The following is a 48,868-nucleotide window of genomic DNA, read 5'->3' as shown; positions in this document are numbered from 1 at the left end:
ACAATCACGAGCGGCCGAACACGGCCATTGGTGGCGTACCGCCGAAACAGAAGTTGCCCATCGCGGCATGACCTCTACTTCTGAGCCCCGTTAAAAACGGGGGGACTACCCTGCAAACTTTGCCCCTTTCCCGTGCTTGGGACTTTAATAGCGACAGCGGCCTTCTGATCGTTTTTTTCCGCAGACTTTAGTGTTCCATAACGGTGAACGGCGCGACGGCGGCGCGCAGGCGCAATGACGATACGGGGAAGGAGAGGAGAGAAATCCGCCGCGGCCAGAGCGGGCGCGGCGTTGAATCAGAAGATCGACTGTTCGGTGAACGTCGTGAGCCATTCCAGCGCGAGGGTGCCGGCGAGCGAATTGCCGTTCGCGTCGAGCCCCGGCGACCAGACACACACCGCCATTTCGCCCGGCAGCACTGCGACGATACCGCCACCCACGCCGCTTTTGGCCGGCAGTCCGACGCGGTAGACAAAATCGCCTGCGGCATCATAGGTGCCGCAGGTCAGCATCAACGCGGAGAGCCGTTTGGCGGAACTGGCATCGACGACATGTTCGCCGGTCGAAGGCACCGTGCCCTGGTTGGCGAGAAAGAGGGCGGCGCGCGCCAGTTCGACGCAGCTCATCGAAATGGCGCACTGGCGCGTGTACGCCTCGACCACAAGCTCCGGCGGCATGTCCAGATTGCCGAAGCTCGCGATGAAGTGCGCCATCGCGCGGTTGCGATGCGCGTGCTGCAGTTCCGACTGCGCGACGGCCGCGTCGTAACCGATAGAGCATTCGCCCGAAAGACGCCGGATGAACTCCACGAGCGCCGTCTCCGCCTTCACGAAGCGGCGGCACAAAACATCGGTAACGACCAGCGCCCCGGCATTGATGAACGGATTGCGCGGTTTGCCCTGCTCGGCCTCCAGCTGTACGAGCGAGTTGAATGCCGTGCCCGACGGCTCGCGGCCGACGCGCTGCCAGAGGTCGTCGCCAAGGAGCTGGAACGCGAGCGTGCAGGCAAAGAGCTTCGAAATACTCTGGATCGAAAAGCGTGTGTCGGCTTCGCCGGTGCGAAACACTTCGCCCGTCGTGCGGACGATCGCCATGCCGAAGCGTCCGGCGGAAATATTCGCCAGTTCGGGAATGTAACTGGCGACCCGCCCTTTTCCGAGCCAGGGCTTGAGATCACGGTGAATCTGGTCGAGGATGACGGAATAGTTCATGAATGAGCGCGGTTGAATGTCGCGATTCTAGCGGCAACCCGCGGAGGGTGGCGCGCTGACGGCACAGTGGTGGCACGTTGGCGAAGAATCTGCGCGCCGCCGCTTTGCATGCTAGATTTGCTCCGTTTTATCGGTCAACAGGGCAAAACGGACAGCCATGAACGACGTGATCGAAGCGGAACCGGCTGGCGGCGCTGTCTTCGTGATGGCGGAGCGGTGTCTGGCCGGCGAAGGCATCTGGCACACGGATGCGCGCGCCCGGCTCGTCGGAGCGCGCGATCGCGTTCTCACCGTCCGTACGGAAGCCGGCATGTGGGTCGCGCCGCCAAAATGCGCGGTGTGGGTGCCGGCCGGCGTGCTGCACCGCGTGTCCTGCGGGAACGATGCCGCGGTGCGCACGCTGTATATCGATGGCGCCGCGGCGCCGGTGCCTGAGCAGTGCTGCGTGGTGAGCGTCGATCCGCTGACCGACGCGTTGCTGACCGCGGCATGCGAGTTCGGCGCCGACTATCCGCCCGAAGGGCCGCAGGCGCGCATCGTGGGCGTCATTCTCGACCAGCTGCCGCGGCTCGCGCCCGTGCCGCTCGCGCTGAACTGGCCGAAAGATCTGCGGGCCCAGCATATCGCCAACCTCCTGCTCGCCAATCCCGCCCGACCCGACGTCCTCGACGATCTCGCCGAAGACGCCAGTATCACTGCGCGCACGGCGGCGCGTCTCTTTTCGAGAGAGACCGGACAGACGTTTGGCCAGTGGCGTCAGCAGTTGCGCCTGCTCTGCGCGCTCGCCCGTCTCGGCCACGGCGCGAGCGTCACGCAGGTGGCGCTGGAGGTGGGGTACAACGACGTGTCGTCGTTTATTGCGGTGTTCCGGCAGGCGCTCGGCGAAACACCCGCCCGGTATTTCCGCTGACGGGCTCCGTCCAATACGGACCCGTGAACCGCGCGGGTATTGACCGCTTCAATGCGCGCCCGCCGCGCCGCCTCCACCGCCGCCTTTGGCTGGTCGCGTAATCCAGATCAGCGGAATGATCAGAATGAAAATGACCGCCGAGACAAAGAAGATGTCGTTCAGCCCCATCATCGCCGCCTGGGTATTCAGCTGAAAATCGAACAGCGCATGCGCCGACTGCGTATTCAGATGTAGCAGCGACTGCGTCGAGTCGATTTGCTGGTTGAAAAGCGGATTATTGATGCTGGCGCGCTCGGTCAGCCGTTCGTGATGAAGCACAGTGCGGTTATTCCACGCGTTGCCCGCAATCGATGTCCCCACCGCGCCGCAAAACACCCGCGCGAAATTCGACAGTCCCGCTGCGGCCGGTATTTTCTGTGGCGGCTGCCCGGACAGGATGATCGCCGTGAGCGGCACGAAGAACATCGCCATCGGAATCCCCTGTAGCAACGTCGGCAGCACGAGATGCCAGGTGTCGATCTCGATGACATACTTCGAGCGCATATAAAAGACGATTGCGAAGCCGACAAAAGCGAGCGTCGCGATAATGCGCGCGTCCGAGCGTGGCAACACACGCCCCATCACGGGCGCGAGAATCACCGCGAAAATGCCGAGCGGCGCCGTCACGAGGCCCGCATCGACGGAGCGGTAGTTCAGATACTCCTGCATCCATTGCGGCAGCAGCACAAGATTGCCGAAGAACACGGCGTACGCGACCGAAATCGCAATCGTCCCGCCGAGGAAATTGCGCTGCGTGAAAAGCCGCAGGTCCACGATCGGGTTTTCCTCGGTTAATTCCCACACGAGAAAGAACGCGAAACTGACCACCGCGGTAATGCCAAGCACGACGATCACCGGCGACGAAAACCAGTCGAGGTCCTTGCCCTTGTCGAGCATGATCTGGAGCGACGCGACCCAGGTGATCAGCAGCCCAAGACCGACGACGTCGATCGGCAGCTTGCGGGTGGGACTTTCGCGATTGCGGTAGATCATCCACGTCACGCCCGCCGCGAAAATGCCGACCGGGATATTGATGTAGAAAATCCACGCCCATGAATAGCTGTCGGTAATCCAGCCGCCGAGCGCCGGGCCGGCAATCGGGCCGACGGTCGCCGTCATCGCCCAGAGCGCGAGTGCCGTCGACGATTTCTCCTTCGGCCACGAACTCAACAGGATCGCCTGCGAGAGCGGAATCAGCGGCCCGGCAACCGCCCCCTGCAGCACGCGGGCACAGAGCAGGATGGGCAGCGTCGGCGCGATGCCGCATAGCCACGACGACAGTACGAACATCAGGATCGCGCCCACGAACAGTTTGATCTGCCCGAGACGCTGCGTGAGCCAGCCGGTCAGCGGAATCGAGACGGCATTGGCCGCGGCAAACACGGTAATCACCCATGTGCCTTCATCGACGGATACGCCGAGGTTGCCCGAGATCGTCGGAATCGCGACGTTCGCGATGGACGAATCGAGCACGTTCATGAACGTCGCCAGTGCGACGGCAATCGTCGCGAGTACCAGCTGGCCGCCGTGAAGGGGCGGGGGCGCGGCGGGTCGGGCAGGTTGGGCCGGCCCGGCGGGCGTGTCTGGCGAAGCGGATGAACCAGGCGGAACGGGAGGCTGACTCAAGCGATTCTCCAGTGAAGGCTTCCATGCAGCACATGGAGCAGCAACAGAAAAAGGGCTTGAAAAGGATACCTGCAATCAGCCGTGAGTGTGGGGCACGCGTGCGCCGGCGTGTTCACAACCGTGTGCATATTTCAGTTTGAAAGGGATTTCCGCGTATTCCGGCGGTTATATCGCGTGCCGCAGTCCGATATCGCTCGATATCGCACGCAAAAACATTATGGGCGGGGAAAAAATACTCGACCAGCAAGCGCTTAAAAGCATTATCCCCAACCGGTAATAATTTAATTCGAAGTGTAAATTTGTGTAAAATCGCGCGCCCCCTCAAGTTTTTTGAGCGGGGTACCGTTAATGGGTTAATAGCCCGAAAAAGCACCTGACGCACGATCGCGGCCCGCCTCTTGAGGCCGATGGAATGCCGACGGACATCTGGCCGCTCCGGCAGCGGACGGCCGCTTACACCAGTAGAGCCTGCCCATGGCCACAGCGATGCCGCATCAATCATTCTTCAAACGGTTCTTCAGCCCGGACGTGGCAGTGGACCTCGGCACGGCCAATACGCTCATTTATACCCACGACAATGGCGTGGTGCTCAACCAGCCTTCCGTGGTGTGCTTCCAGAAGAACGCGTCGGCAGGGCAGGAGCGCGTGGCGGCAGTGGGCAAGGAAGCCAAGCAGCTACTCGGGCGGGTGCCCGGCAATCTCGAAGCGGTACGTCCGATGCGTCACGGCGTGATCGCGAATTTCGCTGCGGCCGAACACATGATCCGCCAGTTCGTCGACATGTCGAGCACGGTGCCGCGTTTTGGACGCCGCGCGTCGTTCACGATCTGCGTGCCGGCGGGCGCCACCCAGGTCGAGCGTCGCGCGATCCGCGAAGCCGCGACGGCAGCGGGCGCGTGGAAAGTGAACCTGATCGGCGAATCGCTTGCCTCGGCGGTGGGCGCGGGGTTGCCGGTTTCGGAAGCGACCGGTTCGATGGTCGTCGATATCGGGGGCGGCACGACGGAAGTGGGCGTGATCGCGCTCGGCGGCATGGCATATAGCGGCTCGATCCGCGTTGGCGGCGACCAGTTCGACCTCGCGATCGTCAATTACGTGCGTAATGTCTACGGCGTCGTGATCGGCGACCAGACCGCGGAACACGTGAAAAAGACCATCGGCACCGCGATCCGCGACGTGCCGACCGAGCGTATCAACGCAACCGGCCGCAGCCTCGACGATGGCCTGCCGCGTACTGTCCAGCTCACCAATCAGGACATCGCGGATGCGATCGTCTCGCCGCTCGCGCAGGTGATCGGCGCGGTGAAAACGGCGCTCGAATGCGCGCCGCCGGAGCTCGTGACGGACATCGCGCACAGCGGCATCGTGCTGACGGGCGGCGGGTCGCTGCTCGCGAATCTGGACCGCTGGCTCGCGAGCCAGCTGGGGCTCGATGTGCGCGTCGCCGACGAGCCGCTGACCTGTGCCGTGCGCGGCGCGGGCGCGGCGTCTACACTGCTGCATTCGCACGCTTTCGATTGAGCGCGCGCGGCGCGCCTCCCGGCGGCGCGCGCGCCGCTTCGGTTTCCCATCTGTGAACTCTCCCGATCCTGCTTCGTCTTCGCCGTCGTTCATTGCGTTGAGCAACGGCTTGCACATGCCTTACGAAGCGCGCGGCGAGGGCGAATTGCTGCTGTTCGTGCACGGCTCGCTGTGCGATTACCGCTACTGGCAACCGCAGGTGAGCGGGCTGTCGGATCGCTACCAGTGCGTCGCGGTCAGCCTCACGCATTACTGGCCCGCCGCGCAAACACCTGCCGGCACGCCGTTCAGCTGGAGCCAGCACGCCGACGAAGTCGCGGAATTCATCGACCGTTTTGGTGCAGGGCCCGCGCACGTCGTGGGCCATTCACGCGGTGGCTGCGTGACTTTTCATTGCGCGCGGAGGCATCCGCAACATATTCGCACCCTGATGCTCGCCGATCCAGGCGGGCCGTTGCAGATCGCCGGACGACCGCCCGCGACACTGCCCGAACCCGTCAACGCGCTGCGCGCCCGTGCGGCGCAACTGATCGAAACGGGTGACGTGGAAGCCGGATTGCAGCTCTTCGTCGATTCGGTGAGCCGTCCTGGTTTCTGGGCGAAAAGCACCGCTGGCTTTCGCCGCATGGCGACTGACAACGCGCATACGCTCGCGCGGCAGTTCCAGGATCCGCTTCCGGCCTACACCCCCGACGATGCCGCCGAAGTGCGCTGTCCGGTGTTGCTGGTCGACGGCGAGAAAAGCCCGCTCATGTTCCATCGCACGGTGGACGCGCTCGCGTCATGGCTACCCGATGCGCGGCGCGAAACGGTGATGGGCGCGTCGCACGGCATGAACCTGGCGCATCCCGCGGCGTTCAACCGATATATCGACGGAATGATTCGCGAGACCGGCAGCACCCGCTGAATCGCGGCGTTTTCGCCCGGTTTTTTGCCGATTCTTCTGATTCGAACCGATGATTTATCGCTATCGATGGCGCGAGCCGTTCGCGTATCCAGAAGGCGCTTACTGCAACCCGACGGGCACCACGCACGCGTAGTCGCCTGCGGCTGCTGCGTGAGCGGCGATCAGCGCGCGCGTCGTCATCCGCTGCCGGCGGTGCAATCCTGACGTATCGCAGGCGTCCTCTATTCGTGCGATTCATCAAGACCTTCTACAATCGGTACGACGCTAACCCGAAGGAGAGAAGCTGATGCAGGATCCAGAAGCACTCGGTGGACTGTCGCATGCGGGCAGGCAGGACGTGAACGCGCCCGACGCGGATGCCGTATTCATTCCGCCGGAAAACCTCACGGTCGCGACCGCGAACCAGTACGTGCTGAAATCGGGCGACACGTTTATCGTCAACGACCCGCTTGGCGACATCACGGGCCGCGACGACGGTCTCTTCGTCAATGACATGCGTGTGCTGTCCGCGCTGCGGCTCACGTTCGGTGGCCGCGCGCCCTCGCTGCTCTCAGGCAGCGTCAGCAGCGACAACACGGCGTTTACCGCGCATCTGACGAACCGTCCGCTGCCGCCGCTTGGCGGCACCAGCACGCCTGAAGGCGTGATCCATGTCGAGCGCGTGCGTGTACTTTCCGGCACCGTGCTCAACGAAGCGATCGAACTGACGAACTACGGCACGAGCGATGCAGTCGTTCCGCTGTCCATTTCGTTTGCGAGCGACTTCCGCGACATGTTCGAAGTGCGCGGCCTCAAGCGTCCGAAGCAGGGCACCATCGAGACGCCGCGCCTCGAAAACGGCGAGGTGCTGCTCGGCTATGTCGGGCTCGACAACGTCGCGCGCCGCGTGCGCCTCGCGTTTTCGCCGGCACCTACCAAACTGCTCGCCGACCGCGCCGACTTCTCGGTGCAGTTGCCGGCGCATGCATGCGTGTCGATCTATCTTTCGGTTGCGGTCAAGGTCGAAGCGCACGGCGCGGCTGCCGCGAGCGCGCAGATTTCGCAACCGACGCACGGCACGAGCGAAGCGCACCTGTCGCAGATCGACACCGCGCGACCGCGCGTGGGACGTGCGGCGGTACGCGCCGCGCTCGTCGACGCCCACCTCGTCATGCGCGAGCGGCGCCGCGTGACCGCGCGCGTGCGCTCCAGCAACCCGCTCTTTAACGCATGGATCGACCGGTCGCTCGCCGACCTTGGTCTCCTGACCACCGACCTTGCGACCGGTCCGTATCCGTACGCGGGCATCCCGTGGTTCTCGACACCGTTTGGCCGCGATGCCGTCATCACGTCGTTGCAGACGCTGTGGTTGCAGCCGGGCCTTGCGCGCGGCGTCCTGCGCTTTCTCGCCGAACATCAGGCCCGCGAAGATTCCGCGTTTCGCGATGCCGCGGTCGGCAAGATCATGCACGAGATGCGCAAGGGCGAAATGGCCGCGACCGGCGAGGTGCCGTTCGCGCTCTACTACGGCGGCGTCGATACCACGCCGCTCTTTATCGTGCTGGCGGGCGCCTACGTTGCTCGCACCGGCGATCATGGCTTGATCGACGAGCTTTGGCCCGCGCTCGTGCGCGCGGCGGCGTGGGTCTCGGGCGTGTGCGACAAAAATCGCTACGGCCTGCTCGACTATCAGCGCGCATCCGATGGCGGCCTCGCGAATCAGGGCTGGAAAGACAGTCACGATTCCGTCTTTCACGCTGACGGACGCTTCCCCGACGGGCCGATCGCGCTCGTCGAAGTGCAGGCCTACGCAAGCGCCGCGTTCGACACGATGGCGCATTTCGCCCGGCTGCGCGGCCTGACTGACGAGGCCGCAGGCTACGCGAAACGCGCGTGGTCGATTCGCGAGTGCGTCGAAGAGAAGTACTGGATGGAAGACATGGGCTTCTACGGTATCGCGCTCGACGGCCACGGCGAGCTGTGCCGCGTGATGGCATCGAACGCCGGGCATCTGCTGGCGTTCGGGCTGGCCGGCAAGGAGCGAGGCGAAGCGGTGGCGCGCGGGCTCGAATCGGCGCTCTTTCATACCGGCTGGGGCGTGCGCACGCTCGCGGCCGACCAGGCCCGCTTCAACCCGATGGCGTATCACAACGGCTCTGTCTGGCCGCACGACAACGCGCTGTGCGCACGCGGCCTCGCGCGTTACGGCGCGAAGGGCGCGGCTGTGCGACTGCTGCAGGCCCTGTTCCAGGCCGCGGTGAACTTCGATATGCGCTTGCCGGAGCTCTTCTGCGGCTTTCCGCGCCGCCGCGGCGAACCGCCGACGGCCTATCCGGTCGCGTGTCTGCCGCAGGCGTGGGCGGCGGGCTCGCCGTTCATGATGCTGGAAGCGTGTCTCGGCATGACGATCGATGCTGAAAAACGCGAAGTGCTGATCGAACAGCCGATGCTGCCGGAAGGTATCGACTGGCTCGAGGTGGGCGATCTGCGCGTAGGCGACGCATCGGTAACGATCACGTTCACGCGTGTCGCCGGAAAGGTAGTGGCGTCGGCCGAGCAGGGTGACGTCCGGGTGGTGGCGTTGCTATAGCACGCCGCCCCGCATGCGGTGCACCGGGTGGTAACATTTGTTGTCATCCTCTTCCCCGGTACATCGCATGCCCGACAGTTTCGACCAGCTCGCCGCCCTGATCCGGGCGCGCTTTTCCGAACTGAGCCCGCAATTCCAGATGGGCGCGGCATTTCTGCTCGATCATCCCGATGAAGTCGCGGTGTCTTCGATGCGCAAGGTGGCGGAGCGCGCGCAGGTGCAACCTGCGTCGCTCGTGCGCCTTTCGCAGCAACTCGGCTTTCCCGGCTGGAACGAACTGCGCGATCTTTTCGTCGCCCGCGTGCGCACGCGGCCCGAGCCGCTCACGAGCCGCGCGCGTTCGCTCGTCAAGGCCAACGCGAAAGACGCGCTTGCGCACGACCTGCTCGTCGCGCAGCAGCACAATCTCGAACTCACGGCAGCCCACAACGCACGCGTCACCGTCGAGGCCGCCCGCGTGCTGCGGCGCGCGCCGCACGTGCACGTCGCGGGGTTTCGCTCGTGCTACCCCGTGGCGTTTGGCCTCGTGTACGGCTACCGGTTGTTTCGTTCGTCGGTGTCGTTGCTGACTGGCGAGGCGGGCACGCTTGAAATGCAGTTGCGCGGTATCGATCGCGACAACGCGACGATTGTGATCAGCTTCACGCCGTATTCAGTCGAAGCCGTGCGCGTCGCCGAAGCGGCGCTTGAAAGAGGCAGCAAGTTGATCGCCATCACCGACAGCGCCGTTTCTCCCATCGCGCTGAACGCCGACAAGGTGCTGATCTTTTCGCACGACAGCCCATCGTTCTTTCCCTCACTGGCGGCGGCCACAGCAATCGCCGAGTCGCTCGTCGCGCATCTGCTGACGCTCGAAGGCGCAGGCGCCGTCGAGCAGCTCGAACAGGCCGAGCGCGCGCTGCATGCGAAGGGCGCTTACGTCGTGTGACGCGCGTTCTGTTTCGCCTTGGGCGACGCCTTTACGTGATGCGACGGAATCCGTTTTGACAACATATGTTGCAATGCTGTATAAATGCACATCGCGTGTTGAAACCCGCCGTCCGTCAAAAGGAACCGCATGTCCACCGTTTTCCACCGGATGCCGAAGAAGGCATTGCCCGTCGCCGTCGCCGGTGACGGCATCGAAATCATCGATTCGACTGGCAAGCGCTATATCGATGCATCCGGCGGCGCGGCGGTTTCGTGTCTCGGTCACAGCAACCAGCGCGTGATCGACGCGATGAACCGGCAGGCGCGGCAACTGCCGTACGCACACACGTCGTTTTTCACAACCGGTGTCGCCGAAGAACTCGCCGACCGGCTGGTTGCCGACGCGCCCGCGGGCCTCGACCATGTCTATTTTGTCTCCGGCGGTTCGGAGGCGATCGAAGCGGCGCTCAAGCTCGCACGGCAATATTTCGTGGAGAAGGGCGAGTTGCAGCGACGTCATTTCATCGCGCGCCGACAGAGCTATCACGGCAACACGCTGGGTGCGCTCGCGATTGGCGGCAATGCATGGCGGCGCGAACCGTTTCTGCCTCTGCTGATCGAGGCGCACCACGTGAGCCCGTGTTACGCGTATCGCGAGCAGCGTGCCGGCGAAACGGAAGAAGCGTTCGCACAGCGTCTTGCCGACGAACTCGAACAGAAGATCCTGTCGCTGGGCGCCGATACGGTCGCGGCGTTTGTCGCGGAGACCGTGGTGGGCGCGACGGCCGGCGCGGTGCCTCCGGTGCGCGAGTACTTCGGCAAGATTCGCGCCGTGTGCGACCGCTACGGCGTGCTCCTGATCCTCGACGAAATCATGTCCGGCATGGGCCGCACGGGCTACCTGTACGCGTGCGACGAAGACGGTGTCGCGCCCGATCTGCTCACGATCGCGAAGGGCCTTGGCGCGGGTTACCAGCCGATCGGTGCAACGCTCGTCAGTGACAGGATCTACCAGACCATTACCGGCGGCTCGGGATTCTTCCAGCACGGTCACACGTATATCGGTCATGCGGTGGCATGCGCGGCTGCCCTCGAAGTGCAGCGCGTCATTGCCGAAGACGGATTGCTCGACAACGTCCGCATGCGTGGCGAGCAGTTGCGCGCACAGCTACGTGAACAGTACGCGCAGCATCCGCATATCGGCGACGTGCGCGGCCGGGGTCTCTTTGTCGGCGTCGAACTGGTGCGCGACCGTGACACGAAAGTGCCGTTCGATGCCACACTCAAGCTTCATGCCAGGATCAAGGCCGAAGCGTTTCAACGCGGTCTGATGGTGTATCCGATGGGTGGCACGGTCGATGGAAAGAACGGCGATCATGTGCTGCTCGCGCCGCCGTTTATCTGCACGGAGCGCGACATCGGCAACATCGTCGGGCGTCTGGCCGATGCTATCGATGCCGCGTTACCCGCCTGATCACTGCGCATTTCAATCACGATCTGACACGAACCGACCATGACCAACCGTCTGCCCGATTTCGACCCGTCGCGCGCGACGCCTGAACAGAAAGCCGTGCTCGATGAAATCCTGTCGGGGCCGCGAGGCAATCTGAACGGGCCATTCCTCGGCTGGATTCACAGTCCCGAACTCGCGCAGCACGCGCAACGGCTGGGTGCGTTCTGCCGTTATCAGACCGGGTTGCCGTTACGCCTGTCTGAACTTGCGATCCTCGTCACAGCGCAGCGGTGGCAGGCGCAGGCCGAGTGGTACATCCATTATCCGATCGCGCTCGAAGCCGGGGTGCCGGAGGCCGTTGCCGGGGCGATCCGCAACGGTCAGCGTCCGACGTTCGATAACGCCGACGACGCACTCATCTTCGATTTCGCCACCGAGCTATACGAGGCAAAGCGCGTCTCCGATTCGACTTATTCGAAGACCGTCGATCGATTTGGTCACAACGTGATGATCAATCTCGTGGGCTTGCTCGGCTATTACGCGCTCGTCGCGATGACGCTTAACGTGTTCGGCATGCGTGCGCAGGGTCAGGACAGCCTGCCGTTCGCGGAATAATCCGTACCGCCGGTTTTCATCGGACGTAAACCAGAAACGCCCTGACTGGTACGGCCAGTCAGGGCGTTTGTCATACGGCTCGAAGCCAGGCAGGCTACGACACCAGCGCGAAGCTTAATTCCCGCGATATGTCGCAAATATGCCGTTTTCAGGCGCCGGGCGGCTACCCGCCTGCGACTTCGAATCGCTCACGCCGCCTACCGCCTCGTTCTGCTGCGGCGTCACCGAAGCGGTCGTGAAGGTCTGTGCCGAATCCACCTTTGGGTAGTTCGTGTCGTTCTGGTTGAGCAGGCCGGCTTTCTGTGCGGCCACCAGCTCGGCGCGAACCTGCGCGCGGGTGATCGGCGCGTTGGACTGCTGCGCGAACGAGACAGCCGGAACAGCGAGAACCGATGCGAGCAGCGCGGTGGAAAGAAGGAATTTCATGACAATCTCCGGGTTTCGATTATGGGTTCTTCGTGGCTTAACCGCCCTGCCTGAACCGTTAAATCGAAGTCTATTGCGCAGTCTCTGCGTGAAAAAGCGCGAATTCGGATATTCATTGTTACCGATTTTGTGAGAATGTCGGCCTGACTGAACGCGGTCTGGTCACGTCATGACGGTTACTTCGGGAAGCGCCTATCATGAAGACCGGTCGACGCCCGCGCCTGTCCGGCGCACGGCGCGCGTCACATCCGCCGATCCGCAAAACCCCAGGGCGCAACCGTTGCGGAAGGATGGAAAGGGAGTCGCGGCTGTGCAGGCAGCGCACTACTGGAGAGAAGCGATGAAGCGTAAGGCATCAGCAGTCTGGCAAGGCGGCCTGCAGGACGGCAAGGGCTCGATCTCCACCGAAAGTACGGTTCTCAAGGAGACGCAATACTCCTTTTCGACGCGCTTCGAAAACGGCGTCGGCACCAATCCTGAAGAACTGATCGCGGCTGCGCATGCCGGCTGCTTCTCGATGGCACTGTCGGCGGAACTGGGCAAGGCGAACCTCAAGGCGGAACGCATCGACACGACGGCCACGGTCACGCTCGACAAGGTGGACGGCGGCTTCGCGATCACGTCGTCCCATCTCGACGTGAAGGTCAAGATTCCAGGCGCCGACAAGGCGGCGTTCGACAAGGCCGCAGGCGACGCGGAAAAGGGTTGCCCGATTTCGAAGGTCCTGAACGCCAGGGTCTCGATGACCGCGACGCTCGAAAACTGAGTGCGGGGTTGCGTTCCTTTCCTGCGCGAGTGAGCTGATGTCGGGGCGGTGCGGACAACTGGAGCGTTTCCGGTCCGTCCGCGCCCGCCAGCCCGCCAGCGTCTTTCCGCATTCGTGCGAACGCGTGCTGCATGCGGCGTCTGCGATGCACGGTTGCATGAATCCGCCCGTCGAACCTCAACGGAATCCGCGATGAAATCCCAGTCAGAAAAAGCAGAGCTTCTCAGGACGTATCACAAGAACAAGGAGACGTTCGTCATTCCCAACCCGTGGGACATCGGCAGCGCGCGACTGCTCGCGCTCGCGGGCTTCAAGGCGCTCGCGACAAGCAGCGCCGGCTACGCGTTCACGCGCGGTCTGCCCGACAACTCGATCGGGCGCGACCAGATGATGCTGCATCTTGCCGAGATCGTATCGGCGACCGATCTGCCGGTCAGCGCCGACCTCGAAAACGGCTTCGGTGATGCGCCGGAAGAGGCCGCTGAAACGATCCGCCAGGCGGCGGCAACGGGCGTGGTGGGCGGCTCGATCGAAGATGCAACGGGCCGCGCCGACGATCCGCTGTATGCCCTCGATTTTGCCGTCGAGCGTGTGCGGGCCGCCGTCGAAGCGGCACGCTCGCTGCCGTTTCCCTTCACGTTGACTGCCCGCGCCGAGAATTATCTGGTCGGCCGCGCGGATCTCGCCGATACGATCCGGCGCCTGCAGGCATACCAGGAAGCGGGCGCCGACGTGCTGTACGCGCCTGGCCTGAAAACCCGCGACGAAATCGCGGAAATCGTGCGTTCCGTCGACCGTCCGGTCAATGTGCTGATGGGATTGCAGGGCGCGTTGCTGAGCGTCGACGATCTCGCTGCGCTCGGTGTGCGGCGCATCAGCGTCGGCGGGTCGCTCGCGCGCGCGGCGCTTGGCGCCCTGGTGCGGGCGGCGGGTGAAATTCATGAGCGCGGCACGTTCACGTATTCCAGCGAAGCGGCCAGCAACGCCGATATCAACGCGCTCTTCGCGAAGGCGGCCCATACGTGGGGCACGAAGTAAGCCGCGATGCGCACGTGAGGCGCTCCGCTGCGACGGTTGTCGCGGCGGGCGCTGCACGGGCTTAAGCGTCTGATGCGTTTGCGTTCCCGGCCTTTCCAGGGCTGGCGATTTGCCGTATCCGTTTCTGGAACGTTTCGTTGTCGTTTTTCTGGAGCGCTTCCAGGTCGGCCAGCACCTTTTTAAAGCGGGCGTCCTCGGTCTCCCGTTTAATCTTGTCGATCTTGTCCTTCATCTCCGTGAACGCCGTGATCGCGTCGTTGCGCCTGACCGTCGGCTTTGCCTCTTCGATGAGGACGGCCAGCGCGTCGGCCATTCTGCCGATTTGCCTGCCGTAGCTCTGTTTTCCGACGATGGCGTGTTCCATCGCTGGGTCGCCCGAATTCGTCTCGTTGATCACGGTTCCGGCAATGGTCCAGCCGGGCTGGATCGGTTGCTCGAACGTGCGTGGAAAGCGGGACGCCGAACTGAGTGCGGCGTTGACGTATTCGAGCCAGACGGACCACGCCATCATGGGATCGAACGATGCGGAACGGGGCGAACCTGACATGTCGGCCTCGCGAGAAGGGGGAGGGGCCAAGGAAACGTGCCCGACAGTGTCACACGCCACGCGGACGAGATCTGTGCGCTGCCCCGCACGTCGTGTCGCGAAGATTCTGCTGCGCGAAACCGGGCGGTTAGTGATGCAAATGAATATGCGTCCCGCCTCTCCACCATAAAGATGACAACTCAACCACTTTGGCCGTCGCCTTGTACCGCCACTGCGGTAAGCTGTGTGTTTCGATCGATCTTGAAATAAGGGGCAGAGGCAAATGCGGCGTGTCGTTTTCAATCAGAAGGGTGGCGTCGGCAAATCGACCATCGTGTGCAACCTGGCGGCGATCAGCGCCAGCGAGGGGATGCGTACGCTCGTCATCGACCTCGATCCGCAGGGGAATTCGAGTCAGTATCTTCTCGGCGAACAGGCGAACGACCTCAAGCCGAGCGTCGCGGATTTCTTCGACACCGCCCTGAATTTCAGCTTCAGGCCGACGCCATCGTCCACGTTCATTCATCCCACGCCGTTCGAGAATCTCGATGTCATGCCTTCACATCCCGATCTCGATGCACTGCACGGCAAGCTCGAATCCCGCTACAAGATCTACAAGCTACGTGACGCGCTCAATGAACTGGATGCCTACGACGCCATTTATATCGACACGCCGCCGGCATTGAATTTCTATACCCGCTCCGCGCTGATTGCAGTCGAGCGTTGCCTGATCCCGTTCGACTGCGACGATTTTTCCCGTCGCGCCCTGTACACGCTGCTCGACAACGTCAAGGAGATTCAGCAGGATCACAACGCCGGCCTGGAGGTCGAGGGAATCGTGATCAACCAGTTTCAACCCCGCGCGAGCCTGCCGCTCCAGCTGGTCGAGGAACTGGTGAGCGAGGGTTTGCCGGTGCTGGCGTCGCGGTTGTCTTCCTCAGTGAAGATTCGCGAGTCTCATCAGGTTGCGCGACCCATGATTCATTTCGATCCGCGCCACAAGCTTGCCCACGAGTTCATGGCATTGCACCGTGAACTGCTTGGCTAGCATGCAGCATGACGTGTCGGTGAGTCTTAAGCAGCGCCGCACCTGACCTGAGAGAAACGATCAGGCGATGCTTGCCAGTTTCAATGCATCGAGGGTCATGTGCGCGCCGAGGGCCGCGAGAACAACGCCCATCATCCAGCGTTGCGCGAGCAGGAGTCCCGGGCGGCTTGAGAGGAACTTCGCCATGCTGCCAGAGCAGACCGCCACAAAAGCGTTGACCGATGCGAACGCGACAATCAGCGAAGAACCGAGCACGAGCGATTGTCTGAGCACGCTGCCGCCCTGGTAGTCGATGAATTGCGGGAGCAGCGAAAGAAAGATCATCGCGAGCTTGGGATTCAGCAGGCTGGTCGTGGCACCCATCGCGAAGAGCCGGCGAGGCTGTTCACGAGGCAGATTGCGAACCTCCAGCGGAGAACGGCCGCCGGGCTTCACGGCCTGCCACGCCAGATAGAACAGATACGCGGCGCCCACTGTGCCGAGAACGCTGCCGGCATAGGGCACGGTCATGAAAAACGCCGTGATGCCGAACGCCGCACCGAACATATAGAAGAGGTATCCGAGCATGACGCCGGCAAGCGATATCAGCCCGGCCGCGGGTCCCTGCGTAATCGAGCGTGACATCACGTAAATCATGTTCGGGCCCGGGGTCACGGCAAGCATTCCGCCGACCGCCAGAAATCCGTAAATCGAAACCGTACCGTGCATTTTCGCGCGCTCTCCCAGATGGTTTTCAGTCGTAGTATCGATTCGATGCATACACTAGTAAAACGCATTAAACTGAACATATTACTCAGATTTTCTGATCAAAGTGAAAAAGCTCGATCTGGACGTGCTTGAGATGGTGGTTGCGGTCGCCGATACAGGATCGTTTGTTCGGGGCGCGGAGTTCGTGCATCGCTCGCCGTCCGCGGTGAGCATGCAGATCAAGGCGCTTGAAGACGCGCTGGAAAAACCGCTCTTCGTGCGAAGCACCCGTAACGTGGCGATTACCACGGAGGGCAAGACGCTTCTCGACTATGGCCGCCGGATGCTTGCGATGCGGGAGGAGGCGTGGGCTTCGGTCGTTCGCCCGGAGATGAAGGGTCGCGTAACCATCGGCGTTCCTGACGACTACGCGTCGTCGCTGCTGCCACGTGTTCTGGGAAAGTTCGCGGTTGCTCATCCGCGTGTCGAAATCCGGGTTATCGGGCTGCCCAGCAGTGCGCTCGCGCCATTGCTCAAGGACAACACGCTCGACCTGGCCTGCATGACGAAAACAAAGGGCATTGCGGGCGAATTCATCCGGTTCGAGCCCATGGTATGGGCCGGTTCACCCACAAGAAGCGTGTGGCAGGAGCGCCCGCTCCCAATCGCCGTGTTCGCAGACGGCAGTACCGCGCGTGCCCATGCCATCAGCGCACTGCAGCGGGAAAATATCAAATACCGGATGTCCTACGAAAGTCCGAGTTTGCTGGGCCTTATCAGCATGGTCGAAGCGGGGCTCGCGATAGCGCCCCTCGCAAAATGCAGCGTGCCGGGGCACCTCGTTCAGCTAGCGCAGAATGAGGGGTTGCCGGCACTGAGCGAACTCGAAGTTATTCTTGCCCGCAGTGCCCGGTCCGGGCGACCGCCGTGTGATTTTCTCGCTGAACAGATCCTGGCGGAATTGAGGGGTTGAGAGGGGCGGTCAATGTCCCGAGATCGCCACAGAGCGGACAGCCTTCTGGCGCGCGGCACCGACGACGGCAGGCAGGGGGAAGCTGCCGACGTTCCGGGAAAGGCGTGGGTGACGACGCAGCAAGTTGATTTTCTAACATTTGCGTTTCAATAAACCAGATATAAACTTTCTTCGCGGGTGGTTGCGCGCTTCCGGTTCTCGCACGCCGGTCGCGACAATGCGTTTGAATAACAGCGAAAGTGGTACGTTCTCAGTATTCGCGACGCCGCGCGATTCGTCCTCGCCGACGAGCCCGATGGCGGGCGAATCGCAAACCGGCGTGTACGTCGGGGTGACGCACACGTTCTGACATGTTTTTGCTGTGCTTCGGCGTGTGAATTCGGCGTTGTTACTGCTGGCAGTCGACACCCACTCAAGAGGGTTGAAAACATCATGACCAGGCAATCGAATTCACCCGGCGCGATTGGCGTCGTCACATTGCTCTTCACGGTGCTGACCGCGCTCTATCTGCTGATCGGTGGCGCATGGCTGCTCGCGCTCGGCGGCTCGGCATACTACGTCGTCACAGGCGTGGTGCTGCTGGGCGTGGCGTGGCTGCTCTGGCGGCGCAGTCCGGCCGCGCTCGTGCTGTATGCGATCGTGCTTCTCGGTACGGCGATCTGGGCGCTGCTCGAATCGGGTCCTGACTTCTGGGCGCTCGCGCCGCGCGCCGGTGTGCTCGTGATCTTCGGCCTGTGGCTGGCGCTGCTGATGAGCAGGCGGCTCGTGGGCGAGCGCAGGCTGGGTGTCGCGTCGCTCGTCGCGGCGCTCGTCGTGTGGGCGGGTGTGCTCGCGTATGCGGGCCTCAACGATCCGCAGCAGGTCAACGGCACACTGAGCACCGCCGTGTCCGCGAGCGGTGCTCAAGGCAACATCGACGCCGCCGACTGGCCCGCGTATGGGCGCACCCAGGAGGGCACGCGCTATTCGCCGCTGCAGCAGATCACGCCTGAGAACGTGAAGGATCTCCAGGTGGCGTGGACCTTTCGCACGGGGGACCTGAAGGGCCCCAACGATCCGCTCGAGATTACCAATGAAGTCACGCCGATCAAGATCGGCGACCTGCTTTACCTGTGCTCGCCGCACCAGATCCTGTTCGCGCTCGACGCGAAGACGGGCACGCTCAAGTGGAAGTTCGACCCGGAACTGAAGGCCGATCCGTCATTCCAGCACGTGACGTGCCGCGGCGTGTCGTATGTCGATCTTTCGGCCAGTGATGCGGCGGCTGCTACTGCGCCGGCGCCGGCGAGCGATGCCACCCCAGCCGCTGACGCCTCGAGCGCCGCAGCCGCAACCGCAACCGCAACCGCAACCGCAACGGCCTGTATGCGCCGCATCTACCTGCCGGTCAACGACGGCCACCTGTACGCGCTCGACGCGCTGACGGGCCAACGTTGCGCGGGCTTCGGCAACAACGGCGACCTCGACCTTCAGCACGCCCAGCCCGTCACGACGCCGGGCATGTACGAGCCCACCTCGCCATCGATCGTCACCAGCAAGGTGATTGTCGTGGCGGGTTCGGTCGAGGACAACTTTTCGAACCGCGAGCCGTCGGGTGTCATCCGCGGCTTCGACGTGCGCACGGGCGAATTGCTGTGGGCGTTCGATCCAGGCGCGAAGGACCCGAATCACATCCCGGGACCGGGCGAGCATTACACCTGGAATTCGCCCAACTCGTGGGCGCCCGCGGCCTACGACGCGAAGCTCGACATCGTCTATCTGCCGATGGGTGTGACGACGCCGGACATCTGGGGCGGCGAGCGCACGCCGGAGCAGGAGCAATACGCGAGCGGCCTGCTCGCACTGCACGTCTCGAACGGCAAGCTCGCGTGGTTCTACCAGACGGCGCACCACGATCTGTGGGACATGGACCAGCCGTCGCAACCCACGCTCGCCGACATCGCCGGCAAGGACGGCAAGACCGTGCCGGTCGTGTACGCGCCGGCCAAGACCGGCAACCTGTTCGTGCTCGATCGCCGCACCGGTGTGCCCGTTGTGCCTGCGCCCGAAACGCCCGTGCCGCAAGGCGCCGCGCCCGGCGACCACGTTGCGCCGACGCAGCCGTTCTCGGCGCTCACCTATCGTCCGTCGAAGAATCTGACCGACGCCGACATGTGGGGCGCGACGATGTACGACCAGCTCGTGTGCCGCGTGATGTTCCACAGTCTGCGTTACGAAGGCACATTCACGCCGCCGTCGTTGCAGGGCACACTCGTGTTCCCGGGCAACCTGGGCATGTTCGAGTGGGGCGGTATTGCCGTCGACACCGATCGCCAGATCGCCGTTGCGAATCCGATCGCGCTGCCGTTCGTCTCGCGTCTGATTCCGCGCGGCCCGGGCAACCCGATGGAGCCGGAGCCGGGCGCGAAGGGCAGCGGCACGGAATCCGGCATCCAGCCGCAGTACGGCGTGCCGTATGGCGTGACGATCAATCCGTTCCTGTCGCCGATCGGCTTGCCGTGCAAGCAACCGGCATGGGGCTACATCTCTGCGATCGATCTCGGGACAAATGAGATTGTGTGGAAGAAGCGCATCGGCACCGTGCGCGACAGTTCGCCGGTTCCGCTGCCGTTCAGGATGGGCATGCCAATGCTGGGTGGGCCGATCGTCACTGCGGGCGGTGTCGTGTTCATCGGCGCAACGGCGGACAACTACATTCGCGCGTTCGACGTGAACAACGGCAAGCAGGTCTGGCAGGCCCGCCTTCCCGCAGGCGGTCAGGCGACGCCTATGAGCTATTCGGTCAACGGCCGTCAGTACGTCGTGATCGCGGCGGGCGGTCATGGCTCTTTCGGCACAAAGCTCGGCGACTATGTAATTGCCTATGCGTTGCCGCAGCAATAGGCGACACGCGCCGCCAGATTGCTCAGGCAGTCAAAGGATGGGGTTCAGGGGGAGGCGTCGAAGCCCGGCCAACCGCAGCCCGGCTGCGCGGCCAGAAAGTTGCCACCGCTACAGGCAACAAAAAGCCCGCCACGATGGGCGGGCTGAATCCACATCAGGAGGAGACATGGAGGAGACAGACACACTATAAACCCGCAGTCGAAAATCACTTGTATCGCTCCGGCGACACTGTGTTTCGAAAAGCATGCAAGTACGCATGTCGACGGTATCTGGCCGTGGATTGACAGGAATTGCCGTTGTGAACCACACAACACTACGCAGTCGGGAGCATCGCCTTGACGAGCGTGCCGCGGCCGGTTTCGCCACGCACGAGGAGTACAATTTGCACTGGCGCAATCCCCAAGGGGAAAGCCATGTCCACGGCTACGGAGTGGCTGGAATCGCTCGGTTTGGCCGGGTATGCCCAGATCTTCGCCGAGAACGGTATTGATTACGCTGTCCTCTGCGATCTGACGGATCAGGATCTCAAGGGCCTTGGCGTTCTGCTTGGGCATCGCCGCAAGATGCTGCGCGCGATTGCCCAGCTTGAGGCCAGCGCGGTTGCAATACCTCCAGTCGCAGCCGCGGTCGTACCACACGACGACGCTGACCGGCGGCAGCTTACCATCCTGTTCTGTGATCTCGTCGGCTCGACCGCGCTCTCGGCGCAGCTCGATCCAGAAGACATGCGGAAGATTCTCGGTGCCTATCACCGGTGTTGCGCAGACGTCATTACCAGGGCAGGTGGCTTCGTTGCCAAGTACATGGGCGATGGCGTGCTAGCCTATTTTGGTTATCCCCGGGCGCACGAGGACGACCCCGAGCGAGCCGTACGTGCAGGGCTGACGCTGGTCGAAAGCATCGACAGGCTTGATGTCGGAATCAACGCAAGTTTGCGGGTGCGGATCGGGATTGCGACCGGGATCGTGGTAGTCGGTGATCTTACGGGCGAAGGCGAAGCCCGGGAGCGCGGGGTCGTCGGCGAGACGCCCAACCTTGCTGCCCGGCTTCAGACATTGGCCGACGCTGGAGCAGTCGTCATTTCTGCGAGCACGCAGCGGCTTACGGGTGGGCTCTTTGACTATCGCGACATGGGCCTCGCCACTGTGAAAGGCATCGGTGAGGCAGTGCAGGTTTGGCAGGTGCTCGGCCCCGGTCGGGTCGAAAGTCGCTTTGAGGCGCTGCACGCGGCCAGTTTGATGCCGATCGTCGGGCGCGACGAAGAAGTCGAGTTGTTGCTGCGCCGATGGCAGCGGGCGAAGGGCGGTGAGGGCCAGGTTGTGCTGCTTTCGGGCGAACCCGGAATCGGGAAATCGCGTCTGACCGCTGCCCTCGATGAGCGGCTCCAGTCCGAGCCGCACACCCGACTGCGGTATTTCTGCGTCCATCGCCACGAGGACAGCGCCTCCTACCCATTCATTTCGCAGCTCGAGCGTGCGGCCGGCTTGCGGCGCAACGATACTGCCGCCCACCGCCTCGACAAGCTCGAAGCGGTGCTCGCGTTGGCCGCGGACAATCTGAGTCAGGATGTACCGCTGCTAGCAGCACTGCTGTCGATCGCGACGGAGCGCCGGTACCCAACGCTTGATCTCGCGCCGCAGAAGCTCAAGGAAAAAACGCTTGGCGCAATGATCGCCCAGATCAAGGGTCTGGCCACGCGCCAGCCGCTGCTGATCGTATTCGAAGATGCGCATTGGGCCGACCCCAGCTCGCTGGAGGCGCTGGACCGCCTCGTCGATTGTCTGGTCGAGCTGCCTGTGCTGCTGATCATTACTTTCCGGCCGGAGTTCACACCTCCATGGATCGGCCGCTCGCAGGTGACGCTGCTTACGCTCAACTGTCTGCCCCCTCGTCAACGAGCGGAGATGATCGAGCGCGTAACGGGCGGCAAGGCGCTCCCGAGTGAGGTTAGAGACCAGATCATCGACCACACGGACGGCATTCCGCTCTTTGTCGAAGAGCTCACCAAGACGGTGCTGGAGAGCGGCTTGCTACGCGAGCAGGATGGACACTATGTCCTCGATGGTTCGTTGCCGCCGCTGGCGATTCCGACGACGCTGCACGCTTCGCTGATGGCCCGGCTCGATCGCCTGGCCTCGACGCGGGATGTTGCGCAAATCGGCGCTGCGATCGGTCGACAATTTTCTTATGAGCTGATCAGCGAGGTCGCATCGATGCAGAGAGACCGCCTCGACGCCGCACTGGATGACCTCGTGAGTGCCGAGCTGGTATTTCGACGTGGAACGCCACCGGATGCGGAGTACACCTTCAAGCACGCTCTGGTGCAGGATGCGGCCTACAGCTCTCTCCTGCGGAGCAGGCGACAGCAGTTACATGCCCGCACCGCGACCGTGCTCGAGAGCCGTTTTCCAGACGTAGTGGAGCAACAGCCCGAGCTCCTTGCCGCGCATTGCGCTCAGGCCGGATGGACGGAGAAAGCGGCCCGGCTGTGGCGGCGTGCCGGGCACAGTACCGCAAGACGCGCGGCGCATCGCGAGGCGTCGGCTCTGTTCGAGAAAGCCTTGACCGCGCACGCGGCCCTGCCGTCCTCAGCCGGTACGCTCGCTGAAACCATCGACATCAGATGGGACCTTCACCACTCGCTCTATCCACTGGGACAGCTGGACCGAACCCGCACGAATCTTGAAGAAGCGGAACATATTGCTGAAAGGCTCGGCGATGAGGTACGCCTCGCGCGCGTCCTGTCGAGTCTGGTGTACACACTCGGTTCGTTGGGCGATCTCGCAGGCGCCGTCGAGACAGGTGAACGCGCCCTGAGGTTGGCGGAGCAGCGCAACGACCCCGATGGGAAGCTTCGGGTCAATATGATGCTGGCAAGGTCGCTGTATGGCCGTGGGGATTTTGAACGCGCGGTGGCACATGCCCGACATGCGCTGGAACTCCTGCTTGCGGGTGGTGATCACGACCCACGCCGTGAGGACTATCCAACCATCGGGCGCGTCAACGGCCGTATCTGGCTGGTGTTATGTCTCGCGGAATTAGGCCGGTTCGATGAGGCCTCAATCCTTGGACAAGAAGCGACCGACATCGCGCGAGGGATGAATGGACTCGAGGAACTGGTGTTTGCTGGCCTCGGTGTAGGACGAATGCACGTTATTCGAGGCAATCCCGACATCGCCGTCGAGGTACTTGAGCCGGCACTTGCCCTCTGCAAGCGCGCCGAGTTTCCCGTCTACGTTTCTCGTGTAGCCTCCACGCTTGGTGCTGCTTATGCATCGCTGGGTCGGGTCGACGAGGCACTCGTTCTTCTCGAAGAGGCGGTTCGCGAAGCGATCGCAAATAACTTCGTATTCGGCCAGTCGCTGGTACTCACATATTTCGGTCGCGCGTGCCACCTCGCTGGTCGCCACGACGAGGCGCTCACATATACGCAGAGCGCGATCCAGGCATCTCAAGCCTCCGGCGAGCGTGGCAATGAGGCCTGGGCTTGCTGCCTGTTGGGGGATCTTGTCGCAGATGGCGATTGCACACCTTCCGGAATTGAACAGGCCACAAACCACTATGGCACTGCATTGAGAATCGCCCAGGAGGTTGGAATGCGTCCGTTGAAAGCACAGTGCCTGTATGGACTTTCCCGGCTACAAAGGATGGCCGGAAACGACATATTGGCCGCACGACATGCATCAGCCGCTACATTGCTTTGTCACGAGATGGGCATGCAATCAAAGGTTCGCTGATTCCGCCAGGCGCGGCGCTGACCAGGGCGCTACCATGCCGCTCGTCGCAGGGCGAACGCGCAATTAAGTGTTCTATTTTGTCCGCCGCGCCAAACTGGCAATCTGCAGGTCTATCCTCCATTCCCCGTCGAACTCATCACCGGTGAATTCCTGTCGTCCTCGAGCAACGGCTGCAGCGCCGGTGCAAGTGACTTCAGTAACTGCACCGACAACGCACTCGTGAAAGCGTAGTGCGCTGCGTACGGCTCATGCACATAGGCCGTCAGTGTGCCAAAAAAGCGATCGCCGATGACGAAGACGAACGTCGCTGTCCGGTTGACCTTGCGCGACTCGATCAGACGTGCGCCGGGGGCGAACACATTGAAGCGCTGGTCGCCCGTTCCCGTCTTGCCATACACGTCGAGCGTCTGTCCGTCGGGGAACGTCATGCCGGTCGCAAGGCGTTTCGCCGTGCCGCCGAGCACCACGTCGCGCAGCAACCCATGCACCACATCGGCAATCTCCGGCGACAACGCGGCGGGCGGTGTCGTCGATGAACGCCTGAAACGCGTCTCGTACGGTGTGTCCTTCGCGAACTCGAGTTCGGTAAAGGTCTGCGTGGGCAGCATCTTGCCGCCACTTGCAATCGTGCCGATGAGCTGCGCGAGCGCGTAAGGCCGGTCGCCCGACGCACCGATCGCAGCGGCATACGACGGCGTGAGCGTCGCGAAGGGGTAGCCCAGCGCGCGCCACGACCTGCCGATCCCGGCGAAGGCCTGCAATTCGACCATGCGCTTGATGCGCCGATCCTGCGTCCCACGGTAGCGCGTCTTGAAGAGCCACGAATACGCAGTGAAACGCACAGCGCGGCTCGCCTCCTGAAACTGGCTCTCGGTCACGCGTGGATGGTCCCGCAGATAATTGACTGTCCACAGTTCAAGCGGATGGACACTCGCGATATAGCCGCGATCGTTCAGACTGAATCTGTCGATGCCATACTTCGCGAAGAGCGTTGCGAGATCGTCGGACGACAGTGTTGCTGCGGGCGTACGCTTCAGCGCGGCGCGCATCTGCTCGTCGAACCACGCTTGCGGCTCCTCTGGCGCAACACTTCGCAATACGGTCGCGACTTTGGGTGGCGACTTGCGCACGTCATGCAGCAGGATGGCGAGCGCTTCATCTGCTGTCTTGCCCTGATACTTCATGTAGAAACGATGCATATACACGCGGCTTTCCTGATCGGCAAAACGCGTGAGATACGCATGGCGTGTGGCAGGATCGTCGAGCCATTGCGACGACGGCCCGGCCGTTTGAACCATCTCGTAGTGCACGATGTCGCGCATCAACCGCACGAAGACCAGATTCACGGAATGCTGGAACGCGCGGTGCACCGTGAGGATACTGCTGTTGTCGCTCGCTTCGAAGTTATTAAACGTCTGTGCGCCTCCGCCCGTGTAGAAGGTCTCGCCAGGGCTCGCCGAATATTTGCGCTCGACTGCCGCCTTGAGCATCGTGCCGAGCGAGCGGTCGGACGTGTGCGACAGGTAGTCGAGTGCCCAGCGTGTCAACATATCCATTCTGTCGGGTTTCACATTGCGTAGTTGCGCCACGCTCATCGACGCATAGCGCTCATGGAGCGCCGAGACGATCTGCAGGTACGTGACCAGCGTGCGCAACTTGGCGGTCGAGCCGAGGTTCAGGCGCGCGCCCTGACTGATGTCGAATGGCTGATTCACGCTGTCGGTCTGAACGCGCACGAGGTTCGCCCCGTCGCGGCGTTCGAACAGCGTGAAGCTGTAGGCGATCTTCGAGGGATCGTCCTGGGTGCTCAGCATCTCGAAGCCGTACAGGCCGGCCGCGCGTGCGCCCTCGCGCGTGTCGGCGCTCGCGAGCCTTTCGCTGACCGCCTGCTGGACCCTGTTGTCGAGTGTGGCGGTTGCAGTCAGATCGAGCCGGTCGAGGTCGTAGAAGCTCGGGACGCCGAGCGTGGCGAGCAGATGCGCGCGTAGTCCGGTGACGGCCTTGCGCGTTACGAACGACACCGGCGGGCGAACCGCGGCCGCGCGATTCAGTTCGAGCGGCACCGCCAGCGCGGCGTCGCGTAGCGACATCGAAATGATTCCGTTGGCTGCCAGGAGGCGCAGATAGCTGTCGGCCAGGCGCGTGAGTTCCATGCTCCCGGAACGCAGGAAACGCGACGGCGCGCGCTGCGCGATCATCAGCGACAACGCCTGCTTGAACGCGAGCGCCTGCGTGTCGAGCGATTCGGCGGAAGCCGGCGCTTTCAGGATGCGGTTGACCTCGTCAAAGTCGCGTCCGTACCATTCCCCCAGACCATCGCCGATGCCGGTGATTTCGCCGACGCCGGGTTTCGCCGCGAGCGGCACCGAGTTGAGATAGCGCAGGACGATCTGGCGACGCGCTACCAGCGTTTCCGGTCCGTCGAGATAGGCGCGCACGGACGCCGAGGCGATCTGTTGCAGCTTCTCTACCGGCGTCGCGGTACGACCACCCGGCGAGTGGCGGAATTTCTCGATCTGCGTCGCGAGCGTGCTGCCGCCCGGCGTCGGCTGATGCCTGTCGATCACCCGCATGCCCTGATCGAACAGCGCACGACTGAACCGGCCCCAGTCGATCGCGGGATTGCGGTTCGGCTGGTCCGGATCGAGCAGGTAGCGGTCTTCGATGAAGAGCAGTGCGTCGACGACGAGTGGCGGAATCGCTTCGAAGTTGCCATAGACCCGATCCGGATACCGCGCGCTGAAAAGCAGGGTGCCGCTCGCATCGCGCAGCAGCAGGCCGCCCTGATCCTTTTCGTCGTACGGCAGGAACAGGCCGTCGTCTGCCAGCGAAACCATCCTGGCGGAATCACGTGCCTGAGCGGTGACCGTAAAACCGCGCGCAGTCAGGCGTTGTTCGAAGGATGGAAGCGACGCATAGCCGAGGCGCACGTCGTACGGGCCGTTCGCAGGAAACCGGATGCTGTTGCTTGCGCCGTCGGCGACGGTAAAGGCGATATCGCGCCCCAGTTCCGTCAGAAAGTGCGCCTGCAGCCGGGAGGTGTTGATTTCGATTTGGGCAAGGCGCCCCGCGATTGCGAGCGCAAGCAGAAAGAGTGCCACGCTCAACCATTTGAGCCATTGTCCGGCCGGCGCCCTGCCGGTCGCATGGACGGGAGATCGGATCAGCGGGCGATTCATGGCGGCGTCTCCTTGACAGCTGCCAAACCGCAAAAGAAGCACCTGCAACAGTCTAACGCCGCGCCGCGGCACGGTACCGTCCGGGCTTACCCGGTGTTGCGAACGTGACTAATTTGCGGATCGCGTTCGCCCTGTACGCGGGGCTGGAGATCTGCGGCTATTTTTCCCGTGTCCAGAGAATAGCGTGCGACGTGGCGTTACCCGCGATCTGGCCGCGTCCGGTGATTCCGACAGCTTCGCTGAAGTTGTCCCCGGGCAGCGTGCCCAGGTCCGTCATCACGCCGTGGGCAAACAGAAAAGCATGCGGGGAGTACGGGCTGGTTCCGGCATCCGATTCGCCGACCACCTGACCGCGATTGTCGATCCCGAAAGCGTTACTGTAGTTGCGACCGGGGAGCGTCCCCAGGTCAGTCATCACCCCGCGTTCAAACAGAAAGGCGTGCACATACCCGCTTGAGGTCGATGACACGCCGACCACCTGGCCACGATCGTTGATCGCCTGAGCGTGGCTGAAGTTCTGCCCGGGGAGCGTGCCCAGGTCGGTCATCACCCCGTGATCAAACAGAAAGGCGTGCGCGTACCCGCTTGCGGTGGACGAGTAGCCCACCACCTGGCCACGATTGTTGATCCCCAAAGCTTCGCTCTCATCGCCACCGGGGAGCGTGCCCAGGTCAGTCACCACCCCGTTTTCAAAGAGGGAAGCGTGCACGTACCCGCGTAAGTTGGACGAGTAACCGGCCACCTGGCCGCGCTCGTTGATCCCGGCAGCAGCGCTGAAACTGCCACCGGGGAGCGTACCCAGGTCGGTCATCACCCCGTGTTCGAACAGAAAGGCATGCTGGTTCCCGCGTGCGGTGGACGAATAACCCACCACCTGCCCGCGATTGTTGACCGCGGCAGCTGAGCTGGAACTGCCGCCGGGGAGGGTGCCGAGGTCGGTCACGACCCCGTTTTCAAACAGCGTAGCGTGTGTGTTCCCGCCCGCGGTGATCGAGTAGCCGACCACCTGGCCGCGCTCGTTGATCCCGAGCGCGTTGCTGTAGTCGCCACCCGGAAGCGCGCCGAGATCCTTGATGACAAAACTCTGGCCCGCGGCGGGCTGGGTTGCGACGGCCGCGAGCAGGGTGAAAACAATCAGGGCTCGACGAATATAATTCGTATCGCTAATTAGTTTGCATGCGGATTGCATAGTGGCCCCCTTTCACGGGAAGTAACCAGGATCGCAATCGACGCCCTGGCCGCAAGCGTGCCGGATGAACTTTGAAAAAGACCCAGCCAGCAAGAAAAAGACAGTGCTAACGTTTCGCCTTCGGCCTTGGGCGGTCAATAGCGAGAAGCCAGGAGGGAGCCAGCAATCATGTTGACGGCTCCATTCACCTGCAAGACTATTGGGCTTCGATGGAGTGGAGGGTCGTTCGGATTGCTGGACGGCACAAGGAAGTTATCGACCAGTCTAGTCTATGGAATGCTATTTTCAACGTATTAAGTAGCGGGGCAGATCGATGACAATGCAAAATTGCGATGACTTGCGTTTGCTCGATAGGGGATAAACGAGAGTCGGTTTTGTGCGCCCGTCTCAGTTCGTATCGTAAGGATCGAAGACAGAACCGCCGTTGCCGGGGTATTGCGCTTTCTGCGTGTCTGGCTCCATCCGTGGAAACGCCGCTGAATCTAAAAGAAGACATGAGAAAACAGATCCTCGCTGCGCTCGCAGCCACCTTGTTCGTGACGTGCGTTCATGCGCAAAGCAACGCGTCCGGTCCGCTCGTGACGCCCTCGGGCAATCTGCAATTCGTGCGCGTCGATCGCGATTTCGTGGGGATGCTCGACAAGGAAATTTTCGATCGCTTCGACGCGACCACACTCGCGCATTTCGATGACGTCGGCAGCGCAAATGACACCGTCACGCGCACGCTCGTGCAAACCGATTCCGGCCCGGTCCTGTATGATTTTCGCCACCGTCCGCCACTTGTGCAGCGCACGGGCAAGCGCATGACGGTCAAGCGCGTGTTCTGGCAAGGCGATGAAGTCGTGATGCAAAGTTCGCAAGGCTGGTTCCGGTTCGAACGCGGCGTGCTGACGAAGCTGCAGTCGTCTACGACGACGTACCATTGATCACGCACTCCGCAATCCAGCCTTCGCCAGAGCGTCATCGGCCCACTGCGACTTGTCCCTGCAGGAACCCTTCGCTGCGGCCCGGCAGTTCGTATGCCAGACTCGATCAAGAAGCCGATCTGTTTTCGTTAGCAAGGAATGGGCTGCGAGGCGGCCAGCTGACGTGACTACGTTGACGTTTTTTCTGCTCATGGGCGTTCGTGCCTGAACGCCGTCCGGAGGCACTCCATGCGGGAAGAAAGCATACGCGAAGCCCTGAATGCGCACTGGCAGGCGTCGGCGGCCGGCGATCTGGACGCAGAACACGATATTTACGATGACGATGCGGTCTGTGACTATCCCCAGTCAGGCGAGCGGATCGTCGGGCGAGTGAATTTACAGGCGCTTCGGGGGCATCATCCAGGCAAACCCTCCGGGTTCGAAGTCAGGCGAATTCAAGGGGAGGGTGATCTCTGGATAACGGAATACACCATCACCTATCAGGGGCGAGTGGCGTACACGGTAAGCATTATGGCGTTCCGCAACGGCAAGGTCGTTCACGAGACCCAGTATTTCTCGGATCCCTTTGAAGCACCGGCCTGGCGGAGTCAATGGGTTCAGAAGATCGTGTGACGTCGCTTCGCGGCGAAACAGGCATATCGGCGATGCAGTGTCATCGTCGGCAGTACCCGGAGATCAATCCGCCATGCGCATCAACGAAACAACGCGTCCTGCTTCTAGTTTCTTTCGCGGTCATCCACCATGCCGCGCCTCATAAACACATCGATGGTATCCGCGCGCGACGAGGCAAAAGCCCTGATCACCGTAATACCGACGAGAGACAAAATAATCACCACGGCCGGAATTTCAAGGAAGGTCATGCTCACGGGAACACTCCTCATAGTCCACGTGTCGTCGCGAGCAAACGAAATAACTTCGCATCACGACGACACTTCACGTTTACGAGTGTAAGCAGGCGAGACCTTTACGCCAAACGAGCAGTTTTCATCGATATGTGAGAAATATTGCAGTAGCGCCAGGCCGGCACCCCCTCGTTCTCAGTGACGCTCGGGAAACCGCAGCTTCGAATGATTCCGTCCGTACGTCACATAGATGGTCAATCCGATCACCAGCCAGACGACGAGCCGCACCCAGGTGACGAGCGGCAGTCCCGCCATCAGCAGCAGGCAGAACAGGATCCCCAGAACCGGCACAATGGGTACACCCGGAACGCGGAAGGGGCGTGAAGCACCGGAATCACTGCGTCGCAGATAGATCACGGCGCCGCACACAAGGATAAAGGCGAACAGGGTGCCGATGCTGACCATCTCCCCAAGCACGCTGATCGGCGTAAGCGCGGCCACGATCGCGACGATTGTGCCGATCAGGATCTGACTCAGATGAGGCGTCTGAAGACGCGGATGAACCCGCGCGAACAGAGGCGGGAGCAAACCGTCCTGCGACATCGTGAAGAAGATGCGGCTCTGCCCGTACAGGAGCACGAGAATCACGGTGGTCAGTCCGGTTAGCGCGCCGATCTTGATCAGGACGGAGAACCAGGTGAGACCGATGGCGTCTACGCCTTTAGCGATCGGATCCGGAACATTCAACTCCGCGTAAGGTACGAGCCCGGTGAGCACACCCGCGACGAGGATGTACAGCACTGTACAGATGACCAGCGATCCCAGGATGCCTATCGGCATGTCGCGCTGCGGTTTCTTCGCTTCCTGCGCGGCAGTGGACACCGCATCGAAGCCGATGAACGCGAAGAACACGACGGCCGAGCCACGCAGAATTCCGCTCATGCCGAAGTTGCCGAACTCTCCCGTATTTGCCGGAATGAACGGATGCCAGTTCGCCGGCTTGATGAAGAACACGCCGAGTGCGATGAAGGCGACCACCACGACGAGTTTGACCGCCACCATGATGTTGTTGAGCCGTGCGGATTCCTTCGTGCCGAGCACGAGCATGGTGGTGAGAATCGCGATGATCACGATCGCCGGCAGATTGACGATGCCTGTTGCTGTCGTCCCGTCAGCGAGCTTGATGAGGGTGCCGGGCGCGGTCGCCAGAACGGGCGGTATATTGATTCCCACGTTGTGCAGCAGGCTTACGATGTAACCGGACCAGCCGACCGCAACGGTCGCGGCACCCATCGCGTATTCGAGGATCAGGTCCCAGCCGATGATCCACGCGAATATTTCGCCCAGCGTCGCATAGGTATAGGTGTAACTGCTGCCGCATACGGGCAGCATGGCCGCCAGTTCGGAGTAGCACAGGCCGACGAACGCGCACGCTATACCGCCAAGCACGAAGGACAGGACGATGCTGGGGCCGGCGAACTGCGCTGCGGCGGTGCCGGTCAGGACAAAGATGCCTGCGCCGATGATGGCGCCGATTCCCATCGCCGTGATGCTGGTGGCGCCGAGCGTTTTCGATAGCGCGTGGCCTCCTTCCACATCAGCGCTTCCCACGATATCCGCGACGGATTTTCGTGCCATGTAGCTCGTGTCAGCCATGATGAGTCGTCCCGTTCAAGTGGTGTCTGGAAACGAACCGACCCGGCTTGCTTCGGCTCGTGGAGCACGACAAAAACATCTGCTAAGGAAGACAGGGGATGCGTGGTGGAGGGGCATGTCAGATTCAGTGTAGTCCGGATTGAAAGTAAAGTGAAACGGACGTCCGGTACCGGGAAGGTTGATCATCTCCCGCACCATAGGTGGCGCATCGGGCCTGGATGCACGGTAACCCTCCCCCTCGGCGAGAGGGGGGAATCGATCGGTCGCGTTCGGTATGCTTTGCACAATGACGCGGGCAAGCATGCCGGAGCGTTAAAGGAACGATCCGTCACGTCGCGCACGCCAACGCATGCGTGTCAATCAGTCGGCCCGGGGGGCTGGAAGCGTAACTATAGGCCTGGGCGATAGAGTCAATATGAAATGGCGACTTTTCTTCGGTATGTATCGCTCCTAGGATTCGAGGGTAGTTCGACGTATTTCCGCACGCACGCGCGCATACACTGCAGCGTGCCCACGTGAGGCGCATATGAAACACCACGCACGTACGCAGAACGAGACACTCGAAGTCAAGACCACGACGTGCTACATGTGTGCGTGCCGGTGCGGCATTCGCGTGCACCTGCGTGACGGCGAGGTGCGCTACATCGATGGCAACCCCGACCATCCCTTGAACCAGGGGGTGATCTGCGCGAAAGGTTCGTCGGGGATCATGAAGCAATACTCTCCGGCGCGACTGACCCGGCCGCTGATGCGCAAAGCGGGCGCGGAGCGTGGCACCGCGCAGTTCGAACCTGTGTCGTGGGAGGTGGCATTCGCCACGCTCGAAAAACGCCTTGCCCATCTGCGCGCCACCGATCCGAAGAAATTTGCGCTCTTCACCGGGCGCGACCAGATGCAGGCATTGACGGGGCTCTTCGCCAGACAGTTTGGGACACCGAACTATGCGGCGCACGGCGGATTCTGTTCGGCGAACATGGCGGCCGGCATGATCTATACGATCGGCGGTTCGTTCTGGGAGTTCGGCGGCCCGGACCTCGACAACGCGAAGCTGTTCTTCATGATCGGCACTGCGGAGGATCACCATTCGAATCCGCTGAAAATCGCGTTATCGAAGTTCAAGCGCGCCGGCGGCCGGTTTATCGCGATCAATCCGGTTCGCACCGGGTACGCCGCGATTGCCGACGAATGGGTGCCGATCCGTCCCGGCACTGACGGTGCGCTGTTCATGGCGTTGATCCGTGAGCTGATCGAGAGCGACGCCTACGACCATGAGTTCGTCTCACGCTACACGAATGCCGGCGAACTGCTCGACATGAATGCGGATGCCGACACGTTTGGCCTGTTCGTGCGCGACCCCGAGACACCCGAAGGCAATCCGCTGTTTCCGCAAAATCATCTGTGGTGGGACCAGATTACCCGGCGCCCGGTGCTGCATCACACGCGCGGCGCAGTGCCGGCGATGTCGGGAAGCTACACGCTCGATGACGGCACGCCGGTGACGCCTTCGTTTGCGTTGCTGCGCGAGCGCGTGGCCGGCTGCACGCCGGAATGGGCGGCCGGGATCACCGGCATTCCCGCCGACACGATCGGGCGGCTTGCACGCGAGATGGCGGACGCAGCGCGCGATCACAAGATTACGTTGCCGATCCAGTGGATTGACGCGTGGGGCGAAATCCACGAGACGGTCACCGGCAACCCGATCGCCTTTCACGCAATGCGTGGCCTCGCAGCGCATTCGAACGGCTTTCAATCGATTCGCGCGCTGGCCGTGCTGATGTCGCTGATGGGCACGATCGACACCCCGGGCGGCTTCCGGCACAAGGCACCGTACCCGCGTGCGGCGCCGCCGTCGGCCAAACCGCCGAACAGTCCCGACGCCGTGCAGCCCAATACGCCGCTGGCCGCCGGGCCGCTTGGCTGGCCGGCCGCGCCCGAAGATCTTTTCATCGACGCCGCGGGCAACCCGGCCCGTATCGACAAGGCCTTCTCGTGGGAATATCCGCTCGCCGTGCACGGCCTGATGCATAGCGTGATCACCAACGCATGGCGCGGCGACCCCTACCCGATCGACACACTGCTGATTTTCATGGCCAACATGGCATGGAACTCGTCGATGAATACGGTCGAAGTCCGCAAGATGCTCGTGGACAAGCGCGATGACGGCGAATACAAAATCCCGTTCCTGGTGGTTTGCGACGCGTTCCAGTCGGAGATGACCGCGTTCGCCGACCTGATCCTGCCCGACACCACTTACCTGGAGCGGCACGACGCGATGTCGGTGCTCGACCGGCCGATCTCGGAGTTCGATGGTCCGGTGGATTCGGTGCGTGTCCCGGTCGTGCCGCCAACCGGCGAATGCAAGCCATTTCAGGAAGTTTTGATTGAACTGGCGAGCCGTCTGAAGTTGCCGGCGTTCACAACGGCTGAGGGCACACGAAAATTCCGCGACTATCCGGACTTCGTCGTCAATTTCCAGACCGCGCCGGACTCGGGCGTGGGTTTCCTGATCGGCTGGCGCGGCAGGAACGGTGACAAGGCGCTGGTGGGCGAGCCGAATCCGGACCAGTGGGAGCAGTACGCGAAAAACAACTGCGTATTCCATTACACGCTGCCCGAGACGCTGCAGTACATGCGCGGCGTCAACGGCCCCTATCTGAAGTGGGCGGTGGAACACGGCTTTCGCAAGTTCGATACGCCGATCCTGATCCAGCTTTACTCGGACGTGATGCAGAAATTCCGCCTCGCGGCGCAAGGCAAAACCACCGGGCGCCAGCCGCCTGACCACCTGCGGGCACGTGTTGAGCGGTACTTCGATCCGCTGCCGTTCTGGTACGAACCGCTCGAACTCGCCGCCACCGATCTTGAGCGCTATCCGCTTGCCGCTATCACACAGCGGCCGATGGCGATGTATCACTCCTGGGACTCGCAGAATGCATGGTTGCGGCAGATTCATGGGGAAAACTACCTGTTCATGAATCCGTTGATGGCACGCGCAAACGGTATCGAAGACGGCGGGTGGATTTACGTCGAATCGCAGTGGGGCAAGGTGCGCTGCATGGCGCGTTACAGCGAGGCGGTGGAACCGGGCACGGTGTGGACGTGGAATGCGATCGGCAAGGCGGCTGGCGCGTGGAACCTCGGCCCCGACGCCAATGAATCGCAACGTGGCTTCCTGCTGAATCACCTGATCACAGACGAACTGCCGGGCACGGCGCGACACCCGGCGCGTACCTCGAATTCCGATCCGGTCACCGGACAGGCGGCATGGTACGACGTGCGCGTGCGGATCTATCCGGCCGAGGCCGACGCGGATCACACGTTGCCGCAGTTCGCGCCGATGCAGGCGCTGCCGGGTTCGACCGGTGTCGTGCAGCGCCTCGTGCAAACCTATTTTGCCGGGCGCGGCGAGTTCGCGGCGCGCCTGCGCGGTACGCCCAGGCGTAACGGATGAGGAGCCTCTCATGACACAGATGGCGCTGGTAATCGACCTTAATGTCTGCGTGGGATGCCATGCGTGCGTGACGAGTTGCAAGGAATGGAATACGTCGGGCGAGGCGGGCAGTCTGGCCGACTTTCGTCCCTACGACGCCGATCCGTCGGGCACGTTCTTCAACCGGGTGCAGACCTTCGAAGCGGGAGAGTTTCCGCTCACCGACACGATCCACTTCCCGAAGTCATGTCTGCATTGCGAAGATCCGCCGTGCGTGCCGGTGTGTCCGACCGGCGCGAGCTACAAGCGCAAGGAAGATGGCCTGGTGCTGGTCGATTTCGACAGGTGCATCGGCTGCAAGTACTGTGCGTGGGCGTGTCCTTACGGCGCTCGGGAACTCGACGAAGCGCGCAAGGAGATGACCAAGTGCACGCTGTGCGCGGACCGCATCCATAACGAGGCGCTGCCCGAACGCGACCGCAAGCCTGCCTGTGTGCTGGCGTGCCCGACCTCCGCACGGCTGTTCGGCGACGTTCACGATCCGGATTCGGTGGTGTCGCAGGCAATTCGCGACCGTGGCGGCTACCAACTGATGCCGGAATGGGGCACGAAGCCCGCGAACCACTACTTGCCCCGCCAGAAGAAATCCTCCTCCTGCGACGGCGACGCGTGTTCCTGCAAGTCGGACAGCGTACAGGCCGGGTCCTCTGTTCCTCAAGCGGGGATTTTCCTGGTTCAGGAGACTTCCTCCGGCGCGTCGATCGAGCAGCAACTGGAGCGCGGGCACCTGCACCTTGCAGCCGCGGCGAGGCGTGAGTGAGTCGAACGTGCCAGCACAACCCGCAATGAGGCGATTGAGGAGGGATAGATGAAACCCGCATTTTCGGTCGTATTTCTGACCACATTGAGCGGTGCAGGGCAGGGCTTGTTGATAGCGCTGTTCGGCGTAGAGTTCGCGTCGCGACTGGGTTTGATTGCGACTGCCATGGCGCCGCCCCAGACCTTCTTTGTCGTTGGCGCGGCGCTCGCGGTAGTGCTTGGCGCGTTGGGCCTGCTCGCATCGTTTTTCCATCTCGGGCATCCGGAGCGCGCCTGGCGTGCGGTCGCAATGTGGCGTACGTCGTGGCTGTCGCGCGAATGTCTCGCCTTGCCCGTGTTCCTTGCCTGCGCGTTTGCCTACGGCATTGCCCATTGGTCAGGCTCGCCCTGGTCGCTGGCGCTGGGCGCGCTTGGCATGCTCGCGAGTTTGGCGCTCTTCGTATGCACCGCGATGATCTATGCGTGCCTGCGCTTCCTCCAGGAATGGGCTACGCCGCTTACGATGGTGAACTTCGTGCTGCTCGGATGCGCATCGGGGTTCACGCTCGCGACGGCTTGTGCCGCGTGGCTCGCACCATCGCTCGTGGCGGTACTTGCGGTCTGTTCATGCGTGCTTACGCTGGCGGGTTGCGCGAGCCGGGTTGCATCGCTCGTACGCAACGCGCGCTTGCGGCCGAAGTCGACAGTACAGAGCGCGACGGGCATCCAGTCACCGAAGGTCGTGCAGACCTCGCGTGGCTTCACCGCAGGCGCATTCAATTTGCGGGAGTTTTTTCACGGGCAGACGCCGCGCGCGCTGCAACGCATCAAGTGGACGTTTCTCGTCGCTGCATTTGCCGTTCCCTTCGGTCTGACTGCGCTGGGCGGCAGTTCGACTTCAGTCCCTGTGTCGATCTGGCTGCTTTGTGCCGCCTGTGCGATCCAGTATGTCGGGCTGGTGGCCGAGCGCTGGTTCTTCTTTGCAGAAGCCCGGCATCCGCAGAATCTTTATTACCGGCAAGCGTCGTGAGCGGGCAGGTTATACGGTTTTCCATTCAGGAGATCGTGTACCTGTTGCGGGGACCGCTCTTATACAGGTTCCGCGCGAGTTCCTGAATCCGGTCCCGGTTACGATCGAAGGCGGCCAGCAACGCAGGTTCGTCAGAACCCTGGTCGGGGTTCAGCTTTGTCAGCATCGCATCTTCGACCAGAAATGCGATCTCACGAGCGTCGTCGTAACCCCAGAAGCAGACGCAATGCCTGGATGCGTCGTAGGAGCGACTGGGGTTGGGGAAATTGATCACAATGAATCGCGCCCCGTCTAATCTTTCTGGCAGACATACCGCCACTTGCCGGCGTTGACGTCAATGCGGGCGTCGTTGTCCTGCCGCTTCTGGGCGCGGTCGTTATCCGCCTTTGCGATCGCCGCGACACGCGCTTTCTGCGTGAGGGCGAAGTCACTCTGGGTGGCGGACATGGGGGATATCGTTCGGGCTGTCTTTTGCATTTCGACTCCTTTAATAAAATTCTGGATTCCACGGTATCCCATGGGTATCGCGATTGAGTGGAAGCCGACGCAGAACCGAAGACGGTACGTGCCGAATACGGCCAGTGTGCGCCCTATACCGCAGTAATGCACGCGTAATCTAAAGGATGTGCATCCGAACATACGTTTGTCACCGGATTCAGCCAGGACCCCAGGGCGAAATCAGAACGGGCGCTTCGCACAGGACATGAACACGCTTGATCGAATCGCACCAGGCGGCCACGCTGCAGGTCAACGCGAGGATGTCGTTTGAGGCCGGTGCCGAGGGAAGCGTAGCAAGACGCGTCGTTTCTTTAACGTGCGTGCTGGCAACGGCAATGCATGCTGACCGGGAGGGGGCGTCAGGCCCTTATTCTAGCCCCACGCAGCCAGTTAATGCTCGCGAAGAGCAGCACTGCGAAGACGATCAGCATCGTCGCCACGGCGAGGATCGATGGGTCGATCGAGTCGCGAATGCCGCTCCACATCCGCCGCGGCACGGTTGTTTGATCCGGGCCGCCGATGAACAGGATGACGATGACCTCGTCGAATGAGGTTGCGAAGGCGAAGACGCTGCCGGTCGCGACCGCCGGCGTGATGAGCGGCAGGATCACGCGCCTGAATGTGACCCATGGCGTTGCGCCGAGCCCGGAAGCGGCGCGCAACAGACTCTGGTCGAACGAAAGCAGCGATGCCGTCACGGTGATCACGACGAACGGTGTGCCGAGCGCCGCATGCGCCAGCACCACGCCGGGATACGAGTTCACGAGGCCGAGCGGCGCGAAGATCAGATAAAAGCCCGCGGCGACGACCACGATCGGCACGATCATCGGCGAGATGATGATTGGCATGATCACCGGGCGCAGCGGAAACTGCGCGCGCGAAATCCCCAGCGCGGCGAGCGTGCCGAGACATGTGGCGATCAGTGTCGATGCCGCGCCGATGCCGATGCTGTTCAGCAGCGCGCGTTGCCAGTCGGGGCTTGTGAGCGCCTGCTCGTACCAGCGCAGGGAAAAACCCTGCAACGGGTAGGAGAAGTACGAGCCCGAATTGAACGAGAGCGGGATGATGGCGAGGATCGGCGCGATCAGGAAGAACAGCACAAGCGCTGTATGCAGCCGCACCCAGCGCCCGGCGATGCGCTCCGTCCGTACCGTGTTGCGTTGACCTTGCATGTCGTTCCTTCGTCGTGTCCGCGTGTCTCGACCTGATTTCAACCAAACCGCAGGCGGTCGATGCCGACAAGGCGGTTGAACAGAAAATAGAAGATCGCCGTGAAGATCACGAGATAGGCCGAGAGCGCACCGGCGAGGCCCCAGTTGAGTTGCGTGTTGGTCTGTATCGCGATGAGCTGGCTGATCATCTCGTCGCCTGCGCCGCCGAGCAGCGCGGGCGTGATGTAGTAACCGAGCGCGAGCACGAATACGAGGAAGCAGCCTGCGCCTACGCCAGGCAGCGTCTGTGGAATGTAGATCCGCACGAACGCGGTGAACGGGTGCGCACCCAGCGATTGCGCGGCTCGCACGTACACGGGCGATACGCTTTTCATCACCGAGTAGATCGCGAGAATCATGTAAGGCAGCAGGACATGCGTCATGCCGATCAGCACGCCGGTGCGGTTGAAGATGAGCGGCAGTGGATGCGTGGCGAGCCCGAGACCCATCAACAGGCTGTTGATGACGCCGCCCGGTTGCAGCAAAACGTACCACGCAGTCGTGCGCACGAGCAGCGAGGTCCAGAACGGCACGATCACGAGAAGCATCAGCCGGTTGCTGCTTTTCGCAGGCAGATTCGCGAGCAGCCATGCGACCGGATAACCGAGCAGGAGGCACAGCAGCGTGACCGTCGCGCTGATCGAAACGGTGCGTGCGAACGCCTGACGATAGACGGAAGCGTTGTCAGGTACAAACGCGACCGCGCCTTGCGGTGTCACTTGCGCATCGACGGCGGCGAGCAGAAAGTCCGGTGTCGGCGATGTGGCCGCCCGCTTCAGCAGGCGCCACGTCTCCGGCGAATTCCAGCGTTCATCGAGCTCGACGAGCGTCGGTTTCCACGCGCCCGGCGCATCGGCGGGCAGCTGGCGCGCGGTGCGCATCAACAGGCTGCGGAACTCGGCCTGAGCGAAGTTCAGGCGTCGCGCGACAGTGCCGAGCTGTCCGCTTTGCTGCGCTTCTCTCAGCCCCGCAGCAAGCAGGGCGAACGTGTGCTCGTCCGGCACGCCGCGTCCGTCCCACGCATCGAGCGCGTGCGTGAGCGCGGGCATGCTGTCGGGCACTTCGTGGTTCTCCACGCTGCGCGCGAGCAGCAGCCCGATCGGCGCAATGAACGTCGAAAGCAGAAACACGAGTAGCGGCAGTGCAAGCAACAACGCCTGCGCCGATGCGCGGCGGCGCGCCTTCTGAAACGACGCGCGGCCCCCGGCTCTCGTCGGAGAGCCCGTGCCCCTCGCGGGGGCCGAAGCGGGCATGTGAGTAGTCAAGTTGGGCTCTCGTCGGACGATGGGATTACTGCGTCAGCCAGACCTGGAAGCGCTTGTTGATCTGGTCGGCGTTGTCGGCCCAGAAGTTCGCGTTGATCTGCAACGCGCGCTTGAAGTTGTCGGGCGCGGTCGGCAGATCGGCGAGACGCTGCTTGTCGATGAGCGCGATCGCGTCCTTGCGCGGCGGCGCGTAGGCGATGTACTTCGACAGGTCCGCATACGCCTTCGGCTGCGAAGCGGAGACGATGAATTTCGCGGCGGCATCGGCGTGCTTCGCGCCCGTCGGCACGGCCCACCAGTCGAAGTCATAGACCTGAGCGTCCCAGACAGACTTGAATGGCTTGTTGTCTTTCTGCGCGGCGTCGGAAATACGGCCGTTGTAGGCCTGCGTCATGACGACCGCGCCGTCCGCGAGTAACTGCGGCGCCTGCGCACCCGACTCCCACCACACGATGTTCTGTTTGATCGTGTCGAGCTTTTTGAACGCGCGATCTACGCCGGCAGGCGTCGCGAGCACCTTGTAGACATCCTTCGGTGCGACGCCGTCTGCGATCAACGCCCACTCCATCGTTACCTTGGGCGACTTGCGCAGGCCGCGCTTGCCGGGGTATTTCTGCAGATCGAAAAAGTCGTTGATGGAAGTCGGGGCAGTCTTGAGCTTGCTCGCGTCGTACGCGTAGACCGTCGACCAGACCATGCTCGCGACCGCGCAATCGCTGATCGTCCCGGGGATGAAGTCGCTCGTCTTGCCGATCGACTTCCTGTCGAACTTCTGCAGGAGGCCTTCGTCGCAGGCAGTGATCGCATCGTTCGTTTCGAGGTCGATCAGGTCCCACGTCGTGTTCTTCGCCTGCTCCATCGCAGAGAGTTTCGCGAGGCCGCCGTCATACGATTCCGTGGAAAAGCCGATGCCGGTGGCCTGCGTGAACGGCTCGAAATAGGCCTTTTTAGCCGCTGCCTCATACGCGCCGCCAAAGGTCACGACGGAGAGCGTCTCGGCTGCCTGAGTGGTCACGGTGGTGAAAGCCGCTGCGGCGAATACGGCGAGTGCGGCGCTTTGTGTTTTGATGAGAGTGCGCATGTCAGTTGGCTCCTGCTGGTGCGGTCGTGATGATGGAAGGTGAGGGCGGTGTGGATACATGAATCGTGGGCGTGCTGCGTGGCACGCTCATCGCGAGAATCTTGCAGTCGTCGTGGCGCCATGCGATCTCGATGGCGCTGCCGGGCGAAGGCAACGCATGGCGCTGTGTATTCGGCACTTTCACGACGAAGGAATCGCGCGAACCGAGCGCGAGGTGCACGCGATGATGATCGCCGCAATACACCAGCTCCTCGACGCGTGCGCGCACCACATTGCTGTGTTCGTCGGCTTGCGCGCCTTCGGCGCTGGGAATATGGGCACGTTCGGGGCGCAGCGCGAGCATCGCTTCGTCGCCCGCGCGCAGGCCAGGTTCGCAACGGCCACGAATGATGCTGCCGTCCGACAGCGCGAATGTCGCCCACTCGTCATTTGCATTGACGACGCGCCCGGTCAGCCCGTTGTTCTCGCCGACGAAGTTCGCTACGAACGCGTTCTGCGCGTTCTCGTAGAGTTCGCTTGGTGTCGCGGCCTGCTGGATACGACCATCGGAGAATACGGCGACACGATCCGACATCGTGAGCGCTTCGGCCTGATCGTGCGTTACGTAGACGATCGTCAGCGACAGTTCGCGATGCAGACGCATGATTTCGTATTGCATGGTCTCGCGCAGGTGCTTGTCGAGTGCGCCGAGCGGCTCGTCCATCAGCACGACGCTCGGCTCGAACACGAGCGCGCGCGCGAGCGCCACGCGCTGCTGCTGTCCGCCGGAGAGCTGCGCGGGACGACGGTTCGCCAGATGCGGCAGTTCAATCATCTCGAGCGCGCGCTTCACGCGCGTCTTCTGCTCGGCACGGCTCACGTGTCGCACGGAAAGCGGAAACGCGACGTTCTCCGCAATCGTCAGATGCGGAAAGAGCGCGTAGTTCTGAAACACCATGCCGATGTCGCGCTGATGCGGAGGCTTGTCGTCGAGCCGCCGTCCGTCGAGGCGTATTTCGCCGTGCGTGGGCGATTCGAATCCCGCGAGCATCATGAGCGTCGTCGTCTTGCCCGAACCTGACGGACCGAGCAGCGACAGGAATTCTCCCTTGCGCACGTCGAGGTTCAAGTCATCGACGACGTATTGCGCGCCGTCATACGACTTGCTTACGCCCGAGAATGAAATGAAGGAAGGGTTTGACATCGTGATCGCGTCCTGTCGATAAGGCGTTTTCAATGCGTGCCGGGCTGCGTCGCGGCGACCTTGCTGGCGACGTAGCGCGCGAAGTCATAGTTGGGGCGTTCTAGAGGGCTCAGGTTGCCGGGCTTCGCGAGCGGCGCGTGCACACCGCGAAAGACGGCTTCCACGCCGCGTTTGTCTTCCGCGTTCACTTCATCGAGCAGCTTTTTCAACGTCGTCATGTGCGCGTTGGCCTCGGGATCCGCGATGAACTCCGGCGCAAGTCCGCCGCCGAAGCGGATCTGCACGCGGTCCACGCCTTGAGGCTGCAGCACGAGATACCAGAAGTAACCCGGCGTGAGCGTGACGAGATGCGTCGGGTAGATCGCAAGCAGCGCCGTGGTCTTGCGCCAGTGTCCCGTGAGACGCGTGTTGTCCGGATGCGCGTTGCCGATGGGCAAGGACGCTTCCTTCGTGATCCAGTGGTAATTGAAGGCGGGATGGCCGGGCGGGCATTCCATTTCCTCGAGCCGCGAATGGGGGCCTACCGTCGCCCGATGCAGCATCGGCAGGTGATAGCTCTCCATGAAGTTTTCCGTGAGGATCTTCCAGTTCGTGTCCCACACGTGCTCTTCATGGAAAGTTTCGATGTAGTCCGACATGCCGTATGCACCGATGAGTTCGTCCAATGCGGCGAGCTGCTGATGCACAGGCGGAGCGTTTTCGTCGAGCGTCACGTAAAGCCAGCCCTGCCATTCTTCGCAGCGCACGGCGGGCAGCCTGTAGCCTTCCTTACAGAAGCCTTCTTGCCGGTCCATGAGCGGCGCGCCTTGCAGCGCGCCGTCCAGCGAATAGTTCCACGCGTGATACGGGCAGACGATGCGACGCACGTTGCCGCGTCCTTCGAGCAGTACGGACATGCGATGCAGGCACACGTTCGACATCGCCTTGAGCTGCATCGTTTCGTCGCGCAGGATGACGACCGGTTGCGCGCCTATACGCCCTGTCATGTAATCGCCAGGCGCTTTGAGCGCGCTGGCGCGGCCGATGCATTGCCATTCGCGCTCGAAGATAGTGCGCTCTTCAAGTGTGAGGAATTCGGACGACGTATAGACGCCGGGCGGCATCGCATGCGCATCGCTGAAGGGCCGTTCGCAACCCGCCTGCAACTCGTCAACAAGCGCCTGCACTGCGATCGTCCTTGCCGGGTTGGCCATGGTGTCTCCTTGATTCCTCATGGTGAGAGCGGCGACACCGCTATTGCGACGAAGCGCTCAACATGGACTCCAATCTATCAAGCCAAATCACAAGCCAAAATATTGTTTTTAGATACAAAGCAAAGCTTTTACCTATGCAGCGGGTACCGGCTTGAAACAGGCCGGGAGCACGGGTTCATGCATCGAGATGCAGTCGCTGAATATAGGTTTCACAGAACGACGCGAAGCGCTGCACAACCTGGCGCGGCTTCATCGTTCGCGATTGCGCGATGCCAAGCATCGTCGCATTGACGTTGTCTTTGAAGCGCTTAATGACGAACTCCTCTCCATCTACCGTGCGATTCGATTTGAGCGGAAAGTTGAGCAGGCTATAGCCGAGACCGTTAGCCACCATGCCGCGCACGACCTCTGGCTGCGATGAGCGGAACGCCGGCACCGGGCGGCTGCCCACCGCATCGAAGAGCGCGGCGAAATACTCGCGGCTGTGCGGCAGGTCGAGCATCACATACGGCTCGGGCAAGAGATCTGTCAGCGACACCTTGCGGGCACGTGCCAGCCGATGCGTCCTCGGCAGGATCGCGTACGGCGGCAGCGAAAGCAGCGGCGTGAAGGCGATGTCCTCGGTCAGGTCGAGGCTGTAGGTGAGGGCGATGTCGAGCGAGCCGTCGTGGAGACCGCGCAGGAGGCCGTCCTGATTGGCCTCCACTGTGCGAAACGAGATGCCTGCGTGCTCGTCCGCGAAGCGGCTGATGAGCCGCGGCATGAGCGGCGGGGCGAGCGAGACGAGGCAGCCGAGCGTGATGGCGCCTGTCATGCCGCCGTCCATTTCCTTGGCAGCCATCTGCAATTCTTCCGCGATTTTCAGCAGATTGCGCGCCTGCCCGAGCAGATCGCGTCCGGCCTGCGTGAGCGAGAGGCCGCTCGCATGATGTCGTATGAAGAGTTGCACGCCGAACGACACTTCGAGGTCGGCGAGCGCCGTCGAAATGGACGGCTGGGAGATGTGCAGGCGCTTCGCGGCAGCAGTGAACGACAGCACTTCCGCAGTGACCACGAAATAGCGCAACTGGCGCAACGAGTACCGTAACGGGTGACTTTCCATCGACCACGCTCCATGTTCAAGCCCCTCAGTGGACCGCACACATCCGGCCGCACTGATGGGCGCCATTGTGGAACGGTCAAAAAGGCTTGCATAGGTAAATCCGATGCCATGCATTTTTTAAATATATTTTTCAGATTCTGATGGGGCGCGTAGATTTTCAGTCAGACGAACGGACCGGGCGGCAGTACGCCGCAGGAAAACACAACTGGCCCGCAACGGTTGCGCGCGCTCGAAGGCCGCGAGGCCGCAATCCGGTAGAAACACACCGCCTTTTCAGAAGGACATAGCCATGACACTGGAAGCAACGTCAATCGACACGCTCGTGGTCGGCGCCGGCCAGGCCGGCGTTGCCATGAGCGAACACTTGAGCAAGCTCGGTGTGCCGCATCTCGTGCTGGAACGCGCCCGGATCGCCGAGCGCTGGCGCACCGGGCGTTGGGATTCGCTGGTTGCCAATGGCCCCGCGTGGCACGACCGGTTCCCCAATCTCGAGTTCGCGGACTTCGACCCGGACGGATTCGCTTCGAAGGAGCAGGTCGCGGATTATTTCGTCGCTTATGCGAAGAAGTTTGAAGCGCCGATCCATACCGGCGTGGAAGTAAGGAAGGTCGTGCGCAATGCGGGGCAGCAGGGCTTCACCGTCGAAACATCGGAGGGCACGATCAAGGCCGATCGCGTGGTCGTCGCGACGGGACCCTTCCAGCGGGCCGTGATTCCGCCGATCGCGCCGCAGGATTCGAGGCTCACGCAGATTCATTCCGCCGACTACCGCAATCCCGCGCAATTGGCTGAAGGCGGCGTGCTGGTGGTGGGTGCAGGATCGTCGGGCGTGCAGATCGCGGACGAGTTGCAACGTGCGGGCAAGCGTGTCTATCTGTCGGTTGGCGCGCATGATCGTCCGCCGCGCGCCTACCGTGGGCGCGATTTCTGCTGGTGGCTGGGCGTGCTCGGCGAATGGGATGCAGAGGTCATGAAGCCGGGCAGGGAACACGTCACGATTGCGGTGAGCGGTTCGCGTGGCGGCCATACGGTCGACTTCCGGCGTCTCGCGCATCAGGGCATCACGCTCGTCGGCCTCACGAAGTCTTTCGACGCTGGCGTGGTGACCTTCGAAGCGGATCTCGCAGAGAATATCGCCCGGGGGGACGAGAACTATCTGTCGCTGCTGGACGCAGCCGACGCCTATGCGGAGCGCAACGGCCTCGATCTTCCGGATGAACCCGAAGCCCGCGTCATTCCTGCGGACCCCGAATGCCTGACGCACCCGTTGCACGATCTCGATCTGGCGCAAGCCGGTGTAACGTCGATTGTCTGGGCGACCGGCTATGCCGTCGATTTCAGCTGGTTGAACGTCAACGCCTTCGATGAGAAAGGCAAACCGAAGCATCAGCGCGGCGTATCGAAGGAGCCGGGCATCTATTTCCTCGGTCTGCCCTGGCTGTCGCGCCGCGGCTCCGCATTTATCTGGGGCGTGTGGCACGACGCGAGGCATATCGCCGATCACATCGTCACGCAGCGGAAATATCTCGCCTATTACGATGAATCACAACGCCATCCACAGTGCCGCGATGCGCAAAGCGGCGATAGCATCGAAAGCGTTGAAAACACGCCGGCCGGTTCACGCGTGCACAAAGTCAGCGAAATGGGCGTGAACTGATGCGCACGCCTCTTTAGTCAACGATCCATTTCTTCCCAGCATTAAGGTGCATTGATGAGCCAACCTACGCATACCCGTATCCGCATGTTCAACACGAAGGATACGTATCCGAACCAGACGCTCGACAACGATCTCTGTCAGGCCGTGCGCGCGGGCAACACCGTCTATGTGCGCGGTCAGGTGGCAACCGATTTCGAAGGCCGCCTGGTCGGTCTCGGCGATCCGCGCGCCCAGGCCGAGCAGGCCATGAAGAACGTCAAGCAGTTGCTGGAAGAGGCGGGCAGCGACCTGTCTCATATCGTCAAGACGACGACGTTCCTGACCGACATCCGTTATCGTGAGCCGGTCTATCAGGAAGTCGGCAAGTGGCTGAAGGGCGTGTTTCCCATTTCCACCGGCCTCGTCGTGGTCGCACTGGGTCAACCGCAATGGTTGATGGAAATCGACGTTATCGCCGTCATTCCGGACGGATGGACGCCGCCGAAGGCCTGAGGAGCGGGACATGACATTTTCTATCGTCGGACGCTGCCCGGAATCCGGGCAGCTCGGCATCGCGATCAGTTCGTCCAGCATCGCGGTAGGCGCCCGATGCCCATGGCTGCGCGCAGGTGTGGGCGCGGTGGCGACGCAGAACGTCACGCTGCCTGCGCTCGGCCCGCAGATTCTGGATCTTCTGGAGAACGGGCAGCTCGATCCCGCCGCAGCTTTGGAGCGTGTACTCGGCGCGCGCGAATGGAGTGAGTACAGGCAGGTGACAGTGATTGACAGCCAGGGCCGCACGGCGTTCTTCAGCGGCAAGGAAGCGCTGGGCACGTATCACGCCGTCGCTGGCGAGCAATGTGTAGCCGCAGGCAACATGCTTGCTGGCGTCGAAGTGATAGAGGCGATGATTCCGGCTTTCGAGCAGACATCCGGCACGCTTGCCGACCGCCTGCTCGCGGCCATGCATGCCGCGATGGCTGCCGGCGGCGAAGCCGGGCCCGTGCATTCGGCGGCGCTCAGGATAGTGGGCGACGTGATCTGGCCGATCGCGGACTTGCGGGTCGACTGGGCCGATGACGACCCTATCGGCCAGCTCGACGGTCTATGGCAGGCGTATCGGCCGCAGATGCAGGACTATCTGACGCGCGCGCTGAATCCGGTTGCCGCGCCGAGCTACGGAGTGCCCGGCAATGAATGACAGATCCAGCCGCGCGCTGCTTGAACGGCTGATCGGCTTTGCCACGGTCAGTCGCGACTCCAATCTGGAGATGATCGAATTCATTCGCGAATACCTCGACGAACTCGGCGTCGAAAGCGAGCTGTTCTACAACGTCGAGCGCACCAAGGCGAATCTGTTCGCGACCATCGGCCCGCGTGAAGGAGGCGGCATCGTGCTGTCCGGCCATACCGACGTCGTGCCCATCGATGGCCAGCCGTGGACCGTCGATGCATTCCGTCTCACCGAACGCGATGGGCGTCTGTATGGCCGCGGCACGGCCGACATGAAGGGCTTCATTGCTTCGGTGCTGGCGGCGGTACCCGTGTTCATCGAGCGCGATCTGAAAGTGCCCGTGCACCTCGCTTTTTCGTACGACGAGGAAGTGGGATGCCTCGGCGTCCGGCCGATGCTGGCGGAACTGGAACGACGTGCGCACAGACCGGCCCTGTGCCTGATCGGCGAGCCGACCGGGCTTAAGCCGGTGCTGGGCCACAAGGGCAAGCTGGCGATGCGCTGCCAGGTGAAAGGTGCACCTTGCCATTCGGCCTACGCGCCGTACGGCGTCAACGCGATTCAATACGCGGCGCGGATGATCGGTCGCCTGGAGGAGATCGGCGAACAGCTGGCACAACCTGAGCATCACGACGAGCGGTTCGATCCACCGTTCTCGACCGTGCAAACAGGCGTGATCAGGGGCGGCCGTGTGCTGAATATCGTGCCCGCCGAATGCGAGTTCGACTTTGAAGTGCGCGCGCTGCCGGGTTTCGATGCCAACCAGGTCGCCGACGCGTTGCAGGACTACGTCGAAGCCGACCTGCTGCCGAAGATGCGCGCAGTGAAGTCCGACACCGACATCCGCCTTCAGCCGCTCTCCGCCTATCCGGGCCTCGCGACTTCGCCCGACAGCGAAGCGGCGCGTCTTCTGGCGTTGCTCAGCGGCTCCAGCGAGTTCGGCACGGTTGCGTTCGGCACTGAGGGCGGCCTTTTCGAGCAGGCGGGCATTCCCACGGTGGTGTGCGGACCGGGCAGCATGGAGCAGGGGCACAAGCCGGACGAATTCGTCACCGTTGAACAATTGCGCAATTGCGATGCGATGCTGGCCCGGTTGGCGGATTACCTCTCAGCTGCGACGTAGGGTCCATGCATTTCGTTTGGGACGGGCGTTGGCGCTATAGCGGCAACGCCCGTTGCTTCTTGCTGGCACAGGCAGCTTGTGGTTGTCCGGGCGTCCACGCTTGCCAGATGCCACACCAGACGGCCCGTACTGTCGGAGCCGGCTCACCCGCCGCTCGACCTGACGCACCGTCAGACCCAGCCGCTCAGCAGCCCGCCCGGGCTTCAGTCCCATCTCAACGATCGCCTGAATGACCTTGAACCTGTCCAGTTCGCGCATCGTCATCGTTATCCGTTCGGTCGCAGCCATCCATGCCTCCCGCGCCGGATCGCCGGCGGCCGGTCAGCTTACGCTGCGGAAAAGCGGACATTTGAACTTGGCTAAAAGCGGACATTACTGCTTAGCCTCTACAACCAATGTCGAGGCTGGTTTCAGATGTCCGGGTTTGGGCTTTTTAGAAATGTCCGGT

Annotated in this window: 40 protein-coding genes and 2 pseudogenes; 24 read left to right on the top strand and 18 right to left on the bottom strand. The window is 62.4% G+C overall.

Translation table 11 applies throughout. From position 1 onward, the window contains the following. Positions 1-296 precede the first annotated feature (296 nt). Positions 297-1,211: a glutaminase gene (locus LPA36_RS28710; protein ID WP_228883894.1), complete on the bottom strand. Its 915-nt coding sequence runs from the start codon at positions 1,209-1,211 to the stop codon at positions 297-299. 157 nt (positions 1,212-1,368) lie between these two features. Here LPA36_RS28710 and LPA36_RS28705 point away from each other — a divergent pair, with 157 nt between their 5' ends. Next, on the top strand, positions 1,369-2,121 hold the full coding sequence (locus LPA36_RS28705) for an AraC family transcriptional regulator (protein WP_228883893.1): 753 nt from the start codon (positions 1,369-1,371) through the stop codon (positions 2,119-2,121). A gap of 48 nt (positions 2,122-2,169) precedes the next feature. On the opposite strand, the gene LPA36_RS28700 is transcribed toward LPA36_RS28705, so the two are convergent. Then, positions 2,170-3,786, bottom strand: coding sequence for a DHA2 family efflux MFS transporter permease subunit (locus LPA36_RS28700; protein ID WP_407674357.1), 1,617 nt, complete (start codon positions 3,784-3,786; stop codon positions 2,170-2,172). 474 nt (positions 3,787-4,260) lie between these two features. Here LPA36_RS28700 and mreB point away from each other — a divergent pair, with 474 nt between their 5' ends. From mreB to LPA36_RS28670, 6 genes are all read left to right on the top strand, one after another. Next, entirely contained in the window at positions 4,261-5,307 is a 1,047-nt protein-coding gene (gene mreB, locus LPA36_RS28695; RefSeq protein ID WP_228883892.1) for a rod shape-determining protein, read from the top strand. Between the two features lie 115 nt (positions 5,308-5,422). Then, positions 5,423-6,214 (top strand): alpha/beta fold hydrolase, encoded by a 792-nt coding sequence (locus LPA36_RS28690; protein WP_228883897.1) that lies wholly within the window; start codon positions 5,423-5,425, stop codon positions 6,212-6,214. A gap of 286 nt (positions 6,215-6,500) precedes the next feature. Continuing rightward, positions 6,501-8,783, top strand: coding sequence for an amylo-alpha-1,6-glucosidase (locus LPA36_RS28685; RefSeq protein WP_228883891.1), 2,283 nt, complete (start codon positions 6,501-6,503; stop codon positions 8,781-8,783). 67 nt (positions 8,784-8,850) lie between these two features. Then, complete coding sequence (locus tag LPA36_RS28680) at positions 8,851-9,711, top strand: MurR/RpiR family transcriptional regulator (RefSeq protein WP_228883890.1); 861 nt, start codon at positions 8,851-8,853, stop codon at positions 9,709-9,711. A 129-nt stretch (positions 9,712-9,840) separates the two neighbouring features. Further along, positions 9,841-11,166 carry an aspartate aminotransferase family protein gene (locus LPA36_RS28675; RefSeq protein WP_228883889.1) on the top strand — a complete coding sequence of 442 codons (1,326 nt, stop codon included), beginning with the start codon at positions 9,841-9,843 and terminating at the stop codon, positions 11,164-11,166. 39 nt (positions 11,167-11,205) lie between these two features. Next, positions 11,206-11,760, top strand: a complete 555-nt coding sequence (locus LPA36_RS28670; protein WP_228883888.1) for a carboxymuconolactone decarboxylase family protein — start codon at positions 11,206-11,208, stop codon at positions 11,758-11,760. A gap of 114 nt (positions 11,761-11,874) precedes the next feature. Here the strand turns inward: LPA36_RS28670 and LPA36_RS28665 are convergent, their stop codons facing one another. Further along, on the bottom strand, positions 11,875-12,186 hold the full coding sequence (locus LPA36_RS28665; RefSeq protein WP_228883887.1) for a DUF4148 domain-containing protein: 312 nt from the start codon (positions 12,184-12,186) through the stop codon (positions 11,875-11,877). Positions 12,187-12,526: 340 nt separating this feature from the next. Between LPA36_RS28665 and LPA36_RS28660 the strand changes: the two genes are divergently transcribed. Both LPA36_RS28660 and LPA36_RS28655 read left to right on the top strand, forming a co-directional pair. Continuing rightward, positions 12,527-12,952 (top strand): OsmC family protein, encoded by a 426-nt coding sequence (locus LPA36_RS28660; RefSeq protein WP_228883886.1) that lies wholly within the window; start codon positions 12,527-12,529, stop codon positions 12,950-12,952. Between the two features lie 192 nt (positions 12,953-13,144). Further along, complete coding sequence (locus tag LPA36_RS28655) at positions 13,145-13,990, top strand: isocitrate lyase/PEP mutase family protein (RefSeq protein ID WP_228883885.1); 846 nt, start codon at positions 13,145-13,147, stop codon at positions 13,988-13,990. Positions 13,991-14,051: 61 nt separating this feature from the next. On the opposite strand, the gene LPA36_RS28650 is transcribed toward LPA36_RS28655, so the two are convergent. Further along, the gene (locus LPA36_RS28650) at positions 14,052-14,501 is read right to left on the bottom strand and encodes a hypothetical protein (protein WP_228883884.1); all 450 of its coding nucleotides are present in this window, start codon (positions 14,499-14,501) and stop codon (positions 14,052-14,054) included. 298 nt (positions 14,502-14,799) lie between these two features. Here LPA36_RS28650 and LPA36_RS28645 point away from each other — a divergent pair, with 298 nt between their 5' ends. Then, positions 14,800-15,564, top strand: coding sequence for a ParA family protein (locus tag LPA36_RS28645; protein WP_228883883.1), 765 nt, complete (start codon positions 14,800-14,802; stop codon positions 15,562-15,564). Positions 15,565-15,624: 60 nt separating this feature from the next. Here LPA36_RS28645 and LPA36_RS28640 read toward each other — a convergent pair whose 3' ends face one another. Further along, positions 15,625-16,272: a LysE family translocator gene (locus tag LPA36_RS28640; RefSeq protein ID WP_228883882.1), complete on the bottom strand. Its 648-nt coding sequence runs from the start codon at positions 16,270-16,272 to the stop codon at positions 15,625-15,627. A gap of 103 nt (positions 16,273-16,375) precedes the next feature. Here LPA36_RS28640 and LPA36_RS28635 point away from each other — a divergent pair, with 103 nt between their 5' ends. The 4 genes and pseudogenes from LPA36_RS28635 (at position 16,376) to LPA36_RS28620 (ending at position 23,844) form a co-directional block, all read left to right on the top strand. Beyond that, positions 16,376-17,224: a LysR substrate-binding domain-containing protein gene (locus LPA36_RS28635; protein WP_228883881.1), complete on the top strand. Its 849-nt coding sequence runs from the start codon at positions 16,376-16,378 to the stop codon at positions 17,222-17,224. Between the two features lie 247 nt (positions 17,225-17,471). Then, positions 17,472-17,573, top strand: a pseudogene (locus LPA36_RS28630) (porin); the annotation flags it as partial. Between the two features lie 83 nt (positions 17,574-17,656). After that, entirely contained in the window at positions 17,657-20,107 is a 2,451-nt protein-coding gene (locus LPA36_RS28625) for a glucose/quinate/shikimate family membrane-bound PQQ-dependent dehydrogenase (RefSeq protein WP_228883880.1), read from the top strand. Positions 20,108-20,520: 413 nt separating this feature from the next. After that, positions 20,521-23,844: an AAA family ATPase gene (locus tag LPA36_RS28620; protein WP_228883879.1), complete on the top strand. Its 3,324-nt coding sequence runs from the start codon at positions 20,521-20,523 to the stop codon at positions 23,842-23,844. Positions 23,845-23,954: 110 nt separating this feature from the next. On the opposite strand, the gene LPA36_RS28615 is transcribed toward LPA36_RS28620, so the two are convergent. Beyond that, positions 23,955-27,023 carry a transglycosylase domain-containing protein gene (locus LPA36_RS28615; protein WP_228883878.1) on the bottom strand — a complete coding sequence of 1,023 codons (3,069 nt, stop codon included), beginning with the start codon at positions 27,021-27,023 and terminating at the stop codon, positions 23,955-23,957. A gap of 157 nt (positions 27,024-27,180) precedes the next feature. Further along, a complete protein-coding gene (locus LPA36_RS28610) occupies positions 27,181-28,212 on the bottom strand; it encodes an HAF repeat-containing protein (protein ID WP_228883877.1) in 1,032 nt (343 codons plus the stop codon). Positions 28,213-28,706: 494 nt separating this feature from the next. On the opposite strand from LPA36_RS28610, the gene LPA36_RS28605 reads away from it, so the two are divergent. Further along, positions 28,707-29,138 (top strand): hypothetical protein, encoded by a 432-nt coding sequence (locus LPA36_RS28605; RefSeq protein ID WP_228883876.1) that lies wholly within the window; start codon positions 28,707-28,709, stop codon positions 29,136-29,138. 228 nt (positions 29,139-29,366) lie between these two features. Beyond that, on the top strand, positions 29,367-29,750 hold the full coding sequence (locus LPA36_RS28600) for a nuclear transport factor 2 family protein (RefSeq protein ID WP_228883875.1): 384 nt from the start codon (positions 29,367-29,369) through the stop codon (positions 29,748-29,750). A gap of 104 nt (positions 29,751-29,854) precedes the next feature. Here the strand turns inward: LPA36_RS28600 and LPA36_RS28595 are convergent, their stop codons facing one another. Together LPA36_RS28595 and LPA36_RS28590 are read right to left on the bottom strand one after the other, a co-directional pair. Further along, entirely contained in the window at positions 29,855-30,004 is a 150-nt protein-coding gene (locus LPA36_RS28595) for a hypothetical protein (RefSeq protein WP_228883874.1), read from the bottom strand. Positions 30,005-30,175: 171 nt separating this feature from the next. Next, a complete protein-coding gene (locus tag LPA36_RS28590; RefSeq protein ID WP_407674356.1) occupies positions 30,176-31,636 on the bottom strand; it encodes an amino acid permease in 1,461 nt (486 codons plus the stop codon). A gap of 526 nt (positions 31,637-32,162) precedes the next feature. Between LPA36_RS28590 and LPA36_RS28585 the strand changes: the two genes are divergently transcribed. From LPA36_RS28585 to LPA36_RS28575, 3 genes are read left to right on the top strand one after another with little or no spacing between them, the layout of a single operon-like run. Continuing rightward, entirely contained in the window at positions 32,163-35,087 is a 2,925-nt protein-coding gene (locus tag LPA36_RS28585) for a molybdopterin oxidoreductase family protein (protein WP_228883872.1), read from the top strand. Between the two features lie 10 nt (positions 35,088-35,097). Further along, a complete protein-coding gene (locus tag LPA36_RS28580) occupies positions 35,098-35,886 on the top strand; it encodes a 4Fe-4S dicluster domain-containing protein (protein WP_228883871.1) in 789 nt (262 codons plus the stop codon). A gap of 48 nt (positions 35,887-35,934) precedes the next feature. Next, on the top strand, positions 35,935-36,894 hold the full coding sequence (locus tag LPA36_RS28575) for a dimethyl sulfoxide reductase anchor subunit family protein (RefSeq protein ID WP_228883870.1): 960 nt from the start codon (positions 35,935-35,937) through the stop codon (positions 36,892-36,894). Positions 36,895-36,919: 25 nt separating this feature from the next. Here LPA36_RS28575 and LPA36_RS28570 read toward each other — a convergent pair whose 3' ends face one another. The 8 genes from LPA36_RS28570 to LPA36_RS28535 form a co-directional block, all read right to left on the bottom strand. After that, complete coding sequence (locus LPA36_RS28570) at positions 36,920-37,171, bottom strand: DUF1488 family protein (RefSeq protein WP_228883896.1); 252 nt, start codon at positions 37,169-37,171, stop codon at positions 36,920-36,922. A 14-nt stretch (positions 37,172-37,185) separates the two neighbouring features. Continuing rightward, the gene (locus LPA36_RS28565) at positions 37,186-37,341 is read right to left on the bottom strand and encodes a hypothetical protein (protein WP_228883869.1); all 156 of its coding nucleotides are present in this window, start codon (positions 37,339-37,341) and stop codon (positions 37,186-37,188) included. Between the two features lie 410 nt (positions 37,342-37,751). Further along, complete coding sequence (locus LPA36_RS28560; RefSeq protein WP_228883868.1) at positions 37,752-38,564, bottom strand: ABC transporter permease; 813 nt, start codon at positions 38,562-38,564, stop codon at positions 37,752-37,754. 38 nt (positions 38,565-38,602) lie between these two features. Continuing rightward, the gene (locus LPA36_RS28555) at positions 38,603-39,856 is read right to left on the bottom strand and encodes an ABC transporter permease (RefSeq protein WP_228883895.1); all 1,254 of its coding nucleotides are present in this window, start codon (positions 39,854-39,856) and stop codon (positions 38,603-38,605) included. Between the two features lie 37 nt (positions 39,857-39,893). Beyond that, the gene (locus LPA36_RS28550; protein WP_228883867.1) at positions 39,894-40,949 is read right to left on the bottom strand and encodes an ABC transporter substrate-binding protein; all 1,056 of its coding nucleotides are present in this window, start codon (positions 40,947-40,949) and stop codon (positions 39,894-39,896) included. A gap of 1 nt (position 40,950) precedes the next feature. Further along, on the bottom strand, positions 40,951-42,132 hold the full coding sequence (locus LPA36_RS28545) for an ABC transporter ATP-binding protein (protein WP_228883866.1): 1,182 nt from the start codon (positions 42,130-42,132) through the stop codon (positions 40,951-40,953). A 29-nt stretch (positions 42,133-42,161) separates the two neighbouring features. Continuing rightward, entirely contained in the window at positions 42,162-43,325 is a 1,164-nt protein-coding gene (locus LPA36_RS28540; protein WP_228883865.1) for an SRPBCC family protein, read from the bottom strand. Positions 43,326-43,500: 175 nt separating this feature from the next. After that, the gene (locus LPA36_RS28535; RefSeq protein WP_228883864.1) at positions 43,501-44,427 is read right to left on the bottom strand and encodes a LysR family transcriptional regulator; all 927 of its coding nucleotides are present in this window, start codon (positions 44,425-44,427) and stop codon (positions 43,501-43,503) included. A 289-nt stretch (positions 44,428-44,716) separates the two neighbouring features. Between LPA36_RS28535 and LPA36_RS28530 the strand changes: the two genes are divergently transcribed. Genes LPA36_RS28530 through argE form a run of 4 tightly spaced genes read left to right on the top strand, consistent with a single transcriptional unit; the run spans position 44,717 to position 48,420 of the window. Continuing rightward, positions 44,717-46,084: a flavin-containing monooxygenase gene (locus LPA36_RS28530; protein WP_228883863.1), complete on the top strand. Its 1,368-nt coding sequence runs from the start codon at positions 44,717-44,719 to the stop codon at positions 46,082-46,084. A gap of 54 nt (positions 46,085-46,138) precedes the next feature. After that, on the top strand, positions 46,139-46,576 hold the full coding sequence (locus LPA36_RS28525; protein ID WP_228883862.1) for a RidA family protein: 438 nt from the start codon (positions 46,139-46,141) through the stop codon (positions 46,574-46,576). A gap of 10 nt (positions 46,577-46,586) precedes the next feature. Further along, the gene (locus LPA36_RS28520; RefSeq protein ID WP_228883861.1) at positions 46,587-47,264 is read left to right on the top strand and encodes a DUF1028 domain-containing protein; all 678 of its coding nucleotides are present in this window, start codon (positions 46,587-46,589) and stop codon (positions 47,262-47,264) included. Continuing rightward, positions 47,257-48,420 carry an acetylornithine deacetylase gene (argE, locus tag LPA36_RS28515; protein WP_228883860.1) on the top strand — a complete coding sequence of 388 codons (1,164 nt, stop codon included), beginning with the start codon at positions 47,257-47,259 and terminating at the stop codon, positions 48,418-48,420. Before LPA36_RS28520 ends, argE begins: the two co-directional genes overlap by 8 nt. Before the next feature lie 72 nt (positions 48,421-48,492). On the opposite strand, the pseudogene LPA36_RS28510 reads toward argE, so the two are convergent. Then, positions 48,493-48,708, bottom strand: a pseudogene (locus LPA36_RS28510) (helix-turn-helix domain-containing protein); the annotation flags it as partial. Here LPA36_RS28510 and LPA36_RS28505 point away from each other — a divergent pair. Then, on the top strand, positions 48,650-48,868 hold a 219-nt coding region (locus tag LPA36_RS28505), incomplete at its 3' end, for a hypothetical protein (RefSeq protein WP_228883899.1). The pseudogene LPA36_RS28510 and the gene LPA36_RS28505 sit on opposite strands and share 59 nt — an antisense overlap.

This window comes from Paraburkholderia saeva, from assembly GCF_907164555.1.
GTDB lineage: Bacteria > Pseudomonadota > Gammaproteobacteria > Burkholderiales > Burkholderiaceae > Paraburkholderia > Paraburkholderia saeva.
This window is presented reverse-complemented; position numbering and strand designations above follow the sequence as displayed.

What these genes read in the sequence shown, in the direction of transcription:
- LPA36_RS28710 (WP_228883894.1), bottom strand. Translation starts at nt 1,211, where the DNA reads ATGAACTATTCCGTCATCCTCGACCAGATTCACCGTGATCTCAAGCCC.
- LPA36_RS28705 (WP_228883893.1), top strand. Translation starts at nt 1,369, where the DNA reads ATGAACGACGTGATCGAAGCGGAACCGGCTGGCGGCGCTGTCTTCGTG.
- mreB (WP_228883892.1), top strand. Translation starts at nt 4,261, where the DNA reads ATGGCCACAGCGATGCCGCATCAATCATTCTTCAAACGGTTCTTCAGC.
- LPA36_RS28690 (WP_228883897.1), top strand. Translation starts at nt 5,423, where the DNA reads ATGCCTTACGAAGCGCGCGGCGAGGGCGAATTGCTGCTGTTCGTGCAC.
- LPA36_RS28685 (WP_228883891.1), top strand. Translation starts at nt 6,501, where the DNA reads ATGCAGGATCCAGAAGCACTCGGTGGACTGTCGCATGCGGGCAGGCAG.
- LPA36_RS28680 (WP_228883890.1), top strand. Translation starts at nt 8,851, where the DNA reads ATGCCCGACAGTTTCGACCAGCTCGCCGCCCTGATCCGGGCGCGCTTT.
- LPA36_RS28675 (WP_228883889.1), top strand. Translation starts at nt 9,841, where the DNA reads ATGTCCACCGTTTTCCACCGGATGCCGAAGAAGGCATTGCCCGTCGCC.
- LPA36_RS28670 (WP_228883888.1), top strand. Translation starts at nt 11,206, where the DNA reads ATGACCAACCGTCTGCCCGATTTCGACCCGTCGCGCGCGACGCCTGAA.
- LPA36_RS28665 (WP_228883887.1), bottom strand. Translation starts at nt 12,186, where the DNA reads ATGAAATTCCTTCTTTCCACCGCGCTGCTCGCATCGGTTCTCGCTGTT.
- LPA36_RS28660 (WP_228883886.1), top strand. Translation starts at nt 12,527, where the DNA reads ATGAAGCGTAAGGCATCAGCAGTCTGGCAAGGCGGCCTGCAGGACGGC.
- LPA36_RS28655 (WP_228883885.1), top strand. Translation starts at nt 13,145, where the DNA reads ATGAAATCCCAGTCAGAAAAAGCAGAGCTTCTCAGGACGTATCACAAG.
- LPA36_RS28650 (WP_228883884.1), bottom strand. Translation starts at nt 14,501, where the DNA reads ATGATGGCGTGGTCCGTCTGGCTCGAATACGTCAACGCCGCACTCAGT.
- LPA36_RS28645 (WP_228883883.1), top strand. Translation starts at nt 14,800, where the DNA reads ATGCGGCGTGTCGTTTTCAATCAGAAGGGTGGCGTCGGCAAATCGACC.
- LPA36_RS28640 (WP_228883882.1), bottom strand. Translation starts at nt 16,272, where the DNA reads ATGCACGGTACGGTTTCGATTTACGGATTTCTGGCGGTCGGCGGAATG.
- LPA36_RS28625 (WP_228883880.1), top strand. Translation starts at nt 17,657, where the DNA reads ATGACCAGGCAATCGAATTCACCCGGCGCGATTGGCGTCGTCACATTG.
- LPA36_RS28620 (WP_228883879.1), top strand. Translation starts at nt 20,521, where the DNA reads ATGTCCACGGCTACGGAGTGGCTGGAATCGCTCGGTTTGGCCGGGTAT.
- LPA36_RS28615 (WP_228883878.1), bottom strand. Translation starts at nt 27,023, where the DNA reads ATGAATCGCCCGCTGATCCGATCTCCCGTCCATGCGACCGGCAGGGCG.
- LPA36_RS28610 (WP_228883877.1), bottom strand. Translation starts at nt 28,212, where the DNA reads ATGCAATCCGCATGCAAACTAATTAGCGATACGAATTATATTCGTCGA.
- LPA36_RS28605 (WP_228883876.1), top strand. Translation starts at nt 28,707, where the DNA reads ATGAGAAAACAGATCCTCGCTGCGCTCGCAGCCACCTTGTTCGTGACG.
- LPA36_RS28600 (WP_228883875.1), top strand. Translation starts at nt 29,367, where the DNA reads ATGCGGGAAGAAAGCATACGCGAAGCCCTGAATGCGCACTGGCAGGCG.
- LPA36_RS28590 (WP_407674356.1), bottom strand. Translation starts at nt 31,636, where the DNA reads ATGGCTGACACGAGCTACATGGCACGAAAATCCGTCGCGGATATCGTG.
- LPA36_RS28585 (WP_228883872.1), top strand. Translation starts at nt 32,163, where the DNA reads ATGAAACACCACGCACGTACGCAGAACGAGACACTCGAAGTCAAGACC.
- LPA36_RS28580 (WP_228883871.1), top strand. Translation starts at nt 35,098, where the DNA reads ATGACACAGATGGCGCTGGTAATCGACCTTAATGTCTGCGTGGGATGC.
- LPA36_RS28575 (WP_228883870.1), top strand. Translation starts at nt 35,935, where the DNA reads ATGAAACCCGCATTTTCGGTCGTATTTCTGACCACATTGAGCGGTGCA.
- LPA36_RS28565 (WP_228883869.1), bottom strand. Translation starts at nt 37,341, where the DNA reads ATGTCCGCCACCCAGAGTGACTTCGCCCTCACGCAGAAAGCGCGTGTC.
- LPA36_RS28560 (WP_228883868.1), bottom strand. Translation starts at nt 38,564, where the DNA reads ATGCAAGGTCAACGCAACACGGTACGGACGGAGCGCATCGCCGGGCGC.
- LPA36_RS28555 (WP_228883895.1), bottom strand. Translation starts at nt 39,856, where the DNA reads ATGCCCGCTTCGGCCCCCGCGAGGGGCACGGGCTCTCCGACGAGAGCC.
- LPA36_RS28550 (WP_228883867.1), bottom strand. Translation starts at nt 40,949, where the DNA reads ATGCGCACTCTCATCAAAACACAAAGCGCCGCACTCGCCGTATTCGCC.
- LPA36_RS28545 (WP_228883866.1), bottom strand. Translation starts at nt 42,132, where the DNA reads ATGTCAAACCCTTCCTTCATTTCATTCTCGGGCGTAAGCAAGTCGTAT.
- LPA36_RS28540 (WP_228883865.1), bottom strand. Translation starts at nt 43,325, where the DNA reads ATGGCCAACCCGGCAAGGACGATCGCAGTGCAGGCGCTTGTTGACGAG.
- LPA36_RS28535 (WP_228883864.1), bottom strand. Translation starts at nt 44,427, where the DNA reads ATGGAAAGTCACCCGTTACGGTACTCGTTGCGCCAGTTGCGCTATTTC.
- LPA36_RS28530 (WP_228883863.1), top strand. Translation starts at nt 44,717, where the DNA reads ATGACACTGGAAGCAACGTCAATCGACACGCTCGTGGTCGGCGCCGGC.
- LPA36_RS28525 (WP_228883862.1), top strand. Translation starts at nt 46,139, where the DNA reads ATGAGCCAACCTACGCATACCCGTATCCGCATGTTCAACACGAAGGAT.
- LPA36_RS28520 (WP_228883861.1), top strand. Translation starts at nt 46,587, where the DNA reads ATGACATTTTCTATCGTCGGACGCTGCCCGGAATCCGGGCAGCTCGGC.
- argE (WP_228883860.1), top strand. Translation starts at nt 47,257, where the DNA reads ATGAATGACAGATCCAGCCGCGCGCTGCTTGAACGGCTGATCGGCTTT.